The 55734-nt window shown below is 73.4% G+C and carries 56 protein-coding genes and 1 riboswitch (1 of these 57 only partly in view); of the genes, 24 read left to right on the plus strand and 32 right to left on the minus strand.

Annotation, left to right across the window (positions count from 1 at the left end; genetic code table 11):
• Positions 1-105 precede the first annotated feature (105 nt).
• Complete coding sequence (locus PV343_RS31055) at positions 106-750, minus strand: septum formation initiator family protein (protein ID WP_319150370.1); 645 nt, start codon at positions 748-750, stop codon at positions 106-108.
• Positions 751-814: 64 nt separating this feature from the next.
• The gene (gene rsmH, locus PV343_RS31060; RefSeq protein WP_319150371.1) at positions 815-1771 is read right to left on the minus strand and encodes a 16S rRNA (cytosine(1402)-N(4))-methyltransferase RsmH; all 957 of its coding nucleotides are present in this window, start codon (positions 1769-1771) and stop codon (positions 815-817) included.
• Between the two features lie 419 nt (positions 1772-2190).
• Between rsmH and PV343_RS31065 the strand changes: the two genes are divergently transcribed.
• The 4 genes from PV343_RS31065 to PV343_RS31080 all read left to right on the plus strand — a co-directional run bounded on the left by PV343_RS31065 (position 2191) and on the right by PV343_RS31080 (position 7774).
• Entirely contained in the window at positions 2191-2772 is a 582-nt protein-coding gene (locus tag PV343_RS31065; RefSeq protein ID WP_319150372.1) for a beta-class carbonic anhydrase, read from the plus strand.
• A gap of 219 nt (positions 2773-2991) precedes the next feature.
• On the plus strand, positions 2992-4032 hold the full coding sequence (locus tag PV343_RS31070; RefSeq protein ID WP_319150373.1) for an AAA family ATPase: 1041 nt from the start codon (positions 2992-2994) through the stop codon (positions 4030-4032).
• On the plus strand, positions 4032-5393 hold the full coding sequence (locus PV343_RS31075; protein ID WP_319150374.1) for a DUF58 domain-containing protein: 1362 nt from the start codon (positions 4032-4034) through the stop codon (positions 5391-5393). The genes PV343_RS31070 and PV343_RS31075 overlap by 1 nt, the downstream gene beginning before the upstream one ends.
• Positions 5390-7774 carry a DUF3488 and transglutaminase-like domain-containing protein gene (locus tag PV343_RS31080; RefSeq protein ID WP_319150375.1) on the plus strand — a complete coding sequence of 795 codons (2385 nt, stop codon included), beginning with the start codon at positions 5390-5392 and terminating at the stop codon, positions 7772-7774. Before PV343_RS31075 ends, PV343_RS31080 begins: the two co-directional genes overlap by 4 nt.
• A 94-nt stretch (positions 7775-7868) precedes the next feature.
• Here PV343_RS31080 and PV343_RS31085 read toward each other — a convergent pair whose 3' ends face one another.
• From PV343_RS31085 to PV343_RS31095, 3 genes are all read right to left on the minus strand, one after another.
• Positions 7869-8258 (minus strand): DUF3040 domain-containing protein, encoded by a 390-nt coding sequence (locus PV343_RS31085; RefSeq protein ID WP_319150376.1) that lies wholly within the window; start codon positions 8256-8258, stop codon positions 7869-7871.
• Positions 8259-8534: 276 nt separating this feature from the next.
• Positions 8535-9305 carry a methyltransferase gene (locus tag PV343_RS31090; RefSeq protein WP_319150377.1) on the minus strand — a complete coding sequence of 257 codons (771 nt, stop codon included), beginning with the start codon at positions 9303-9305 and terminating at the stop codon, positions 8535-8537.
• A gap of 181 nt (positions 9306-9486) precedes the next feature.
• The gene (locus PV343_RS31095; RefSeq protein ID WP_319150378.1) at positions 9487-10050 is read right to left on the minus strand and encodes an SAV_6107 family HEPN domain-containing protein; all 564 of its coding nucleotides are present in this window, start codon (positions 10048-10050) and stop codon (positions 9487-9489) included.
• A gap of 167 nt (positions 10051-10217) precedes the next feature.
• Here PV343_RS31095 and PV343_RS31100 point away from each other — a divergent pair, with 167 nt between their 5' ends.
• The 5 genes from PV343_RS31100 to PV343_RS31120 all read left to right on the plus strand — a co-directional run bounded on the left by PV343_RS31100 (position 10218) and on the right by PV343_RS31120 (position 16251).
• Complete coding sequence (locus PV343_RS31100; RefSeq protein ID WP_319150379.1) at positions 10218-10943, plus strand: ATP-binding cassette domain-containing protein; 726 nt, start codon at positions 10218-10220, stop codon at positions 10941-10943.
• Positions 10915-12999, plus strand: coding sequence for a YhgE/Pip domain-containing protein (locus tag PV343_RS31105; protein WP_319150380.1), 2085 nt, complete (start codon positions 10915-10917; stop codon positions 12997-12999). The genes PV343_RS31100 and PV343_RS31105 overlap by 29 nt, the downstream gene beginning before the upstream one ends.
• 47 nt (positions 13000-13046) lie before the next feature.
• Entirely contained in the window at positions 13047-13676 is a 630-nt protein-coding gene (locus PV343_RS31110) for a TetR/AcrR family transcriptional regulator (RefSeq protein ID WP_319150381.1), read from the plus strand.
• 361 nt (positions 13677-14037) lie between these two features.
• Positions 14038-14667: a DUF4126 domain-containing protein gene (locus PV343_RS31115; RefSeq protein ID WP_319150382.1), complete on the plus strand. Its 630-nt coding sequence runs from the start codon at positions 14038-14040 to the stop codon at positions 14665-14667.
• A gap of 57 nt (positions 14668-14724) precedes the next feature.
• Positions 14725-16251, plus strand: coding sequence for an NAD(P)/FAD-dependent oxidoreductase (locus PV343_RS31120; protein WP_319150383.1), 1527 nt, complete (start codon positions 14725-14727; stop codon positions 16249-16251).
• Between the two features lie 25 nt (positions 16252-16276).
• Here the strand turns inward: PV343_RS31120 and PV343_RS31125 are convergent, their stop codons facing one another.
• The 6 genes from PV343_RS31125 to PV343_RS31150 all read right to left on the minus strand — a co-directional run bounded on the left by PV343_RS31125 (position 16277) and on the right by PV343_RS31150 (position 21134).
• Positions 16277-17182, minus strand: a complete 906-nt coding sequence (locus PV343_RS31125) for a hypothetical protein (RefSeq protein WP_319150384.1) — start codon at positions 17180-17182, stop codon at positions 16277-16279.
• Between the two features lie 56 nt (positions 17183-17238).
• On the minus strand, positions 17239-18162 hold the full coding sequence (metF, locus tag PV343_RS31130) for a methylenetetrahydrofolate reductase [NAD(P)H] (protein ID WP_319150385.1): 924 nt from the start codon (positions 18160-18162) through the stop codon (positions 17239-17241).
• A 119-nt stretch (positions 18163-18281) separates the two neighbouring features.
• Positions 18282-18932, minus strand: coding sequence for a thiamine phosphate synthase (gene thiE / locus PV343_RS31135; protein WP_319150386.1), 651 nt, complete (start codon positions 18930-18932; stop codon positions 18282-18284).
• Positions 18933-19032: 100 nt separating this feature from the next.
• Positions 19033-19398 carry an Rv2175c family DNA-binding protein gene (locus PV343_RS31140; RefSeq protein ID WP_030742629.1) on the minus strand — a complete coding sequence of 122 codons (366 nt, stop codon included), beginning with the start codon at positions 19396-19398 and terminating at the stop codon, positions 19033-19035.
• Positions 19399-19518: 120 nt separating this feature from the next.
• On the minus strand, positions 19519-20751 hold the full coding sequence (locus PV343_RS31145; protein WP_319150387.1) for an NAD(P)/FAD-dependent oxidoreductase: 1233 nt from the start codon (positions 20749-20751) through the stop codon (positions 19519-19521).
• Positions 20752-20783: 32 nt separating this feature from the next.
• Positions 20784-21134 carry a hypothetical protein gene (locus PV343_RS31150; RefSeq protein ID WP_319150388.1) on the minus strand — a complete coding sequence of 117 codons (351 nt, stop codon included), beginning with the start codon at positions 21132-21134 and terminating at the stop codon, positions 20784-20786.
• A gap of 52 nt (positions 21135-21186) precedes the next feature.
• Positions 21187-21298: riboswitch (TPP riboswitch) on the plus strand.
• On the opposite strand from PV343_RS31150, the gene thiO reads away from it, so the two are divergent.
• The 5 genes from thiO to PV343_RS31175 all read left to right on the plus strand — a co-directional run bounded on the left by thiO (position 21296) and on the right by PV343_RS31175 (position 26463).
• Positions 21296-22456, plus strand: a complete 1161-nt coding sequence (thiO, locus tag PV343_RS31155) for a glycine oxidase ThiO (RefSeq protein WP_319150389.1) — start codon at positions 21296-21298, stop codon at positions 22454-22456. (Overlaps the previous riboswitch by 3 nt.)
• Positions 22453-22653, plus strand: coding sequence for a sulfur carrier protein ThiS (gene thiS, locus PV343_RS31160; RefSeq protein ID WP_319150390.1), 201 nt, complete (start codon positions 22453-22455; stop codon positions 22651-22653). The genes thiO and thiS overlap by 4 nt, the downstream gene beginning before the upstream one ends.
• A gap of 3 nt (positions 22654-22656) precedes the next feature.
• The gene (locus tag PV343_RS31165; RefSeq protein WP_319150391.1) at positions 22657-23454 is read left to right on the plus strand and encodes a thiazole synthase; all 798 of its coding nucleotides are present in this window, start codon (positions 22657-22659) and stop codon (positions 23452-23454) included.
• A gap of 125 nt (positions 23455-23579) precedes the next feature.
• A complete protein-coding gene (gene pknB / locus PV343_RS31170; protein WP_319150392.1) occupies positions 23580-25505 on the plus strand; it encodes a Stk1 family PASTA domain-containing Ser/Thr kinase in 1926 nt (641 codons plus the stop codon).
• A 58-nt stretch (positions 25506-25563) separates the two neighbouring features.
• Entirely contained in the window at positions 25564-26463 is a 900-nt protein-coding gene (locus PV343_RS31175) for a deoxyribonuclease IV (RefSeq protein WP_319150393.1), read from the plus strand.
• Between the two features lie 15 nt (positions 26464-26478).
• Here PV343_RS31175 and PV343_RS31180 read toward each other — a convergent pair whose 3' ends face one another.
• Positions 26479-27111, minus strand: a complete 633-nt coding sequence (locus tag PV343_RS31180; protein WP_319150394.1) for a sulfite oxidase-like oxidoreductase — start codon at positions 27109-27111, stop codon at positions 26479-26481.
• A 176-nt stretch (positions 27112-27287) separates the two neighbouring features.
• On the opposite strand from PV343_RS31180, the gene bfr reads away from it, so the two are divergent.
• Positions 27288-27767 (plus strand): bacterioferritin, encoded by a 480-nt coding sequence (gene bfr / locus PV343_RS31185; RefSeq protein ID WP_319150395.1) that lies wholly within the window; start codon positions 27288-27290, stop codon positions 27765-27767.
• A gap of 17 nt (positions 27768-27784) precedes the next feature.
• Here bfr and PV343_RS31190 read toward each other — a convergent pair whose 3' ends face one another.
• A complete protein-coding gene (locus PV343_RS31190) occupies positions 27785-28048 on the minus strand; it encodes a bacterioferritin-associated ferredoxin (protein WP_319150396.1) in 264 nt (87 codons plus the stop codon).
• A 137-nt stretch (positions 28049-28185) separates the two neighbouring features.
• Positions 28186-29538, minus strand: a complete 1353-nt coding sequence (locus PV343_RS31195; protein ID WP_319150397.1) for a class II 3-deoxy-7-phosphoheptulonate synthase — start codon at positions 29536-29538, stop codon at positions 28186-28188.
• Positions 29539-29643: 105 nt separating this feature from the next.
• On the opposite strand from PV343_RS31195, the gene PV343_RS40480 reads away from it, so the two are divergent.
• Positions 29644-29712: a trp operon leader peptide gene (locus tag PV343_RS40480; protein ID WP_365013744.1), complete on the plus strand. Its 69-nt coding sequence runs from the start codon at positions 29644-29646 to the stop codon at positions 29710-29712.
• 90 nt (positions 29713-29802) lie between these two features.
• On the plus strand, positions 29803-31659 hold the full coding sequence (locus tag PV343_RS31200; protein ID WP_319150398.1) for an anthranilate synthase family protein: 1857 nt from the start codon (positions 29803-29805) through the stop codon (positions 31657-31659).
• Positions 31660-31675: 16 nt separating this feature from the next.
• Here the strand turns inward: PV343_RS31200 and PV343_RS31205 are convergent, their stop codons facing one another.
• The 4 genes from PV343_RS31205 to PV343_RS31220 all read right to left on the minus strand — a co-directional run bounded on the left by PV343_RS31205 (position 31676) and on the right by PV343_RS31220 (position 35568).
• On the minus strand, positions 31676-32704 hold the full coding sequence (locus PV343_RS31205; protein ID WP_319150399.1) for a 6-phosphofructokinase: 1029 nt from the start codon (positions 32702-32704) through the stop codon (positions 31676-31678).
• 123 nt (positions 32705-32827) lie between these two features.
• Positions 32828-33529 carry a response regulator transcription factor gene (locus PV343_RS31210; protein WP_319150400.1) on the minus strand — a complete coding sequence of 234 codons (702 nt, stop codon included), beginning with the start codon at positions 33527-33529 and terminating at the stop codon, positions 32828-32830.
• The gene (macS, locus tag PV343_RS31215) at positions 33526-34749 is read right to left on the minus strand and encodes a MacS family sensor histidine kinase (protein WP_319150401.1); all 1224 of its coding nucleotides are present in this window, start codon (positions 34747-34749) and stop codon (positions 33526-33528) included. Before macS ends, PV343_RS31210 begins: the two co-directional genes overlap by 4 nt.
• Positions 34750-34824: 75 nt before the next feature.
• Positions 34825-35568 carry a lysophospholipid acyltransferase family protein gene (locus tag PV343_RS31220; protein WP_319150402.1) on the minus strand — a complete coding sequence of 248 codons (744 nt, stop codon included), beginning with the start codon at positions 35566-35568 and terminating at the stop codon, positions 34825-34827.
• A 150-nt stretch (positions 35569-35718) separates the two neighbouring features.
• On the opposite strand from PV343_RS31220, the gene PV343_RS31225 reads away from it, so the two are divergent.
• Both PV343_RS31225 and PV343_RS31230 read left to right on the plus strand, forming a co-directional pair.
• Complete coding sequence (locus PV343_RS31225; RefSeq protein ID WP_319150403.1) at positions 35719-36498, plus strand: alpha/beta hydrolase; 780 nt, start codon at positions 35719-35721, stop codon at positions 36496-36498.
• Positions 36491-37063, plus strand: coding sequence for a hypothetical protein (locus PV343_RS31230; RefSeq protein WP_319150404.1), 573 nt, complete (start codon positions 36491-36493; stop codon positions 37061-37063). The genes PV343_RS31225 and PV343_RS31230 overlap by 8 nt, the downstream gene beginning before the upstream one ends.
• A gap of 30 nt (positions 37064-37093) precedes the next feature.
• Here the strand turns inward: PV343_RS31230 and PV343_RS31235 are convergent, their stop codons facing one another.
• The 6 genes from PV343_RS31235 to PV343_RS31260 all read right to left on the minus strand — a co-directional run bounded on the left by PV343_RS31235 (position 37094) and on the right by PV343_RS31260 (position 42115).
• A complete protein-coding gene (locus PV343_RS31235) occupies positions 37094-37846 on the minus strand; it encodes an endonuclease/exonuclease/phosphatase family protein (protein ID WP_319150405.1) in 753 nt (250 codons plus the stop codon).
• Positions 37847-37916: 70 nt separating this feature from the next.
• A complete protein-coding gene (locus tag PV343_RS31240) occupies positions 37917-38870 on the minus strand; it encodes an ROK family glucokinase (RefSeq protein WP_020939526.1) in 954 nt (317 codons plus the stop codon).
• A gap of 67 nt (positions 38871-38937) precedes the next feature.
• A complete protein-coding gene (locus PV343_RS31245) occupies positions 38938-39435 on the minus strand; it encodes a DUF5304 domain-containing protein (protein WP_319150406.1) in 498 nt (165 codons plus the stop codon).
• Positions 39436-39492: 57 nt separating this feature from the next.
• Complete coding sequence (locus PV343_RS31250; RefSeq protein ID WP_319150407.1) at positions 39493-40683, minus strand: ArsA family ATPase; 1191 nt, start codon at positions 40681-40683, stop codon at positions 39493-39495.
• Positions 40684-40746: 63 nt separating this feature from the next.
• Entirely contained in the window at positions 40747-41187 is a 441-nt protein-coding gene (locus tag PV343_RS31255) for an SRPBCC family protein (protein WP_020939529.1), read from the minus strand.
• A gap of 130 nt (positions 41188-41317) precedes the next feature.
• Positions 41318-42115, minus strand: a complete 798-nt coding sequence (locus tag PV343_RS31260) for a metallophosphoesterase family protein (RefSeq protein WP_319150408.1) — start codon at positions 42113-42115, stop codon at positions 41318-41320.
• A 296-nt stretch (positions 42116-42411) separates the two neighbouring features.
• Here PV343_RS31260 and PV343_RS31265 point away from each other — a divergent pair, with 296 nt between their 5' ends.
• Positions 42412-44208 (plus strand): AMP-dependent synthetase/ligase, encoded by a 1797-nt coding sequence (locus tag PV343_RS31265; protein ID WP_319150409.1) that lies wholly within the window; start codon positions 42412-42414, stop codon positions 44206-44208.
• Between the two features lie 28 nt (positions 44209-44236).
• Here the strand turns inward: PV343_RS31265 and PV343_RS31270 are convergent, their stop codons facing one another.
• Together PV343_RS31270 and PV343_RS31275 are read right to left on the minus strand one after the other, a co-directional pair.
• On the minus strand, positions 44237-45874 hold the full coding sequence (locus PV343_RS31270; protein ID WP_415923530.1) for a GMC oxidoreductase: 1638 nt from the start codon (positions 45872-45874) through the stop codon (positions 44237-44239).
• Between the two features lie 55 nt (positions 45875-45929).
• Positions 45930-47072 (minus strand): glycosyltransferase family 4 protein, encoded by a 1143-nt coding sequence (locus PV343_RS31275; RefSeq protein WP_319150410.1) that lies wholly within the window; start codon positions 47070-47072, stop codon positions 45930-45932.
• Positions 47073-47206: 134 nt separating this feature from the next.
• Between PV343_RS31275 and PV343_RS31280 the strand changes: the two genes are divergently transcribed.
• Together PV343_RS31280 and PV343_RS31285 are read left to right on the plus strand one after the other, a co-directional pair.
• Positions 47207-48427: a glycosyltransferase 87 family protein gene (locus tag PV343_RS31280; protein ID WP_319150411.1), complete on the plus strand. Its 1221-nt coding sequence runs from the start codon at positions 47207-47209 to the stop codon at positions 48425-48427.
• 62 nt (positions 48428-48489) lie between these two features.
• Positions 48490-49020, plus strand: a complete 531-nt coding sequence (locus PV343_RS31285; protein WP_319150412.1) for a PadR family transcriptional regulator — start codon at positions 48490-48492, stop codon at positions 49018-49020.
• 40 nt (positions 49021-49060) lie between these two features.
• Here PV343_RS31285 and PV343_RS31290 read toward each other — a convergent pair whose 3' ends face one another.
• The 5 genes from PV343_RS31290 to PV343_RS31310 all read right to left on the minus strand — a co-directional run bounded on the left by PV343_RS31290 (position 49061) and on the right by PV343_RS31310 (position 54421).
• A complete protein-coding gene (locus PV343_RS31290) occupies positions 49061-50272 on the minus strand; it encodes a hypothetical protein (RefSeq protein WP_319150413.1) in 1212 nt (403 codons plus the stop codon).
• Positions 50273-50301: 29 nt separating this feature from the next.
• Complete coding sequence (locus tag PV343_RS31295; protein ID WP_319150414.1) at positions 50302-51321, minus strand: NlpC/P60 family protein; 1020 nt, start codon at positions 51319-51321, stop codon at positions 50302-50304.
• 232 nt (positions 51322-51553) lie between these two features.
• A complete protein-coding gene (locus PV343_RS31300) occupies positions 51554-52588 on the minus strand; it encodes an NlpC/P60 family protein (RefSeq protein WP_319150415.1) in 1035 nt (344 codons plus the stop codon).
• 212 nt (positions 52589-52800) lie between these two features.
• On the minus strand, positions 52801-54144 hold the full coding sequence (locus PV343_RS31305) for an NYN domain-containing protein (protein ID WP_319150416.1): 1344 nt from the start codon (positions 54142-54144) through the stop codon (positions 52801-52803).
• Between the two features lie 37 nt (positions 54145-54181).
• Positions 54182-54421 (minus strand): hypothetical protein, encoded by a 240-nt coding sequence (locus PV343_RS31310; RefSeq protein WP_020939540.1) that lies wholly within the window; start codon positions 54419-54421, stop codon positions 54182-54184.
• Positions 54422-54573: 152 nt separating this feature from the next.
• On the opposite strand from PV343_RS31310, the gene PV343_RS31315 reads away from it, so the two are divergent.
• Together PV343_RS31315 and PV343_RS31320 are read left to right on the plus strand one after the other, a co-directional pair.
• Positions 54574-55368, plus strand: a complete 795-nt coding sequence (locus tag PV343_RS31315) for a rhomboid family intramembrane serine protease (protein WP_319150417.1) — start codon at positions 54574-54576, stop codon at positions 55366-55368.
• On the plus strand, positions 55365-55646 hold the full coding sequence (locus PV343_RS31320; RefSeq protein WP_020939542.1) for an Lrp/AsnC family transcriptional regulator: 282 nt from the start codon (positions 55365-55367) through the stop codon (positions 55644-55646). Before PV343_RS31315 ends, PV343_RS31320 begins: the two co-directional genes overlap by 4 nt.
• An 81-nt stretch (positions 55647-55727) precedes the next feature.
• On the opposite strand, the gene PV343_RS31325 is transcribed toward PV343_RS31320, so the two are convergent.
• A protein-coding gene (locus tag PV343_RS31325; protein WP_319150418.1) for an aminotransferase class V-fold PLP-dependent enzyme crosses the window boundary here: on the minus strand, positions 55728-55734 show its final stretch. It continues 1355 nt past the right edge of the window; only the last 7 of its 1362 coding nucleotides appear in the window; the start codon falls outside the window, past its right edge — the gene reads right to left on this strand; its stop codon occupies positions 55728-55730.

A 55734-nucleotide genomic window follows, 5' to 3' on the forward strand; every position in this document is an offset into this window, starting at 1 on the left:
GCCGGGCGCCGGGCCCGGGCTGGCGCCGGACGGGGCCCCTCGGACGGGGCGGCTTCGCGGGGCCGGGCACGCGGCGGCGCGGCGGTTCCCTGTCGGACACTTCCGTCACCTGCCGGGGGTCGGGGTGGGTGCGGGCTGGAGGGTGGTGAGCGGCGCCACGACCGCCGGCGCGCCGGGCGCCTGGGCCGGGGCGGTGGGGGTGGACGGAGCCGCGGGGTCGGCCGGGTCCGCGGGGTTCGCCGGGACCGCGGGGTCCGCGGGGTTCGCCGGGTCCGCGGGGGGCTGCGCCGGGGTGGCCGAGGTGGCGGGGCTCGCGGAGGCACCGGGTCCTGCGGCCGGGGCGATGCTCTCCGGGGCGAGCGGGTCGGTGAGGGCGGCGGGCTCGGGACCGGCCGCGTTCGGCACGCCCTTGACGGTGCCGCCGGGACCGAGGAAGGCCGGGTCACCACCCGGGACCATGCCCAGCTCACGGGCGCGGCGCTGCAGGGCGTCGGGGGACGAGTAGGCGTCGATGTCCCGTTGCAGCGCCTGTTCCTCGTCGGTGAGGTTCTTCGTCCGCTTCTGCAGGGCGTCGAGCTTGAACGAGCCTTCGCTCAGGGCGGAGTTCAGCACCAGCAGCCCGATGAGACCGCCGCCGAGCAGCAGGACGACGAGAAGGACGAACGGGGCGCGGGCCGCCCGGGCACGGCCGACCGGGAAGAGCCGGGCGAGCCGGGCCGCCCTCCCCTTGAGTTCGGGTTTCCTGCTCACTGGTCCTCCGGTGGCTCCGGCGCGCCGACGGGTGCGTCCGGAAACCCAACCGACCCGGTTCCGCTCACTCGGCGTCCTCCCTGATCCGCTCGGCGCCCCGCAGCCTGGCCGGGGCGGCCCTGCGGTTCTCGGCGATCTCTTCCTCGGTGGGAAGTTCGGCACCGCGCGTGAGCAGCTTGAGCCGCGGCTGGTAGCGCTCGGGCACGACCGGCAGTCCGGGCGGCGCGGTGGACGCGGCGCCGGCCGCGAACACCTGCTTCACCAGCCGGTCCTCCAGCGAGTGGTACGACAGCACGGCGACGCGGCCGCCGACGTCGAGCGCCTTGACCGCGGCCGGGATCGCCCGTTCCAGGACGGACAGTTCGCCGTTGACCTCGATGCGCAGGGCCTGGAAGGTGCGCTTGGCCGGGTTGCCGCCGGTGCGCTTGGCGGCCTGCGGCAGCGCGTCCCGGATCAGCTCGACGAGCCGCGCGCTGTTGTCGAACGGCTCCTTCTCGCGCTCGCGGACGATGGCGGAGACGATCCGCTTGGCCTGCTTCTCCTCGCCGTAGGCGCGCAGGATGCGCACCAGTTCGCCCGGCGGGTAGGTGTTGAGGACCTCGGCGGCGCTGATGCCGGTCGTCTGGTCCATGCGCATGTCGAGGGGCGCGTCCTGGGCGTAGGCGAAGCCCCGGTCGGCCTCGTCCAGCTGCATGGAGGAGACACCGAGGTCGAACAGGACGCCCCGCACGCGCGGGACGCGCAGCCGGTCCAGCACCTCGGGCAGCTCGTCGTAGACGGCGTGCACGAGGGTGGCGCGTTCACCGAAGGGGGCGAGCCGCTCGCCGGAGAGCCGCAGTGCCTCCTTGTCGCGGTCGAGGCCGATCAGCCGCGCCTCGGGGAACCGGGTCAGCAGCGCCTCGCTGTGGCCGCCGAGGCCGAGGGTGCAGTCGACGACCACCGCTCCCGGCCGCTCCAGCGCGGGTGCCAGCAGGTCCAGGCACCGCTGGAGCATCACCGGGACGTGTCGACTCTGGCTCAAGGGGGCCTCTCAGGTCCGGCGGGCGGTACGCACCGCCGGGTCCCCGCCCGCTCTGTGAAGGGGTGGCCTGCCGGCGCCGGAAGCGTCAGCCGACCGGGAGCGGGAGGAGGCCGAGCCGTACGTACGCGCCGCGCACGCGGGGAGACGGTCCGGGTGTCGTGCCGGGGTCTCCTGGGGTTTCACCAGCAGGGAGAGCCGCGCCTCCCGCTTCGCGCCACTTTAGTCCACCGTGTCGCGCGGTCAATCAACCGGCCTGCGCGTCGCGTACCGCATCCCGGCACGGTCCGCACTTCGGGCGGATTCACCCTCGCGGGCCCTGTTTGCCCTCCGTGTGGATCAGCTCACCACGCGCCACGGTGACGTACTTCATCCGCTCTCCCACCCGGCCGGGACCTCGGGTGACCAGTAGTGTCGTGGCCATGACGACTTCGGCAGCAGCTCCCACCGGGTCCGCAGACACCGGGTCCGGCGGTACCGGGTCCGGCGACGGCGCCACCGCGGGCGGGGGCACCGTCACGGACCGCCTGGTCGAGGCCAACGAGCACTACGCCGCCGCGTTCCGGGACCCGGGCATGGACGCCCGGCCGGTCCTGCGCGTCGCGGTCGTGGCCTGCATGGACGCCCGGATCGACCTGCACAGGGCGCTCGGCCTGCAACTCGGCGACTGCCACACGATCCGCAACGCCGGCGGTGTCGTCACCGACGACGTGATCCGCTCCCTGACCATCAGCCAGCGCGCGCTCGGCACCCGCAGCGTCGTGCTGATCCACCACACCGGCTGCGGCATGCAGACCCTCACCGAGGACTTCCGGCACGACCTGGAGATGGAGGTCGGCCAGCGCCCGTCCTGGGCCGTGGAGGCCTTCCGTGACGCCGACCAGGACGTGCGGCAGTCGATGCGGCGCGTGCGCACCTCGCCGTTCCTGCCGCACACCGACGACGTGCGCGGCTTCGTCTTCGACGTGACGACCGGCCGGCTGCGCGAGATCGACCCGGCTTGAACGCGCCACCGCACCGCGAGAGCCCGCCGAAAAGAACGCAAGCCCGACATAGTGCGGGCAGTTGTCCACAGGCGAGTGACACGAATCGGTAACGGCAGCAAGAATGCGGGGTGTGGACGTCACGTGGAACCTTTTCCACGCGGTGTCCGTGTTTTCGGGGTGGGCCGGTTTCGCATCGCAGAGCGTCGGCCCGAGTAAGAACGGGCCGAGGAGGGCCGGGTGACGACCTATGACGATCGAGCGAGCCTCACTGATCTGACCGCCACTGTGGAGCGGGTGCGCAGGTCGGTGGAGGGTGTGATCGAGGGCAAGCCCGAGGTCGTACGGCTTTCGCTGACCGTACTGCTCGCCGAGGGACACCTTTTGATCGAGGATGTCCCCGGCGTGGGCAAGACGATGCTGGCCAAGGCGCTGGCGCGGTCCATCGACTGCTCGGTGCGGCGTATCCAGTTCACGCCCGACCTGCTGCCGTCGGACATCACCGGTGTGTCCATCTGGGACCAGCAGCGCCGGGACTTCGAGTTCAAGCCGGGCGCCATCTTCGCCCAGATCGTGATCGGCGACGAGATCAACCGCGCCTCCCCCAAGACCCAGTCGGCGCTGCTGGAGTCCATGGAGGAGCGGCAGGTCACCATCGACGGGCACAGCTACGAACTGCCCAGTCCCTTCATGGTGGTGGCCACGCAGAACCCGGTCGAGATGGAGGGCACCTACCCGCTGCCCGAGGCCCAGCGCGACCGCTTCATGGCCCGGGTCTCGGTCGGGTACCCGAGCGTCGAGGCCGAGCTGCAGATGCTGGACGTGCACGGCGGCGTCTCCCCGCTGGAGGACCTCCAGCCGGTGGCGCACGCGCACGAGATCGTGAAGCTGATCGAGGCGGTGCGCGGGGTGCACGTCTCCGAGGCGGTGCGCCGGTACGCGGTCGAGCTGGTCGCGGCCACGCGCAGCCACCCCGACCTGAGACTGGGCGCCTCCCCGCGCGCGACGCTGCACCTGCTGCGCGCCGCCAAGGCGTCCGCCGCCCTGGCCGGCCGGGAGTACGCGCTGCCGGACGACGTGCAGGCGCTCGCGGTCGCGGTCCTCGCGCACCGGCTGCTGCCCACCGCCCAGGCGCAGCTCAACCGCCGCACGGCCGAACAGGTCGTGCAGGAGATCATCCAGCACACGGCCGTCCCCGCGGCACCGGGCCAGCAGCCGGGCTTCGGCGGCCTCGGCCGCACCATCCCGGCCTATCCCCAGCAGCCCCCGCGGGGTCTGTGATGAGCGCCGGGGGGGCCGGGCAGGCGGAGGCCGACCGCGGGGAGGCGGGCGGGATCCGTACGGCCCTGGCGGGGCTCACCACCCGCGGGCGCTCCTTCCTGGCCGCCGGGATCGCCGCCGCGATCTGCGCGTACGTGCTGGGCCAGAGCGACCTGCTGCGGGTGGGCCTGCTGCTGGCCGTCCTGCCCCTGCTCTGCGCCGGCGTGCTCCACCGCACCCGCCACCGGGTGGCCGGGCACCGCCGGCTCTCCCCCGCGCGCGTGCCCGCGGGCGCCGAGGCCCGGGTGCACCTGCGGATGGACAACGTCTCCCGGCTGCCCACCGGGCTGCTGATGCTCCAGGACCGGGTGCCCTACGTGCTCGGGCCCCGGCCGCGCTTCGTGCTGGACCGGGTGGAGCCGGGCGGCCGCCGCGAGGTGTCCTACCGGGTCCGCTCCGACCTGCGCGGCCGCTATCCGCTGGGCCCCCTGCAGCTGCGCCTGACCGACCCGTTCGGGATGTGCGAGCTGACCCGCGCCTTCTCCACGTTCGACACGCTGACCGTCATCCCGCGGGTGGACCCGCTGGCTCCGGTCCGGCTCAGCGGCGAGGCCAAGGGGTACGGCGACGGACGGCAGCGCGCGCTGGCCCTGGCGGGCGAGGACGACGTGATCCCGCGCGGGTACCGCTACGGCGACGACCTGCGCCGGGTGCACTGGCGTTCCACCGCGCGCTACGGCGAGCTGATGGTGCGCCGCGAGGAGCAGCCCCGGCGCTCGCGCTGCACGGTCCTGCTGGACACCCGGGCCATCGGTTACGAGGGCGCCGGCCCCGACTCGGCCTTCGAGTGGGCCGTCTCGGGCGCCGCGTCGGTCCTGGTGCACATGCTGGAGCGGGGCTTCACGGTGCGGCTGCTGACGGACAACGGCAGCTCGGTGCCCGGGGAGGGCGCCGACGGGTTCGCGGGCACCGGCCAGAACTCCGCGGACGCGGCCGGGCTGATGATGGACACCCTGGCGGTGATCGACCACTCCGACGGAACCGGCCTGTCCCGGGCGTACGACCTGCTGCGCGGCGGGAACGAGGGACTGCTGGTCGCCTTCCTGGGAGACCTGGACGAGGATCAGGCCGCGGTGGTCGCCCGGATGCGCCAGCGCAGCGGCGCCGCCGTCGCCTTCGTGCTGGACCCCGGCACCTGGGCGCGGGAGGCGACCGACGTGCCGGGGCCGGGCGAGCGGCCCGCGGAGCGGCTGCGCATGCTGCGCGAGGCGGGCTGGACGGCGCTGGGTGTGCCGCGCGGCGCCTCGCTGAACGGTCTGTGGCGGCAGGCGGACCGGGAACGCTCCGGGCTGACCTCCGTGAGCGGGGAGGCACCGGTATGAGCGGGCGGGCACGACTGGCCCTGTGCGCGGCGGCGGCCACCCTCATGGCCTCGTGCGCGCTGCTGCCCCTGGTCGACCAGCCGACCTGGCTGTTCCAGGCGGTCCTGCTGGTCGCGGTGCAGACCGGCGTCGGGGCGGCGGCCCGGCGGGTGCCGCTGGCCCGGCCGCTGACGGTGGCGGCGCAGGTAGCGGTCACGTTGATGCTGCTGACCCTGGTCTTCGCCCGGCAGCAGGCGGTCCTCGGGGTCCTCCCCGGTCCCGGTACCGTCGGGCACTTCGCCGACCTGCTCCGGCAGGGCTCGGACGACGTCGGCCGGTACGCGATCCCGGCACCGCTCACCGACGGCATCAAGCTGCTGCTGGTCGGCGGTGTCCTGGTGATCGGCCTGCTGGTGGACACACTCGCGGTGACGTTCCGCAGCGCGGCCCCGGCCGGGCTGCCACTGCTCGCGCTGTACTCGGTGGCCGCCGGGCTGTCCGACGGCGCCGGCTGGCTGTGGTTCCTGATCGCGGCGGCCGGCTATCTGATGCTGCTGCTCGCCGAGGGCCGGGACCGGCTGGCCCAGTGGGGCCGGGTCTTCGGCGGCCCGGCCCGCGCCCCGGGCGAGCCGGACGGCGGCGCGGTGGCCCCGGTGCGCACCGGGCGGCGGATCGGCGCGGTCGCCCTCGGCGTCGCCCTGGTGGTGCCGCTGGCGCTGCCCGCGATGCAGGGCGGTCTGCTGGAGGGCACCGGAGCTGGCGTCGGCGCGGGTCACGGGAACGGCGGCACGATCTCCGCGGTCAACCCGCTGGTGTCGCTGCGCGACAGCCTGAACGTGGACAACGACCGCCGGGTGCTGTCGCTGAGGACGAGTTCCGGCGATCTGTCGGACATGTACCTGCGGATCGTGTCCCTGGACGACTTCGACGGCACCACCTGGAAGCCCTCCCAGCGGCACATCGTCGACGTGCCGGACGTCTTCCCGACGCCCGCCGGTCTGGGCCCGGACGTCAAGCGGACCACGGTGCGCACCACGGTGACGGCGGCGGACTGGTACGCGCAGGACTGGCTGCCGATGCCGTACCCGCCGAGCGGTGTGCGGATCAGCGGGAACTGGCGGTACGAGCCGGCCGGCATGACCCTGGTGGGCGACCACGGGCAGAACACCCGGGGTGAGACCTACCAGGTCAAGAGCCTGCACGTGCAGCCCACCGCCGAGCAGCTGGCCGCCGCCGGGCAGCCGCCCGCCGTCCTGAAGCGCGAGTACACCAAGGTGCCGTCCAGGCTGCCGAAGGTGGTGTCCAGGACCGCCGAGGAGGTCACCGCGGGCGCGGCGAGCCACTACGAGGAGGCGGTCAAGCTCCAGGAGTACTTCGCGGTCAACGGCGGCTTCCAGTACGACACCCAGGTGGAGGTCGGCCGGGGCCCGGACGCGATCGCGAACTTCCTGGAGAAGAAGCAGGGCTTCTGCGTCCACTTCTCCTTCGCGATGGCGGCGATGGCCCGCACGCTCGGCATCCCGGCCCGGGTGGCGGTGGGCTTCGCGCCCGGCACCCCGCAGGCGGACGGCTCGGTCTCGGTGTCCCTGAAGGACGCGCACGCCTGGCCCGAGCTGTATTTCGAGGGCGTGGGCTGGACCCGCTTCGAGCCGACCCCGACCCGGGGCACCGTGCCGTCGTACACCCAGTCGGACACCCCCGGCACCTCGCAGCCGGACGAGGCGCTGCCGTCCAGGAACGCCTCCCCGGCACCCTCGGCGTCGGCCTCGGAGAGCGAGAGCTGCAGCGCAAAGCTGCGCAAGCTGGACGCGTGCGACAGCCCGTCCGCCGCGGCGGCGGCGCACAGCGGTGGCGGGGACTCCTGGCATCTGCTGGGCCTCGGGCTGATCGCGCTGGCCGTGCTGGCCGCGCTGGCGGTCCCGCTGGCGCCGATGCTGTGGCGGACACGGCTGCGGTCGGTCCGGCTCGGCGCGCACGCCCGGACCGAGGAAGGGGCGGCGACGCACACGCTGGCCGCCTGGCAGGAGCTGACGGACAGCGCCTGGGACCTCGGCATCCCGCCGGACGAGTCGCAGACCGCGCGCAAGGCGGCCGCCCGGATCGTCCGTCTCGGGCACCTCGACCCGGTGGCCGGGGCCGCGGTGCACCGGGTGGCGGACGCGCTGGAGCAGGTGCTGTACGCGCCGCGGCCGCGCCCGGCGGCGGGTCTGGCCGAGGACGTACGCCGGGTGATCGCCGCGCTGAACGGCGCGGCGGGCCGGCGGACCCGGCTGCGGGCGCTGTTCGCGCCGCGCTCCGCCGCGCGGGTGCTCTGGGCGCTCGCGGCCCGGTGGGCCGCGGTCAGGGCGCGTGCGGCGGCGGCCCGCCCGGCACTGCGCAAGCCGTCAGGGCAGCAGGGCTGAGGGAAGGGCCCGGGCGCGTGCCCGGGCCTGCCGCAGGGACACGTGAAGGGGTGACCACCTGGTGGTGGTCACCCCTTCACGGATGTCTGTGGCGTCAGTGGCCCTGCTGCTCGTCCCGGCGGCGCTGCCAGCGCTGCTCGATCCGGTCCATCATGGAGCGCTTGGGCCGCACCTGGCTGCGTACGGCGCCCGCCGCGGGCTGTTCACCGGGTTTGGGGGCCTTGCGCCAGCCCGTGACGGCGAGGACGGCGCAGCCCAACATGACGAGGAAGCCCACCACGCTGACCCAGATCTGCTTGGCCACCATTCCGGCCATGAGGAGCGCGATACCCACGAGGAAGCCCGCGACCGCCTGGTAGACCCGCCGCCGGGTGTACGTCCGCAGCCCACTTCCCTCAAGCGCCGACGCGAACTTGGGATCTTCGGCGTACAGCGCTCGCTCCATCTGCTCGAGCATGCGCTGCTCGTGCTCCGAGAGCGGCACGGAGTCCTCCTCATCGTGCGGTCGCCGGGGCGACCCGGGGGGTCCCTTCAGGATAGGCAGGGAATCGCCCCCGTGAAACCCGCCCCTCTACGCCAACAGGCCAACCGAAATCCGCCATGAGCGTCCCGGCTCGCTGAGGCTTCCATTCCCCGGCGGCCGACCCGTCATGCCGGACGGTGTGCCTCGATCATACGGCGCAAACCGCTCGATCGGGGGGCTTGTGGCGTACTCCATGTGCCGTCGCGCCCCTGATCAGCGACCGGTCCCGCCGTGCGCTCAGGCCTCCGGCGCCCCTCGTGTCTCACCCAGCACGTGGAGCTGGGTGGCCACCGAGTGGAAGGCGGACAGCTCGGCCGCCGCGGCCTCCAGCCTCAGCAGCGCGTCGAGGGCACCGGGCTCGGTGTCGACCAGGACGCCCGGCACGAGGTCGGCGAAGACCCGTACGCCGTGCACGGCACCGACCCGGAGGCCGGCGTCCTCCACCAGCGTGGTGAGCTGCTCGGCGGTGAAGCGGCGCGGCATCGGGTCGCCGGCGCCCCAGCGGCCCTCGGGGTCCTCCAGGGCCTGCTTGGCCTCCTTGAAGTGGCCGGCCAGGGCCCGGGCGAGGACGGCCCCGCCGAGACCGGCGGCGAGCAGGCTGAGGACGCCCTCGGAGCGCAGCGCGGCGACCGCGTTGCGGATGCCCTCGGCCGGGTCGTCCACGTACTCCAGGACGCCGTGGCACAGGACCGCGTCGTAGCCGCCGCGCCCGACGACGTCGAACAGGCCGTGGACGTCGCCCTGGACGCCCGTGACCCGGTCGGCGACGCCGGCCTCGGCGGCGCGGCGCTCCAGCGCGAACAGGGCGTTCGGGCTGGGGTCGACGACGGTGACGCGGTGCCCGAGGCGGGCGAGCGGCACGGCGAAGTTGCCGCTGCCGCCCCCGGTGTCGAGGACGTCCAGCGCGTCCCGCCCCGTGGCCTTGACCCGGCGGTCGAGGGCGTCCTGAAGGACCTCCCAGACCACGGCGGTACGGAGGGAGGCGCGGGGGCGCATCGGGTCCGACACGTCAGTTGACTCCTCGGCGCGGCACCGCCTGTTGCCCGGCGGCGCGAACGGGGTGCCTCCCCGGCCCGGTCGCGGGTGGAGGGAAGGCTTCAGGCGCTGTCCACCCTATTGCCTCCGCCGCCGTGGCCGGTCATCACGGGGGCGGGCGCCCGTGTCCGTCTCGTACGGCGGACACCTCGGGTCAGCCCGCGTCCGGGAGGTCACCGCGGGCCGGCGGCCCGGGTGACTCGTCGGCGTCCTGCCGGGGCTGGGGCAGGACGGGCTGGAGCACCAGCATCCGCTCGACGATGCGGACGAACATCGCCACGTCGCGTATCAGGTCGTCGGCGTCGCGCCGGCCGGCCGCTCCCTGGATGCCCGCCTCGGCGCGGGCGCGGCGGGCGGCGCCGGAGGCGAAGAGGGCGCTCCACTCGGTGAGTTCGGGGGCGATCTCGGGCAGCACCTCCCAGGCGCTGCGGATCCGGGCCCGGCGGCGCGGGGACGGCTCCGGGCGGCCGCGGGCGGCGAGCACGGCGGCGGCGGTGCGCAGGGCGGCCAGGTGGGCCGTGGCGTACCGCTCGTTGGGTGTTTCCAGGCGGTCGGCCTCCTCGAGTCCGGCGCGTGCCTGGGCGAGCAGGTCGAGGGCGGCGGGCGGGGCCGTGGCCCGGCGGAGCACGGGGTGGACGTCGCTCGCCGGTCCGGTCAGTGAGGGGGCAGGGCCGGTGGCGCGGCGCCGGTGGGCGGCGGCTGCGGACGAGTTGGCCATGACGAACCTCCTGTCGTCTGGGTGACGGCACGGGTGCCGTATGTGCCCATCGTGAGGTATGGCACTGACAATCCGATCTGACCTGCGCCTTTGCCTCGATCGTAGGTTCGGGCGTATTTTTGCACTGACCAGTCAGTTCAAATATTGTCTAGCACGCAGGGGGGCTTGTGGACGGCGTGCACGTCACGGCCGACGGGCTCGGACTCAAGGGGCCGCGGGGGTGGGCCTTCCGCGGCATCACCCTGGCGGCGGAGCCCGGCTCGCTCATCGCCATCGAGGGACCGTCCGGCTCCGGCCGGACGAGTCTGCTGCTCTCGCTCACCGGACGGATGAAGCCCACCGAAGGAGTCGCCACGGTGGGCGAGTTCAAACTTCCCCGGCACATGGCGGCCGTGCGCCGGATCGGCGCCGTGGCCAACGTGGCCGGGGTCACCGACCTCGAACCGGCCCTGACCGTCGGGGAGCACCTGCGCGAGCGCGCCCTGGTGCAGCGCAGGTTCGGCGACTCCCTGCGCGAGCTGAGGCGGCCGCGGGCGCAGCGCCGGCACGAGGCACGGCTGCGCGTCGACGCGGCCCTGGCCGCCGCCGGGCTCGACCCGGAGACGCTGCCCAAGGGCTCCCGGACGGCCGTACGGGACCTGGAGCGCCCGCAGGAGCTGCGGCTGTCCCTCGCGCTGGCCCTGCTCGGCGCGCCCCGGCTGATCGCCGTCGACGACGTCGAGATGAAGCTGTCGGACGGCGAACGCGCCGAGGTCTGGGAGCTGTTGCGCTCCCTCACGCGCGCGGGGACGACGGTCGTGGCCGTGTGCCGCACCGCTCCCGAGGACTGCGTCCGCGTCTCCACCGCGGGAAAGGAGGCGGCCGATGCGCTCGCCGAGGCTCGCCGCGCTTGAGCTGAGGCGCTTCGGGCGGGGGAAGCTGCCGCGCGCCGCCCTGGTCGCGCTGCTCGTGCTGCCCCTGCTCTACGGCGCCCTGTACCTGTGGTCCTTCTGGGACCCCTACGGCCGTCTCGACCGCATCCCGGTGGCCCTGGTGAACGACGACAAGGGCGCCACGGCGGGCGGGAAGAGGATCACCGCCGGCGACGACCTCGTGGACGGGCTGCGCGGGAGCCGGACCTTCGAGTGGCACCGGGTGAGCGACGCCGAGGCCCGGCGCGGCGTCGAGGACGGCACCTACTACCTGTCCCTGACGATGCCGTCCGACTTCAGCCGGCGGATCGCCTCCAGCTCGGGCGACTCGCCCCGGCCGGGCGCGCTGCGGGTGCGGACCAACGACGCGAACAACTACATCGTCGGGCAGATCTCCCGGTCGGTGTTCAGCGAGGTCCGCTCGGCCGCGTCCAAAAAGGCGTCCCGCACCTTCCTTGACCGCATCTTCATCTCCTTCTCCTCCATCCACGACAAGACCGTGACGGCCGCCGAGGGCGCCGACCGGCTCAAGGGCGGCCTCGGAAAGGCGGAGAAGGGCTCCAAGGACCTCGCCGACGGCCTGAAGGACGCCAAGAACGGCAGCTCGAAGCTCTCCACGGGCCTGACGAAGCTCACCAAGGGCGCGGGCGACCTGGAGAACGGCTCACGACGGGTCGCCGACGGCACGCAGGCCCTCGCCGACAACGTCAACGGCGTCTACGCAAAGGCCGGCCCGTTCCTCAAGGGCAACGAGAAGACCATCGGGGACACCGCACGGCTGGTCGCCGACTCGGCCGACGCGGTGCGCCACAACCTCGCCGTCCTGGTGAAGCTCGCCCCGGGCGCGGCGAAGACCGCCCACGCCGCCTCGGCCGCCCTGGACGAGGTCTACAAGGCGCGCTGCGAGACCGCCGTCGTCCCGGACCCCGCCTGCTCCGACCTGAAGAAGGCCAGGCAGGCGGCCGCCGACGTGGCCGAGGTCGCCGACGACCTCAACACCCTGATCGCCGATCAGGACGGCGACCTGAAGACGATGCGGGCCAACCTCGGCACGCTCCAGAAGCAGGCCCGGGCCCTGTCCGCCCGCGCACCGCACCTCTACGAGGACGTGGACGACGCCGTCCGCCGGATCAACAAGCTGAACGACGGCGCCGCCCGGGTCGCCGCGGGCGCCAAGAAGCTGCACGCCGGGCTCGGCACCGCCGAGACGGGCGCGGACAAACTGGACCAGGGAATCGGCACGGCCGCCGCCGGCGCGCAGACGCTGAACGGCGGCATGTACAAGCTCGTCGACGGCTCCGGGAAGCTCTCCGGCGGTCTGCACGACGGGGCGAAGAAGATCCCCGACTACGACAAGCAGGGCCGCGACAAGCGCACCGGGGTGATGGCCGACCCGGTCCAGCTCGCCTCGCACGACCTGCACAAGGCCGGCAACTACGGCACCGGCTTCGCCCCGTACTTCATCCCGCTGTCCCTGTGGGTGGGCGCGATGGTGGCCTACATGCTGATCACGCCGCTCAACCGGCGTGCCCTCGCGGCGGGTTCGCCGGCCTGGCGGATCGCGCTGGCCGGCTGGCTGCCGGTGGTCGCGGTCGGCGTGCTGCAGACGGCCGCCCTGATGGCCGTGCTGCACTGGGCGATCGGGCTGCGGATGGTGCGGGCGGCCGGGACGGTCGGCTTCCTGTTCCTCGTGGCGGCCTGCTTCGCGGCGCTCGTGCAGTGGCTGAACGCGCGCTTCGGCTCGGCCGGCCGGATCCTCGTCCTGGCCTTGCTGATGCTCCAGCTGACCTCGGCGGGCGGCACCTACCCGGTGCAGACCAGCCCCGGGTTCTTCAACGCCGTCCACCCGTTCCTGCCGATGAGCTACATCGTGGCGGCCCTGCGCCGGCTGATCACGGGCGGCGGGCTCGGTCCGGTGTGGCAGGCGTGCGCCGTGCTGACCGCGTTCACCGCGGGCGCCCTCGCCCTGACAGCGCTCGCGGCCCGGCGCCGCCAGGTGTGGACGCTGGACCGGCTGCACCCGGAGCTGAGCCTGTGATCCGGGGGAAGTCCCCGCACGCGCGCGTACCTGTGACAATCAGGGCCATGGAAAGCAGCAGCGCCACGACCGGCGGCGGCACGCGCCGCGAGGCCACCCGGCAGAAGCTCTACGAGGCGGCCGTCACGCTCATCGCCGAGCAGGGCTTCTCCGCCACCACCGTGGACGAGATCGCCGAGCGGGCCGGGGTCGCGAAGGGCACGGTGTACTACAACTTCGCGAGCAAGTCGGTGCTCTTCGAGGAGCTGCTGCGGCACGGCGTGGGCCTGCTCACCGCCTCCCTGCGGGAAGCCGCCGAGCGGACCGCGGCCGAGGGCGGCGACAAGGTGGACGCGCTGGACGCGATGGTCCGCGCGGGCCTGGTCTTCATCGACCGCTACCCGGCCTTCACCCAGCTCTACGTGGCCGAGCTGTGGCGCACCAACCGCGCCTGGCAGTCCACGCTGATGGTGGTGCGGCAGGAGGCCGTGGCCGTCGTGGAGGGGGTGCTGCGCGACGGGGTGGCGGCCGGGGAGTTCAGCGGGGAGATCGACATCCAGCTCACCGCGGCCGCGCTGGTCGGCATGGTGCTGGTGGCCGCCCTGGACTGGAAGTCCTTCCAGCCGGAGCGCTCCCTGGACGACGTCCACGCCGCGCTGTCCCGGCTGCTCCAGGGACGGGTGAGCGGGAGGCGCTGAGGCCGCGCGCGCCGGAGCGCGGGCCGAGCGGGCGGAGGGGGCGCCGGTCCGCCGCCGGACCGGCGCCCCCTCCGAGCCCCCGTTTCCCCGCTTCCCCGTTCCCCCGTGGTGGTCCGCCGCGGGTCCCCCGTGTCTCGCTTCCGCCGACGGATCGGCGGAAGGAGCGGCGAGGGCGCGGACGCCGTTCCGCCGCCCCGTGTCGGCGGTGCCGGGCCGCGCTCCCTGCCGTGCCTCCACTCTCCCGTCCGCCCGGGGCCCGGCCCATCCGCGCGCGTACTCATCCGGGCGTCTGAGTACCCGTACTCACCTCCGCGCGCTGGGGCCGACGACGCCGGCCCGCCACCTCGCTACCATCGCTCCCGTGTCGGTACTCCCTCTGGTCTTCACCAGCGGCTGGGCCAGCGGCGTCAACGCCTACGCGGTGGTGCTGCTGCTCGGCCTCCTCGGCGCGGCGGGCGTGAGCGACGACGTCCCGCAGACGCTGCAGCGGCCCGAGGTCCTGATCGTGGCCGGCGTGCTGTTCCTCTGCGAGGCGGTCGCCGACAAGATCCCGTACGTCGACTCGGCGTGGGACGCGGTGCACACGGTCGTCCGGCCGCTCGCGGGCGCCTGGGTCGGAGCGCTGCTCGCCGGGCACGGCGGCTCGCTGCCCGACGCGGCGGCCGCGCTCATCGGCGGTTCGACCGCCCTGGCCAGTCACGGCGTCAAGGCCGGGACACGGATGGCGGTCAACACCTCGCCGGAGCCGTTCAGCAACATCGCCCTGAGTCTCGCCGAGGACCTCGGCGTGGCCGGGATCGTCTCGTTCGCCCTCTTCCATCCGGTGGCGGCGGCCTGTGTCGCGGGCGTGCTGCTGGTCTCCGGTCTCGTGGTGCTGGTGTTCCTCGTCTCCCGGATCCGGCGCTTCCTGCGGCGCCGGGCCCAGCGGCGGCGGGAGCGGCGGGCGGCCGCGCCGCTGCCGGGGCCGCCGGTGTCCGGACCGCCGGGCTGAGCACGCCGGGGCCGCCCGCGGACGGGACTGTCGGTGGCGGTCGATAAAGTCGCGGTCATGGCACGGATTGCGGTGATCGGCGCCGGGATGGGCGCGATGGCGGCCGCCGCCCGGCTGGCCGTCGCGGGCCACCGGGTGACGGTGTACGAGCGTACGGAGACGTACGGCGGCGCGGTGCGCCGCTTCGAGCGGGACGGGTTCGCCTTCGACACCGGCCCCGGGCTGCTCACCCTGCCCGCCGTCTACCGCGACCTGTTCGTCAAGACCGGCAAGGAGTCCCTGGAGGACCTGGTCGAGCTGGTCCAGGTCGACCCGGCCGCGCGGCACGTCTTCGCGGACGGCACCGCGGTGCCGCTGCCGAACGCCTCCCGCGCGGGCGTCGTCGCGGCCCTCGACGAGGCGCTGGGGGCGGGGGCAGGGCAGCGCTGGGGCGACTTCCTGGTGCGCGCCCGGGAGGCCTGGGACCGCACCCGGCGGCCGCTGCTGGAGGAGCCGCTGTGGCCCGACTGGCGGGTGCTGGGCGAGCGGGAGCCGTATCCGGCCGTGCCGCACAAGCGGCTGCTGCGCACACGGCGGGCGGGCACGCTCGCCGAGATCGGCACCTGGGAGCTGCGCGACGACCGGCTGGCGGCCCTCCTGGAGGGCCACGCGCTCGCGTACGGCCTCGATCCCCGCACCGCCCCGGCGAGTGCGGCCGTGCTGCCGTACATGGAGCACGCCTTCGGCACCTGGTACGTACGCGGTGGCGTCCGGGAGCTGGCGCGCGCGGTGTACGAGCGGTGCGTGCGGCGGCGGGTGGAGTTCGCCTTCGGTGCCGAGGTGACCGGGGTCCTGGCCGGGGACGGCCGGGCGGCGGGCGTGGAGCTGGCCGACGGCACGGTGGCCGAGGCGGACTTCGTGGTGGCCGGTGTCGCCCCGGAGGTGCTCGGCCGGCTGGTCACGGGAGCGGCGGTGCGCGGTGACGGCGAGGTCGCGCCGCAAGGGGGCACGCCGAGCCGGCTGACGGTGCTGCTGGCCCTGCGCGGCGAGCGGCCCCCGGACACGGCCCACCGGACCGTGGTGCACGCGGAGGACCGGGAGGCCGAGCTGGACCTGGTCTTCGGCGGCCCGGGAGGAACGGCGGACCGCCCGGTCCGGCCCACCGTCACCGTGCTGCGCCCCGGTGATCCGGCGCTGGTCCCGGACGCCTCCCACGAGGCGGTCGTCCTGACCTCGACGGTCCCCGCGCGGCTCGGGCAGGAGGGCGGCGCCGGCGGTGAGGCCGTCGACCGGTACGCGCGGGACATGGTCACCGTGGCCGAGCGTGCCGTGCCCGGACTGCGGGACCGCGTCCTGTGGACTCAGGTGCGCACACCGGCCTCCGTCGAGGAGGTCACGGGGGCGCCGGGCGGTGCGCTGCCCGCCCCGGCGCTCGCGGCCGCCGGCGGGCGCCTGCTGCATCCCGGCAACAGCACCGGGCTGCCCGGCCTGTTCACGGTCGGCGGCTGGTCGCACCCGGGCGGCGGGCTGCCGCACGCCGGGATGTCCGGCGCGCTGGTGGCGGGACTGATCGTGGAGGGACCGGACTTCCGGGGCTCGCAGTGATCGGGGAGCGGGCCCCGGGCACGGATCAGAAGCGGTACTGCTCGTCGTACCCGGCGCCCGGGCGCTGCTCGTTGCCCTGGTAGGGGTACGGCTGCTCCTGCGGGAGTTCGCCGCCGTAGGTCTCGTCGCTGCGCTGCTGCGGGACCCAGACCCCGCCGGCCGGGGTCTCGCCGTAGCCGCCGCCTGTGTACGTGTCCTGGCCGTAGCCCTGCTGGCCGTACTGCTGCTCGTAGCCGGTGTCGTACGAGGCGCCGCCGTAGGACTGGGTGCCGATGTAGGGGTCGGAGTAGTTGGCGTACCCCTGCTGGCCGTTGTCGTAGCCGTAGCCCTGCTGGGCGTAGCCCGAGTAGTCGTAGGCGTAGGACTGGTCGGCGCTCTGCTGCTGGGCGGCGGCCGCGTAGGCGCCGTCGCCGTAGACGCCGTAGGAGCCGGTGTCCTCGGGCATCGGCTGCGGCGCGTAGACGGCGGTGCTCTCGGCGGCCGTCTGCTCGGGCTGGCGGGCCGGGGTGAACACGTCGTCGCGGTCGTCCTCGCCGTAGCCGAGGTCGGGGCCGTGGTCGGCGTCCAGGCCGTCCCCGGCGTCGGCGGCCTCCAGGCCGGAGACCTCCAGGGCCGGTTCGTGCCGGGCGCCCCTGCCGCGCCGGCGCTTGCTGCCGGTGCCCTCGGCCTCGGCCTCGGGACGCTTGACGGCCCAGCCGGAGGCGAAGCCGCGGCGGAAGGACAGCGTGACGTAGGTCTGGCCGATCGCGAACGCGATGGCACCGGCGCCGATGACGAGCACCGACGGCATCAGCACGCCGACGACGACGCCGAGGAAGCCCGCGAAGGCGAGCAGCCGCCAGCGCAGCCTCGCCTTGTACTGCAGCAGCACCTCGCCCAGCAACCACAGTGCGACGACGCCGAACGCGATGTAGAGGACCGTCCAGCCCATGTACGCCCCTCTCCCAGTGGCCGCTACGCAGTGTGTCGTACCGCGGTGCGGCCGGTCTAGGCCTGCGGGGGGTGGTGCAGGCCCAGGTTCTCGTAGATTTCCAGGGTCGCCGTGGAGTTGTTGAGCGTGATGAAGTGCAGTCCGGGCACTCCCTCGGCCAGCAGCCGGGCGCAGAACTCCGTGGCGAACTCGATACCGATGGAGCGTACCGCCGCCGCGTCGTCCTTCGCTGTGAGGATCCGCTCTTTCAGGGCGTCCGGGAAGTGCGCGTTGCTGAGCTTGGGCAGCCGCTCCAGCATCTTCACACTGGTGACCGGCAGGACCTCGGGGATGACGGGGGTCTCGCAGCCGGCCGCCGCGACCCGGTCGCGCAGCCGCAGATACGACTCCGGCTGGAAGAACATCTGTGTGATGGCGTAGTCGGCCCCCGCACGGCACTTGTCCACGAAGTGGGCGACGTCGGTGTCCGGGTCGGTGGACCGCGGGTGCATCTCCGGGAAGGCGGCGACCCCGACGCAGAAGTCGCCCGACTCCTTGATGAGCTGGACGAGTTCGGCCGCGTAGGTCAGCCCTCGCGGGTGCGGCACCCAGTCGCCCATCGGGTCGCCGGGCGGGTCGCCGCGCACGGCCAGCATGTTGCGGATGCCCGCGTCCGCGTACTGGCCGATGATGTTGCGCAGTTCGGCGATGGAGTGGTCCACGGCGGTGAGGTGGGCGACCGGCGTGAGCGTGGTGTCCACGACGATCTGCTGGGTCTCCTTGACCGTGGTCGCGCGGGTGGACCCGCCGGCGCCGTAGGTCACGGAGACGAAGTCGGGGGCCACCGCCTCGACCCGGCGGAGCGCGTTCCACAGGCTCTTCTCGCCCTTAGGGGTCTTCGGCGCGTAGAACTCGAACGAGTACGCCGTCTTGCCGGTGGCGAGGATGTCACGCACAGTGCGTGCGCGATCAGTCCTGGTGGATGCGGTTCCGAGGGCCATACCCGCAGGTTAGCCAGGGGTGGGCGGCACCCCAACCGAATGCGGGAAATTTGCCCGGATTGTCGGCTTCCTGTCCATCCCTTGGACAAAAACGTGGACAGGGCCCCGGCGAGCGGCGGTCAGGACGCCTGCCGCAGCCGCTTCGCGAACTCCGCCGCGGCCGCTCCCGGGTCGTCGGCCTCGGTGATCGCGCGGACCACGACCACCCGCCGGGCGCCCGCCTCCAGCACCTCGTCCAGGTTGCCGAGGTCGATGCCGCCGATGGCGAACCAGGGGCGCTCGGTGCCCAGGCCGGCGGTGTACCGGACCAGGTCCAGGCCGGGGGCGTGCCGACCCGGCTTGGTGGGGGTGGGCCAGCAGGGCCCGGTGCAGAAGTAGTCCACGCCCTCCTGGACGGCGGCCGCTGCGGCCTCGGACTCGGCGTGCGTCGAGCGGCCGATCAGGACGTCGGGGCCGAGGATCGCGCGGGCCGCGGGGACCGGGAGGTCGTCCTGGCCGAGGTGGAGCACGTCCGCGCCGGCGGCGTGGGCGACGTCGGCCCGGTCGTTGACCGCGAGCAGCCTGCCGTGCCGGGCGCAGGCGTCGGCGAACACCTCCAGGTGCTCCAGCTCCCGGCCCGCCTCCATGCCCTTGTCGCGCAGCTGCACGACGTCGACACCGCCGGCCAGGACCGCGTCCAGGAACGCGGCGAGGTCGCCCTGCCGCTCCCGGGCGTCGGTGCAGAGGTAGAGGCGGGCGTCGGCGAGCTCGGCGCGGGCGGCGTCGGACATGGGCGGGTCCCCCCGTGGTCGGTGCCCATGGGTGTCCATGGGCGTGCGAGCGGGCGGCGTACGGGCCGTGGCCGGTACGCCGCCCGGAATGCGGTGCGGATCAGACGGCCAGCGCCTGGGCGCGGCGCTTCACCTCCGTGCCGCGATTCTCGCTCAGGGCCTGCGCCGGCGTGCCGGGCAGGGTGGGGTCGGGGGTGAAGAGCCACTCGATCATCTCTTCGTCCGTGAAGCCGTCGTCCCGCAGGAGCGTCAGGGTGCCGGACAGGCCCTTGACGACCTTGTCCCCGTCGATGAAGGCGGCGGGGACGTGCAGCGCCCGGTTCTCACCACGGCGTACGGCGATGAGCTGGCCCTCCTTGACCAGCTGCCGCACACGCGTCACCTCGACGCCGAGCTGTTCGGCGATGTCGGGGAGGGTGAGCCAGGCGGGGACGAGAGCATCGATCTTTGCGTCAATCTCGGTCACGGGAACCAGCCTAGGCGCTCCGCCGGTCCGGCCGCGATGTGGCGTGGTGCGTCCGCGGGCGTCACGCGGGCGCCGTCGTGGCTGGTGGCGCCGTTCCCCGTGCCCCTCGCGGGGCGCCGGTCAGTCGGCCGTGGCGTCCTTCAGCGGGCGGGTCGGGTCGGGCAGGGCCTCGGGGTCCATGCGGCGGCCGGACTCGATCAGGCGGCGGCCCTGGGCCAGGTCGCGGGGCCTGCCGACGGCCAGCAGCGCCACCAGGCGGTCCTCGCGCAGCCAGCAGACGGTCCAGGCCGGGCTCGCCGGGTCGCCGCGCCACACCGTGCGGTCGGCCGCGGCGTGGTGGCCGGCGTACTGGACGAACCGGCCGAACTGCTCCGACCAGAAGTACGGCACCGGGTCGTAGGTCACCGGGAGCTCGCCCAGGACGTTCGCCGCGACCGTGCGCGGGCCCTGCAGGGCGTTGTCCCAGTGGTGGACGAGCAGCCGGGCGCCGTAGCGGGCCGAGGGGAAGGAGGCGCAGTCGCCGACCGCGTACACGTCCTCGGCCGAGGTGCGCAGGTGGGCGTCGGCCACCACCTCGCCGTCCGCGCCCAGCTCGATGCCGGAGCCGGCCAGCCAGCCGGTAGCCGGGCGGGCACCGATGCCGACGACGACGGCGTCCGCGGGCAGCCGTGTGCCGTCGGCGAGCTCCACCAGGCCGGGCTCGACGCGCTCCACGCGCGCGCCGGTGCGCAGCCCGGCGCCGCTGTCGGCGTACCAGGCGGTCATGCGCGCGGCGACCTCGGCGGGCAGGGCGCCGGCCAGCGGCCGGTCGGCGGCCTCCACCACGGTCACCTCGCAGCCGGCCTCGCGGGCGGCCGTGGCGAACTCGGCGCCGATCCAGCCGGCGCCGACGACCACGATGTGGTGCTGGGCCGCGAGGACGGGCCGCAGCCGCTCGGCGTCGTCCAGGGTGCGCAGCAGGTGCACGCCGGGCACGCCCTCGGTGCCCGGCAGCCGGACCGGCTCGGCGCCGGTGGCGAGCACCAGGACGTCGTACGCGACGGGGCCTGCCTCGGTGTCCAGTTCGTGGTCGGCGGGGCGCACGCCCAGCGCCTCGCAGCCGAGCCGCAGTTCGATGCCGAGGGACTCGAAGTCGACGTCGAAGGCGGAGCCCTCGGCCGTGCCGAGCAGCACGGCCTTGGACAGCGGCGGCCGGTCGTACGGCTGGTGGGGCTCGGCGCCGATCAGCGTGACCGTGCCCGTGTAGCCCTGCTCCCGCAGGGCCACGGCGGTCTGCACCCCGGCCATGCCGGCGCCGACGACGACCACGCGTCCCGGCTGTGACGTGCTCTGTTGCGGTGTCTGCTCGCTCACCCGATCACCATAGACAACTGACGAAACGTCAGTCAGGGGGCGTGCTCGGTGACCTGTTCCACAATGCTCGTCCCGGCCCCCGGCTGGGACTCCCACTCCCAGGTCTCCTCCAGCCGCACCCGCCCGTCCGGCAGCTCCACGACCGCCGACACGCAGTGCCCCGAGGAGGTGGTGCCGTCCCGCTTGAGCTGCACGTACCGGAAGTCCAGCCGGTCGCCCTCGCGGGTGCCGACCAGATGGCCGCGCACGACGTCGCCGCCGGTGTAATCGGCCCAGACGGCGCCGTCCCGCTCGTGGTACGCGAACCGGGTGCGCGTCCCCACCTGGCCCGGGGCCTGGTCCGCCACCGGCGCCAGGACGAGTCCGTCGAGCGAGCGGGCCATGCGCGGGGCTCCCTTACGAGTGACGTGCCGTGCGGGCTAGGGTGGCCACCGTACAAGCACTCGCGGGAGCCCGGACGCACCGGGCTGAGAGGGAGGCTGGCGGCCTCCGACCGTACGAACCTGATCCGGGTCATGCCGGCGAAGGGAGGGGCTGGACGCCCATGTCGTCACGTACGTCCGACGTCCTCGTCATCGGGGGCGGGATCATCGGTCTGGTCACGGCCTGGCGTGCCGTGCAGCGCGGGCTCGCCACGGCCGTGGTGGACCCCGAGCCCGGCGGCGGGGCCGCGCGGGTCGCGGCGGGGATGCTGGCCGCGGTCACCGAACTGCACTACGGCGAGGAGACGCTGCTCGCGCTGAACCTGGAGTCCGCCCGGCGCTACCCGGACTTCGCGGCCGAGCTGACCGAGCTGACCGGTCACGACCTCGGCTACCGCCGCTGCGGGACGCTCGCCGTCGCGCTGGACGCCGACGACCGCGCCCACCTGCGCGAACTGCACGCGCTCCAGCAGCGTTCGGGCCTGGAGTCGGAGTGGCTGTCGGGCCGGGACTGCCGGCGCCTGGAGCCGATGCTGGCGCCCGGTGTGCGCGGCGGCCTGCGGGTCGACGGCGACCACCAGATCGACCCGCGGCGGCTGGCGTCGGCCCTGGTGGCCGCCTGTGAGCGGGCCGGGGTGGTGTTCCACCGGGCGTGGGCCGAGCGGCTCGACGTCGTGCGGGACCGGGCCGCCGGGGTCACCACGGCGGACGGCACCGCGCTGGTCGCGGGCCGGGTGGTGCTCGCGGGCGGCAGCCTGAGCGGGCGTCTGGCGGGCGTGCCGGACGAGGTGCTGCCACCGGTGCGGCCGGTGAAGGGGCAGGTGCTGCGGCTGACCGTGCCCCGCCGCTGCGCGCCCTTCCTGAACCGGACCGTGCGGGCGGTGGTACGCGGCAGCCAGGTCTACCTGGTGCCCCGGGAGAACGGCGAGCTGGTGGTCGGCGCGACCAGCGAGGAGCTGGGCTGGGACACGACGGTGACCGCGGGGGGCGTGTACGAGCTGCTGCGCGACGCGCACGAGCTGGTGCCGGGGATCACCGAGCTGCCCCTCACCGAGACCCGGGCCGGTCTGCGCCCCGGCTCCCCGGACAACGCGCCGCTGCTCGGCCCGTCGGGGCTCGACGGGCTGCTGCTGGCCACCGGGCACTACCGCAACGGGGTGCTGCTCACCCCGGTCACCGGGGACGTGATGGCCGAGGTCCTGACGAGCGGGGAGCTGCCGCCCGAGGCCCGGCCGTTCACCCCCCGGCGCTTCGGCGCCGTCCTCGTGGAGCAGCCCGCATGAACATCTCCGTCAACGGGCGGCCGAGGCGGGTCGCCCCGGGCACCGCGCTGGACGCCCTCGTCAGGACCCTCACCGCGGCGCCCTCCGGGGTGGCCGCCGCCGTCAACGAGACCGTCGTCCCGCGCACGCGGTGGGCGGCCACGACCCTCGCCGAGGGGGACCGCGTCGAGGTCCTCACCGCCGTCCAGGGAGGCTGAGCCATGGCAGACGACCCCTTCGTCCTCGGCGGGCTGCCGCTGGGCTCCCGGCTGATCATGGGGACCGGCGGCGCGCCGAGCCTGGAGGTGCTGGAGCGGGCGCTGGTCGCCTCCGGCACCGAGCTGACCACCGTCGCGATGCGGCGGGTCGACCCGTCCGTGCACGGCTCGGTGCTGTCGGTGCTCCAGCGGCTGGGCATCCGGGTGCTGCCGAACACTGCGGGCTGCTTCACCGCCGGGGAGGCCGTGCTGACCGCCCGGCTCGCCCGGGAGGCGCTGGGCACCGATCTGGTCAAGCTGGAGGTCATCGCCGACGAGCGGACCCTGCTGCCGGATCCGGTGGAGCTGCTGGACGCGGCGGAGACCCTGGTCGACGACGGGTTCACGGTGCTGCCGTACACCAACGACGACCCGGTGCTCGCCCGCAAGCTGGAGGACGTGGGCTGTGCGGCGGTGATGCCGCTGGGCTCGCCGATCGGGTCCGGGCTCGGCATCCGCAACCCGCACAACTTCGAGCTGATCGTCGAGCGGGCGGGCGTACCGGTGATCCTGGACGCGGGCGCCGGCACCGCCTCGGACGTGGCGCTGGCGATGGAGCTGGGGTGCGCCGGGGTGATGCTGGCCTCCGCCGTCACCCGGGCCCAGCGGCCCACGACGATGGCCGCGGCCATGAAGCACGCGGTCGAGGCGGGCCGGCTGGCCCGGCTGGCCGGGCGGATCCCGCGCAGGCACTTCGCCGAGGCGTCCTCCCCGGTGGCGGGCCGGGCCCACCTCGATCCGGAGCGGCCCGCCTTCGGGTAGCGGACGCGGCACGGCCGGCTCCTTCTGTCACGGCCGGCGGCGGGTGCGTCACAGCTGTGCTGCATTACGTCACCGGAACGGCCGAGCGGGTGGGAGTGCCGGTTCGCCCTCGTAGACTCCCTTGCGTGGATACGACCCTTCAGGACCCCCTCGTCGGGCAGGTGCTCGACGGCCGGTACCGCGTCGACGCGCGGATCGCGGTCGGTGGGATGGCCACGGTCTACCGGGCCGTGGACACCCGCCTCGACCGGGTCCTCGCGCTCAAGGTGATGCACCCGACGCTGGCGGCCGACGGGTCGTTCGTGGAGCGGTTCATCCGGGAGGCCAAGTCGGTCGCCCGGCTCGCCCATCCCAACGTGGTGCAGGTCTTCGACCAGGGCACCGACGGGTCGTACGTGTACCTGGCGATGGAGTACATCGCCGGGTGCACCCTGCGGGACGTGCTGCGCGAGCGGGGCGCGCTGCAGCCGCGGGCCGCGCTGGACATCCTGGAGCCGGTGCTCGCCGCGCTCGGCGCCGCGCACCGGGCCGGTTTCGTGCACCGGGACATGAAGCCCGAGAACGTCCTGATAGGCGACGACGGACGGGTCAAGGTCGCCGACTTCGGGCTGGTGCGGTCCGTGGACACGGTGACCAGCACCACGGGTGCCGTGCTCGGCACCGTCTCCTACCTCGCGCCGGAGCAGATCGAGCAGGGCACCGCCGATCCGCGGGTCGACGTCTACGCGTGCGGTGTCGTCCTGTACGAGATGCTGACCGGCGGCAAGCCGCACTCCGGGGACTCCCCCGCCCAGATTCTGTACAAGCACATCCACGAGGACGTGCCGGCGCCGTCGGCGCTCGTGCCGGGGCTGGCCCGCGAGCTGGACGAGCTGGTGGCCGTGGCGACCGCGCGCACCCCGGACGGCCGGCCGCACGACGCGGCGGCGCTGCTCGGCCAGGTGCTACGGGCGCGTGCCGCGCTCGGCGCCGAGCAGCTCGACGCCGTGCCGCCGCAGGCGCTGGCCGCGGCGCACGACAACGCGCAGGACCGTACGAGCGTGATCCCGCGTTCGCCGACCGTGCCCCGGCCGCTGCCCGTCAACGAGGACGACCGGGCCGTGGCGTCCGTCATGCACACCAGCCGGCTGGAGAGCCCGCCGGTGCCGCCCCGGCGGCGCGCCGGCCGGGCCCGGCGCGGCCCGGTCGCGCTGATCGCGGCGGTCCTGCTGGTCCTCGGCGTGGGCGCCGGGGTCTGGTACATCAACTCCGGGCAGTTCACCAAGGTCCCGCTGCTGCTGGCCAAGACCGAGAAGCAGGCCGAGGCCCGGCTGCGTGCCTCGGGTCTCGACGTCAAGCAGGTCAAGCTCGAGTACAGCGACACGGTGAAGAGCGGCACGATCATCCGCACCGACCCGAAGCCCGGGGCCCGGATCCGCAGCAACGACTCGGTGACCCTGGTGATCTCCCGGGGCCCCGAGGTCGTGAAGGTGCCGGACCTGCGGGGTGTCCCGCTGGCCAAGGCGCGGGCGCGGCTGAAGGCGGCCGGTCTCGAGCCGGGGCTGGTCAACCGGGCGTTCAGCGACAGCGTCACCCGGGGTTCGGTGGTCGGCACCGACCCGGAGACGGGCACCGAGCGGCACGCGGGCTCGGCGATCGCGCTCCTGGTCAGCAAGGGCAGATCCGTCGGCGTGCCGGACGTCACCGGCGAGGACCTCGACAGCGCCCGGCAGGACCTGGAGGGTGCCGGCCTGAAGGTGCGCGTCCTGGGGCAGCAGGTGCACTCCGACTTCGACAAGGGCCAGGTGGCGCAGCAGAGCCCGGCGAACGGCCAGGCCGCCGAGGGCGACACGGTGACGCTGACGCTGTCCCTGGGGCCGCCGATGGTCGAGGTGCCGGACGTGGTCGGCTCCTCGGTCGACGACGCGACGAAGCAGCTGGAGGGCGCCGGCTTCAAGGTCGAAAAGGACCGGGGCCTGCTCGGTCTCTTCGGGGACACCGTGCGCAAGCAGTCGGTGGACGCCGGCCAGAAGGCGCCCAAGGGGTCGACGATCACCATCACCATCCGGTGAGAGGGGCCGCTCGCGGACCGGTTCCGGGCGGCCCCGCCAGGCATGACACCCTGAACGGGTGACAAGTCAGCGGTCCCGTTCCGTCTCCCCTCCCCCCGGCCCCTCCCGCAACCCGGTCGGCGGTCACGTCCCCGTGGCCGGCGGTCTGCACACGGTGGGGCTGTCGTACGCCCGCGAGCTGAAGGCGGAGACCGTGCAGGTCTTCGTCGCCAACCCGCGCGGGTGGGCCACGCCGGCCGGGAACCCGCGGCAGGACGAGGCGTTCCGCCAGGCGTGCGCCGACGAGTCGGTCCCCGCCTACGTGCACGCCCCCTACCTGATCAACTTCGGCTCGCACACCGAGGCCACCGTGGAGCGGTCGGTGGAGTCGCTCAGGCACTCCCTGCGGCGGGGCCGGGAGATCGGCGCGCTGGGCGTCGTCGTGCACACCGGAAGCGCCACCGGCGGGCGGACGCGGGAGGTGGCGCTGAAGCAGGTGCGGGAGCACCTGCTGCCGCTGCTGGACGAGCTGACGCACGACGACGACCCGTTCCTGCTGCTGGAGTCGACCGCGGGGCAGGGCTCCTCCCTGTGCTCGCGCACCTGGGACTTCGGCCCGTACTTCGAGGCGCTGGACGCCCATCCCAAGCTGGGTGTCTGCCTGGACACGTGCCACATCTTCGCCGCCGGGCACGACCTGACCGGGCCGGACGGCATGCGCCAGACCCTCGACCTGCTGGTGGAGACGGTCGGCGAGGGCCGGCTGAAGCTGATCCACGCCAACGACTCCAAGGACGTGGTGGGCGCGCACAAGGACCGGCACGAGAACATCGGCGCCGGCCACATCGGCGAGGACCCGTTCCGGGCCCTGATGAGCCACCCCGCGACGGCGGGCGTGCCGCTGGTGATCGAGACGCCGGGCGGCAAAGAGGGCCATGCCGCGGACGTGGAGCGGCTGAAGAAGCTGCGGGACGGCTGAGGGCGGGCCGCGGGGTCAGAGCTCGGGACCGTCCCCGGGCTCCTCCTGGTAGGAGTAGCGCTGTTCCTTCCAGGGGTCGCCGATGTTGTGGTAGCCGCGCTCCTCCCAGAAGCCGCGCCGGTCGGCGGTCATGTACTCCACGCCCCGCACCCACTTGGGGCCCTTCCAGGCGTAGAGGTGGGGGACGACCAGGCGGACCGGGAAGCCGTGCTCGGCGGTGAGGAGTTCGCCGTCCTTGTGGGTGGCGAAGATCGCCTGGTCGGAGGCGAAGTCCGACAGCCGCAGGTTGGAGCTGAACCCGTACTCCGCCCACACCATCACATGGGTGACGTCCGGCGCCGGGGGTGCCAGGTCCAGGATGGTGCGGGCCGGGATGCCGCCCCACTCGGCGCCGGTCATGCTGAACTTCGTCACGCAGTGCAGATCGGCCACCACGGTGGTGTACGGCAGGGCCGTGAACTCGTCGTGGTTCCAGGTGTGCTTGTCGCCGTCGGCGGTGACGCCGAAGACCCGGAACTCCCAGCGCTCGGGCCGGAACTTCGGCACGGGCCCGTAGTGGGTGACCGGCCAGCCGCGCTGGAGTCGCTGCCCCGGCGGAAGCTCGGACCCTGCCGCCGTCCCAGATTCGCGCTCCACCGGATGACCCATGTCTCCATCCTGACAGACCTCGGGCAGTGTCCTTGACCACCCCTGTCCGAATCGGACAATCACCATCAGGTCAGCACTTACTTACTAAGTACGCACTTACTGGACGATCTTCGTCACCGGTGCAATCATGCCGCCGCACACCTCACCCGTCCCTCCGCCTGGAAGGAGCCTCTGCGATGCAGGGCGACCCCGAGGTCATCGAGTTCCTCAACGAGCAGCTCACCGGCGAGCTGACCGCGATCAACCAGTACTTCCTGCACGCGAAGATGCAGGAGAACTTCGGCTGGACGAAGCTCGCCAAGTACACGCGGCACGAGTCGTTCGACGAGATGAAGCACGCGGAGGTGCTGACCGACCGGATCCTGTTCCTGGAGGGGCTGCCCAACTACCAGCGGCTGTTCCACGTACGGGTGGGGCAGACGGTCCGGGAGATGTTCGAGGCCGACCGGCAGATCGAGGTGGAGGCGATCGACCGGCTCAAGCGGGGCGTCAAGGTGATGCGCGAGAAGGGCGACATCACGTCGGCGAACATCTTCGAGGACATCCTCGCCGACGAGGAGCACCACATCGACTACCTGGACACCCAGCTGGAGCTGGTGGAGAAGCTCGGCGAGGCGCTGTACCTCGCGCAGCTGATCGAACAGCCCGAGAGCTAGGCCGAAGACCCCGGGAGCTAGGCCGCTTCCGCTTCGACGGCATCCGCCCCGGCGGCGTCCGGGCTCCCCGGGATGCTCGACAGCACCGGCCTGCCCTGGTCCGCGAGCTCGCGGCGGGGGCAGGCGCCCCGGCCGAGGATCGCCTGGATCCGGCGGACGCACGAGCCGCAGTCCGTGCCCGCCTTGCAGGCGGAGGCTATCTGGCGGGGGGTGCAGGCACCGTCCTCCGCGTGCTGCTTGACCTGCGCCTCGGTGATGCCGAAGCAACTGCAGACGAACACGCGGCTCACCTCCCGACGGGATCTGTCTCTTACGCCATCCCGTTTTCCGGTGAGGCAAACCTAACCTTACCCACCCTGCGAGAGCCGCGACAGTGGGTGGGGCGCGGATCCTGTGTGATCCGCGCCCCACGCCGCAATCACTGGTCCCGGTACATCTCCGCGACGAGGAACGCCAGGTCCAGGGACTGGCTGCGGTTCAGCCGGGGGTCGCAGGCCGTCTCGTAGCGCTGGTGCAGGTCGTCGACGAAGATCTCGTCGCCGCCGCCCACGCACTCGGTGACGTCGTCACCCGTCAGCTCGACGTGGATGCCGCCCGGGTGGGTGCCGAGCGCCTTGTGGACCTCGAAGAAGCCCTTGACCTCGTCCAGCACGTCGTCGAACCGGCGCGTCTTGTGCCCCGAGGCCGCCTCGAAGGTGTTGCCGTGCATCGGGTCCGTCACCCAGGCCACCGTCGCACCGGAGGCGGTGACCTTCTCGACCAGCTCCGGGAGCCGGTCCCGGATCTTGTCGGCGCCCATGCGGACGATGAAGGTCAGCCGGCCCGGCTCGCGGTCCGGGTCGAGGCGGTCGATGTAGGTGAGGGCTTCCTCGGCCGTGGTGGTCGGGCCGAGCTTGATGCCGATCGGGTTGCGGATCTTCGAGGCGAACTCGATGTGCGCGCCGTCGAGCTGGCGGGTGCGCTCACCGATCCACACCATGTGGCCCGAGACGTCGTAGAGCTGCCCGGTGCGCGAGTCGACACGGGTGAGCGCCGACTCGTAGTCGAGCAGCAGCGCCTCGTGCGAGGAGTAGAACTCGACGGTCTTGAACTCCTCCGGGTCGGCCCCGCAGGCGTGCATGAAGTTCAGCGCGTTGTCGATCTCACGAGCGAGCTGCTCGTAGCGCTGACCGGACGGGGACGACTTCACGAAGTCCTGGTTCCAGGCGTGCACCTGGCGCAGGTCGGCGTAGCCGCCGGTGGTGAAGGCGCGCACCAGGTTCAGCGTGGAGGCGGACGCGTGGTACATCCGCTTCAGGCGCTCCGGGTCCGGGACACGGGCGGCCGCGTTGAAGTCGAAGCCGTTGACCGAGTCGCCCCGGTACGTGGGCAGCGTGACGCCGTCGCGGGTCTCGGTGTTCTTGGAGCGCGGCTTGGAGTACTGGCCGGCGATGCGGCCCACCTTGACCACGGGCACGGAGGCCGCGTAGGTCAGCACCGCGCCCATCTGGAGGAGCGTCTTGAGCTTGCTGCGGATGTGGTCGGCGGACACCGCGTCGAATGCCTCGGCGCAGTCGCCGCCCTGGAGAAGGAACGCCTCTCCCTTGGCGACGGCCGCCATCCGGGCGCGCAGCTGGTCGCACTCGCCCGCGAAGACGAGCGGCGGATACGACTCGAGGTCCGCGATCACTGCGCGCAGAGCCTCGGTGTCGGGGTACTCGGGCTGCTGCGCCGCGGGCAGGTTTCGCCAGGTGTTGCCAGCGCTCGGGCTGGTCTTAGCGTTCACGGTCACCTCGTAAACATTACGGGGTCGTGTCGCCATATTTTCCTCCGGCTCGACTGGTGAGACGGAGTGTTTGCCTCATGGACGCCACGGCCGTGCGGTAGGGTTTCTCGCATGTTCGCGCTTTCCATCCGGACCCCTGTCCAGAACTGGTGGTGGACCGCTCACCCGGCGGCCCACTGACTGCGCGTACGCAATACTTCGCGAAGGCCGCCCGAGGGGCGGCCTTCGGTGTTTCCCGGGGTCGTTCCTCTCCGCTGAGAAGGATCGCCCATGAATCTCCAGGACCTCTTGCACGACCCTCGCCCCTTCGCCCTGCTGCACCGTCGCACGCCGGGCCACGACGAGCACACGGTCGAGGTGCTGCTCGGCCCGGTCACCGCGCGGGAGCGCCTCGCCGACCTGCCCGGCGAAGGCCTCGCGCTCGTCCCGTTCCGCCAGATCCGCGAGCGCGGCTTCGACGTCCGCGACGACGGCACCCCGCTGCTGGTGCTGACGCCCGAGGAGTCCTGCCGGGTCCCGCTCGACCGGGCCCTGCGGGAGCTGCCCGGCCACGACGTGCGGGTCGAGGGCGGCGGCTTCGACGTCGGTGACGAGGAGTACCGCGAGATCGTCGGGCGGGTGCTGCGCGAGGAGATCGGCCGCGGCGAGGGCGCGAACTTCGTGATCCGCCGGACGTACGAGGGCACGGTCCCGGGCTTCGGCCGGGCCGACGCGCTGGCGCTCTTCCGGCGGCTGCTGGAGGGCGAGCGCGGAGCGTACTGGACGTTCGTCGTGCACACCGGGGAGCGGACGCTGGTGGGCGCCAGCCCGGAGGTGCACGTGCGGATGTCGGGCGGCACCGTCGTCATGAATCCGATCAGCGGCACGTACCGGTACCCCGACGGGGGGCCGACGCCGGAGCACCTGCTGGACTTCCTCGCCGACGGCAAGGAGACCGAGGAGCTGTCCATGGTCGTCGACGAGGAACTGAAGATGATGTGCACCGTCGGCGACATGGGCGGGGTGGTGGTCGGACCGCGGCTGAAGGAGATGGCGCACCTCGCGCACACCGAGTACGAGCTGCGCGGGAAGTCCTCCCTGGACGTGCGGGAGGTGTTGCGGGAGACGATGTTCGCGGCGACGGTCACCGGCTCGCCGGTGCAGAACGCGTGCCGGGTGATCGAACGCCACGAAGTGGGCGGCCGGGGGTACTACGCCGGGGCGCTGGCGCTGCTGGGCCGGGACTCCGGGGGCGCGCAGACCCTGGACTCCCCCATCCTGATCCGTACCGCCGACATCGACGCCGGAGGCCGGCTGCGGGTGCCGGTCGGGGCGACGCTCGTGCGCGGCTCGGACCCGGCGGGCGAGGTGGCGGAGACGCACGCGAAGGCGGCGGGCGTGCTGGCCGCCCTCGGGGTGCGGCCGGCCCGGCCGCGCGCGGAACGGGCCCGGCCCCGGCTGGCCGACGACCCGCGGGTGCGGGCCGCTCTGGACGGGCGCCGCTCGTCGCTGGCGCCGTTCTGGCTGCGGATGCAGGAGCGGTCGGCGGCCCTTCAGGGGCACGCCCTGGTGGTCGACGGCGAGGACACCTTCACGGCGATGCTCGCGCACGTGCTGCGGTCGAACGGGCTGGACGTCACGGTCCGGCGCTACGACGAGCCCGGGCTGCGCGAGGCCGTCCTCGCGCACGAGGGCCCGGTCGTGCTCGGCCCCGGCCCCGGGGACCCCTCCGACCTCACCGACCGCAAGATGCGGTTCCTGCGGGACCTGGCCGCCGAGGTGGTCCGCGGGCACCGGCACGGTGTGCTGGGCGTCTGCCTCGGGCACGAGCTGCTCGCGGCGGAGCTGGGCCTGGAGATCGTCCGCAAGGAGGTGCCGTACCAGGGGGCGCAGACGGAGATCGACCTGTTCGGGCGGAGCGAGACCGTCGGTTTCTACAACAGCTTCGTGGCGCGCTGCGACGCGGAGGCGGCGGCCGGACTGGCCGCCCACGGGGTCGAGGTGAGCCGCGCCGCGAACGGCGAGGTGCACGCGATCCGGGGCCCGGGCTTCGGCGGGGTGCAGTTCCACCCGGAGTCGGTGCTGACGCTGAACGGGGCCACGGTCGTACGGGAGCTGATGGACCAGCTGCGCCGTACGACCGTCTAGCGTTCCGGGGCCGCGGTCAGCCGAAGAACACGCCGACCTCTTCGTACAGCTTCGGGTCGACGGTCTTCAGCCTGGCCGTGGCCTCGGCGATCGGGACACGGACGATGTCGGTGCCGCGCAGGGCGACCATCTTGCCGAAGTCGCCGTCGCGGACGCAGTCGACGGCGTGCAGTCCGAAGCGGGTGGCGAGCCAGCGGTCGAAGGCGCTCGGGGTGCCGCCGCGCTGGATGTGCCCGAGGACCGTGGTGCGGGCCTCCTTGCCGGTCCGCTTCTCGATCTCCTTGGCCAGCCACTCGCCCACCCCGGACAGCCGCACGTGTCCGAAGGAGTCCAGCGACTCGTCCTTGAGGACCATCTCGCCGTCCTTCGGCATGGCGCCCTCGGCGACGACGACGATCGGGGCGTAGGAGGCCTTGAAGCGGGAGGTGATCCAGGCGCACACCTGGTCGAGGTCGAAGCGCTGTTCCGGAATGAGGATGACGTTGGCGCCGCCGGCCAGCCCGGAGTGCAGGGCGATCCAGCCGGCGTGCCGGCCCATCACCTCGCACACCAGGACCCGCATGTGGGACTCGGCGGTGGTGTGCAGGCGGTCGATGGCCTCGGTGGCGATGCCGACGGCGGTGTCGAAGCCGAAGGTGTAGTCGGTGGCGGACAGGTCGTTGTCGATGGTCTTGGGCACGCCGACGCAGGGCACGCCGTACTCGTCGGACAGCCGGGCGGCCACCCCGAGGGTGTCCTCGCCGCCGATCGCGACGAGCGCCTCGACCTCCAGCTTGGCCAGGTTCTCCTTGATCCTGCGGATGCCGCCCTCCAGCTTGAGGGGGTTGGTGCGCGAGGAGCCGAGGATGGTGCCGCCGCGGGGCAGGATGCCGCGCACCGCGGGGATGTCGAGGCGCACGGTGTCGCCTTCGAGAGGTCCGCGCCAGCCGTCCCGGAAGCCGACGAAGTCGTATCCGTACTCCTGTACGCCCTTACGGACGACGCCCCGGATGACGGCGTTGAGCCCGGGGCAGTCGCCGCCTCCGGTCAGTACTCCGACCCGCATGGAAATGTCCCTTCGCCGCGGTTGCCTGACAGTCAGTCACGGTAAAGGTGATTCGCGTCACACAGCGAGAGGCGGGAAGGGTGATTCCGGTGAAATGCGCGGAAGCCGTTTGACCTGTCGGTTCTACGCGTCGTCGAGTCCACGCTCGATGGCGTACCGCACCAGCTCCACCCGGTTGTGCAGCTGGAGCTTGCCGAGGGTGTTCTGCACGTGGTTCTGCACCGTGCGGTGGGAGATCACCAGGCGCTCGGCGATCTGCTTGTAGCTCAGGCCCTTGGCCACCAGGCGCAGCACCTCCGTCTCCCGCTCGGTCAGCCGGGGCGCCCCCGGCGCGTCGGCGTCCGGGGCGGGCGCGGGCTCGGAGGCCAGCCGGCGGTACTCCCCGAGCACCAGCCCCGCGAGGCCCGGGGTGAACACCGGGTCGCCGACGGCGGTGCGGCGCACGGCGTCCAGCAGCTCCCCGGTCGAGGCGGACTTCAGCAGGTAGCCGGTGGCGCCGGACTTCACCGCCTCCAGTACGTCGGCGTGCTCGCCGCTCGCGGACAGGACGAGGACCCGGAGCGCGGGGTCGTGGGCGACCAGTTCCTTGCACACCTGGACACCCGGCTTGGCGGGCAGGTTGAGGTCGAGCACCAGGACCTCGGGGGCTGCCGCCTTGGCCCGGCGCACCGCCTGTTCGCCGTCCCCGGCGGTGGCGACCACCTCGAAGCCCGACTCGGCCAGGTCACGGGCGACCGCGTCCCGCCACATGGGGTGGTCGTCGACCACCATGACCCGGATCGGGTCCCGCACCGGGTCCTGCACCGGGTCCTGCCGCTGTGTCATCGCTTCTCCGCCTTCCCCCGCGCCCGTTCGGCGCCCTTCGGTACCTTCAACTCGACCTCGGTGCCCTGCCCGGGGACGGAGATCAGCTCCGCGCTGCCGCCCAGGTCGCGCAGGCGGCCCCGGATCGACTGGGCCACGCCGAGCCGGCCCTCGCCCTCGGCCTGGGCGAGCCGGCCCTCGGGGATGCCGGGGCCGTCGTCGCGGACCGTGACCACGATCCCGTCGGGCTCGTCCTCGACCAGGATCCACGCCCGGGCGTCCGGCCCGGCGTGCGCGCGCACGTTGTCCAGGGCCGCCCCGACGGCCGCGGCCAGCTCCCGCGCCGCCGCGCGCGGCAGCGGCACCGGTGCACCGGGCTCGGCGAGGCTGACCCGGGCGGCCGCGAACGGGGCGAGCAGAGAGCGCAGGTCGGCCGGTCCGTCGTCGTCCGGTTCCTCCACGGCGCGTACGACGGCTCCGGCGGCCGCGTCCTCCGAGACCCGGGAGACGGGCAGCAGCCCGCCGGAGACCAGGGTGCGCAGCGCCACCTCCTGCTCCCCGGCGAGGCGCCCGAGGTCGGCCGCCTCGCCGCCGATGACCGCGCCGCGCCGCTGCACCATCGCCAGCACCTGGAGCACGCCGTCGTGGATGTCCCGGGCCAGCCGCTCCCGTTCCCGGGTGGCGGCCTCGATCTCCAGGGCGCGGGCGAGGGTGCGCTCGGAGGCGCGGGCGACCTCCACGACGTAGCCGATGGCGATGGAGGCCACCCAGACGAGGATCACGTTGTGCACGGTGTCCCGGGCGGGGCTGCCGCGCTCGGCCAGATTGGCCGCGGCGACGGCCGTGGAGGCCGCGGCGGCCCAGCGCCAGCCGCCCTTGAGGGCGAAGGCCAGCACCGATCCGGCGGTCCATATCGACGGCAGCGTCGGGCCGCCGCCCGCGATCCGCTCGTGGCTGTCGGCGAGCGGGGTGAGCAGGATGCCGGTGAGCGCGACGGCCAGGTCCGCCGTGAGGAAGCGCCGGGTGCAGCTCGCCGCGTTCGCCACCCGGGGCAGCGTGGCGAGGGTCCACACGCACAGGACGGCGTAGTAGCCGACGGCGGTCCAGGGGCGGACGAAGTGCTCGTACGCGGTGGCGAACAGGCCGACGGCGTACAGCATCGTCAGCACCCGGTACCCGGCGAGCGCACGCCACAGCGGCGACTCGACCGACATGCGCATGACCCGCTCGCGCCTGGGCACGGCACCCTCCCCCTGTTTCGTTCCCCGTACCCGGTCCCCCGGTCCCCCCCGGGCCCCGGTCCCCCCGGCCGCCGGCTAGGCGTCGGCCTTCTTCTCCGCTTCCCTGGCGGCCTTCTCCGACTCCTTGGCGGCCTTGGCCGCCTCCGCGATCTGCCGCTTGGCGGCGGTCGCGTAGATGTCGACGTACTCCTGGCCCGAGAGCTTCATGATCTCGTACATGACCTCGTCGGTCACCGCGCGCAGCACGAAGCGGTCGTGCTCCATGCCGAGGTAGCGGCTGAAGTCCAGCGGCTTGCCGATGCGGATGCCCGGGCGCATCAGCTTGGGCACCACCTTGCCGGGCGGCTGGATCTTCTCGGTGTCGATCATCGCCACCGGGATGACCGGCGCGCCGGTGGCGAGCGCCACGCGCGCGAGGCCGCCGGGCTTGCCCCGGTAGAGCCGGCCGTCGGGCGAGCGGGTGCCCTCGGGGTAGATGCCGAACAGCTCGCCGCGCTCCAGCACCTCTATCCCGCTCTTCACCGCCGCCTCGCCGGCGCCGCGCGCCCCGGAGCGGTCCACCGGGAGCTGGCCCACGCCCTTGAAGAAGGCGGCCGTGAGGCGGCCCTTGACGCCGGGGGTGGTGAAGTACTCGGCCTTGGCGATGAAGGTGACCTTGCGGTCCAGGACCGCGGGCAGGAAGAACGAGTCCGAGAAGGACAGGTGATTGCTCGCCAGGATGGCCGGGCCCGCGGCCGGGATGTTCTCCATGCCCTCCACCCAAGGCCTGAAGGCGACCTTCAGGGGCCCTCCGATGGCGACCTTCATCGTGCCGTACATCACCCGCGTGCCTCCTGTTTCCGTCGATCAGACCTTAACCCGGAGCGCGGGCAATGGGACCGACGACCCTGGTCGGTGTCAGTGCGGTCGCGTACGGTGAACCACATCCGCCGTTTCTTCACGTCCCACTCAGGAAGAGGAGCCCGAAAGGTGCCGGTTCTCCCCGGAGCCGAGCCGTACCGCCACGAGGGCGGGGAGGTGGGTGTCCTCCTCTGTCACGGCTTCACCGGCTCGCCCCAGTCGCTGCGCCCCTGGGCGGAGCACCACGCGGCGCACGGCCTGACCGTGTCGGTGCCGCTGCTGCCCGGGCACGGCACCCGCTGGGAGGACATGCAGGTGACGGGCTGGCAGGACTGGTACGCGGAGGTGGACCGTGAGCTGCGCCTGATGTCCGAGCGCTGTTCCCGGGTGTTCGTCGGCGGCCTGTCCATGGGCGGCGCCCTGGCGCTGCGGCTGGCGGCCCGGCACGGCGAGCGGGTCGCCGGGGTGGTCGTCGTCAACCCGGCGAACCGGGTGCACGGCCTGTCGGCGTACGCCCTTCCGGTGGCCCGGCACCTCGTGCGGACGACGAAGGGCATCGCCAGTGACATCGCCCGGGGCGGGTCGGCGGAGCTGGGGTACGACCGGGTCCCGCTGCACGCGGCGCACTCCCTGCGGGTGTTCCTGCGCCGGCTGGACGGCGAGCTGCCCCAGGTCACCCAGCCGTTGCTGCTGCTGCGCAGCGCCCAGGACCACGTGGTCCCGGCGGCCGACCCGGCACGGGTGCTGAGCCGGGTGTCCTCCCTGGACGTGAGCGAGATCGTGCTGGAACAGAGTTACCACGTGGCGACGTTGGACCACGATGCGGACCGGATCTTCGAGGAGAGCCTCGCCTTCATGGGCCGGCTCGCACCCAGTGTCGGCAAGGAAGGGACGGCCGCAGTTGGCTGAGCACGACTCCGACCGCGAGGACCGCGAGCCGGACGAGAAGGGGGTGCCCTTCGACGAGGACGCCGCGTGGCGTGCCATCGTCGCGGGGTACGGCCAGGAGCCGCCCGATCCGCCGGGGGCCCGGCCCTTCAAGCCGGTCGAGGATCTCGCGCTGCTCGAGAAGGACCCCCTGCCCGAGGGCCCCGAGCGCACCGACGGCTCCGGCGAGCCGGGGCCGGCCCGGCCGCTGGGCAGCTCCGTCTCCTTCGCCCCGGGGGTGGGTCCGCGCGACCACCGGGCCGCGGAGCCGTCCGACGACGATTTCGACGAGGACGACGAGGGCCACTTCGTGCCGCCCGAGCCGCCTCCGCTGCCGAACGCCGACGCCACCGCGAAGTTCGCCTGGCTCGGTGTGGTCGGCGGCCCCGTGCTGCTGCTGCTCGCCGTGGTGCTGGGCTGGGAGATGACCTGGTGGCTGACCACCCTGGGCATCGGCGGCTTCCTGGGCGGCTTCGCCACGCTGGTGATGCGGATGCGCACGGACGACGACGAGGACGGCGACCCCGGCCGCGGGGCGGTCGTCTGACCGCCACCAGGGCCCGCTGCGAAAGTGGCTTTATGAGGCCGGGATCCTGAGGGCGGCGAGGACCGGAAGGTGGTCCGTGGCCGCCCTCAGGTCCGTCCCGGTCACCCCGGGGTGCCCGTCCGGCACCCCGCAGCCCAGCACCTCGACGCCCCGGGTGGCGAAGAGGGCGTCGATGCGCTGGTGGGGGTCCGTCGGGGTCGAGGTGTACTCGCCGCCCCAGGGGGCGGCGGTCCGGCAGTCCTGGAGGCTGTCGGCGAGGAGCCGGAAGGTGCGGCCGTCGGGGCGCTCGTTGAGGTCGCCGCCGGCCACGGCGTGTGCCACGCCCATCCCGGCGAGCCGGTCCAGGAGCATGCCGCCCTGGGCGTACCGCTCGTCCGCGCGCAGGCTCAGATGGCAGCTGACCACGCCGAGGCGGGCCGCGCCGAAGCGGACCACCGCCGTGGCGAGTCCGCGCCGGTGCAGGCCGGGGGTGAGCGGGAGCAGCACGTCCTCGGTGCGCTCGACGGTGGCGCGCAGGGTGCACAGGATCGCCGGGCCCGCCGCCGTGGCGCCGCCGGTGAGGAGGACCTGCCCGGAGGCGGTCGCGAGCCGGGCCAGCTTCTTGCGCCAGCGGAAGAAGCGGGGGGCCTCCTGGACCAGGACCAGGTCAGGGGCGCACGCGGTGATCACCCGGGCCAGCGCCGCGGTGTCGTCGCGCAGGGAGCGGACGTTGTAGCTCAGGACCCGGACGACGGCGGAACCGTCAGGTTCCGTACGGGAGTTGGGCAGATCGGTGGTCGCCATGACGATCAACATACGACGATGCCCGCCGTTCCGGGACCGGACTCGGCGGGCATCGTCGTACGCGGGCTCGTCACATGATCGGGTCGGGCTCGCGGGCCAGGTCGGCCGCGCCCACCATGCCGGCCTTGTTGCCGAGCTGGGCGGCGATCACGTCGGCGACCGGACGCCAGTTGCCGCCGACCAGCCAGCGCTTGTAGGACTTGCGGATGGGGTCGAGGACGAGGTCGCCCTCGTCCGAGAGGCCGCCGCCGACGATGAACGCGGACGGGTCGAAGAGGGAGGCCAGGTCGGCGAGGCCGGCGCCGGCCCAGCGGGCCAGCTCGCGGTAGGAGTCGACGGCGACCGGGCAGCCCTGGCGGGCGGCCATGGAGATGTGCTTGCCCTCGATGCCGTCGGGGGTGCCGTCGCCGAGCGCGAGCAGCACCTCGGCGCGCTCGGGGGTGGCGTTGGCGCGCTGCTTGGCGTAGCGGACCAGGGCGCGGCCGGAGGCGTACTGCTCCCAGCAGCCCTGCGAGCCGCAGCCGCACAGCAGGCCGTCCGGGACCATCCGGATGTGGCCGAACTCGGCGGCCACGCCGAAGTGGCCGCGGCGCAGCTTGTTGCCGATGATGATGCCGCCGCCGAGGCCGGTGCCGAGCGTGATGCAGATGACGTTGCGGTGGCCCTTGCCCGCGCCGAACCGGTACTCGCCCCAGGCGGCCGCGTTGGCGTCGTTCTCGACCACGACGGGGAGGCCGGTGCGGGCTTCGACCTTCTCCTTCAGCGGCTCGTTGCGCCAGTCGATGTTGGGCGCGAAGTACACCGTGGAGCGCTGCCGGTTCACGTAGCCGGCCGCACCGATGCCCACGCCGACGATCTCGTGCCCCGCACGCGCTCCCTCCACAGCGGAGGCGATGGCGTCCACGATGGCCTCGGGCGTGGTGGGGGTCGGCACCTTGAAGGTCGAGAGGATGTTGCCTTCCTCGTCGACCACGCCGGCCGCGATCTTGGTGCCGCCGATGTCGACGCCGATGGTGAGTCCCATGAATCCCTCAGTTCCGGTCGAGCCCCGCTACGGCCAACCGTACCCGAGCCCCTGCCCCGGGAGGGCTTCAGTCCAGGTCGATGCGCTGCCCCGGACCGGTGCCCTCGTCCCCGTCGGGGCGGCCGGGGCGGCCGTCGTCGGGGCGGGCCTCCGGGTCGGCCGCGCGGGTGGTCCAGCGGCGCTCCTGGCCCTGGACGGCGGAGCGGTAGGCGGCCAGCAGCTCGTTGCCGGCCGCGGCGAGGTGGTCGAAGACGTCCGGGTTGCGCTCCACGACGGGCTCGACGGCGGCCTTCGCCTGCTGCACGACCTGGCGCACCACCTGCTGGGCGGCCGGGCCGGCGACGGCCCCGAGGAGCGGGGACTGGAGGCCGGACAGCTTGTCGGCCACCGTGTCCACGAGCCTGCGCAGTTCCTCGGCGGCGGAGCCGGGGGGCGGGCTCTGCTCGGCGCGGCGGCGGGCCTTCTCGGCGGCGAGGTCCTCGGCGCAGGCGGTGGACCAGGCGTCGGCGTCGCCGGGCCGCCGCTCCGCCTCGGGGGGTTCGGGTGCGGGGCGCTCTTCGCTCATGGCGGACTCCTGACTACGGTTCGCCCTTCCGACGTTACCCGAATGGGCGTACGCCGTTCACCGTCCGGCGGCGGGCCACAGGCCGGGGTCGGGCGCGAACCGGATGCGCAGCTCGCCCTCGCGCAGCCCGGCGCCCGCGACGGTGCAGCGGCGCAGGGCGGAGGGGAGCGGAACGATCCGCCGGAAGGGGCCGACGCCGATGACGAGTTCGTCGCCGCGCCGGACGAGGTCGAGCTCGTCCCGTATGGCGCCGGGCAGCGGGATGTGCCAGACCAGCACGCCGTCCTCGGCGAGCCGGTCGGTGACGGGCCACTCGACCGGGGCGGGCCCGGGGTTGACGGCGGGGACCGCGAGGGCGTCGAGGTCGTCGCCGCCGCGCGGGTCGCGGCCCAGGTGAGGGACCTGGTGGAGGTCGTGGGTCCGCGCGCCGTCCTGCCGGTCCCGCCACTCGGCGAGGGTCTTGCGCTGCTGGGCGAGGAGTCCGGCGAGCCAGCCGTCGGGGGCGGCGTCGGGCAGGACGCGGTTGGCGGTGAGCGACTCGACGCGCATCCCGCGCAGGGCGAGGCCGAGGCCGGCGGTGCGCAGGGCGTCGGCGCCGGCCGGGCCGGGCTCGGCGACCAGGCGTACGGCGGTGTGCCGGTCGGTCAGCACCGCCTCGACGGCGGCCAGCTCCAGGTCCCAGCGGGCCGCCGTCTCGTACAGCCACTCGGCGGGCATGGGAACGCCGGCGAGCCGGCCGAGGACCGGGCGCAGGGCGCGGGCGGCCTGCCGCTCGGGCGGCAGCAGCCGGCGCAGGTAGCGGCGCAGCTCCTCGGGGAGGCCGAGCAGCGGGAGGGCCTGCGGCAGCGGCGGCATGTCGACCACGAGGAGGTCGTAGCGCTCGGAGAGGGCGGCGTCGCGCAGGGCGCGCAGGAAGGACAGCTCCTCGGCACCGGGCAGCGGGGTGACCTCCTCGGCGTCCAGACGGGCGGCGCCGAGGAGGTCGAGGACGTTCGCGGCGCGGGTCTGGAAGGCGGTGAGGTCCTGCCGGAAGCGCTCGGCGGCGTCGGGCCGCCACACGGTCAGCAGCGGGGCGGCCTCGGCCGGGGCCGGTCCTGTCCCGGTGCCCAGTGCCGTGCCCAGGGTGTCGGTGCGGTCGGCGCCGAGCAGGAGGGTGCGGGCGCCTTCGGCGGCGGCGCGGCGCGCGGTGGCGGCGGCGACGGTCGTCCGGCCGCTGCCGCCCGGGCCCATGATCAGGATGGTGCGCATGAGGGTGAACGGTAACGGAGACGGCCCTGCCCGCGACCGGCCACGACGTGTCCCCGCCCTGGTTCAGCGTCCGGACTCCACCCGCTTCTTCAGGCCCGCCAGCGCGCGGTCGATGATGACCTTCTCCGCCTTGCGCTTGATCATGCCGAGCATGGGGATCTTGACGTCGACGGTCAGCTGGTAGGTGACCTCGGTCCCGCCCTGGCCGGCCGGCTTCAGCAGGTAGGAGCCGTCGAGGGAGCGCAGCATCTGGGACTTCACCAGGGTCCAGGACACCTCGTGCTCGCCGGTCCAGGTGTACGCCAGGGTCTGGTCGTCCTTGATGGCGCCGGCGTCCATGACGAGCCTGACCTGCTCGGCGCGGCCGCGCGCGTCGGCCGCGAGGACCTCGGCCTCCTTGACCTCGCCGGTCCAGTCGGGGTAGCGGGCGAAGTCGGCGATCACCGCCATGACGTCGGCCGGAGCCGCCTCGATCGTGATGCTCGAACTGGTGTGTTCCGCCATCGCCGTGGCTCCTCCAGATGCGGACCGCAGGGAGTCTTCCGTGCGCGGGATGCGCACGTCTGTGCAGCGTGAAGGCTACCGCGCCGCCGACCGGCCGCCTTCACCCCGTCTCAGCCGCGACCCGGGCTTCTCACCATTCGAGCGCCCAGGGCCTGCCGGTACCAGCGAAGTGGCCCACGTTCACGCACTCCGTCGCGCCGATCCGCATCCGGCGGACCAGCGGCTGGTGGACGTGCCCGAACAGGGAGTAGCGCGGCCGGGTGCGGCGGATCGCGGCCAGCAGCGCCCGGCTGCCGCGCTCGAAGCGGCGCGCGACGGTGTCGTAGACCAGCTCGGGCACCTCCGGCGGGATGTGCGTGCACAGCACGTCCACCTCGCCGACGGCCTCGATCTTGGCCGCGTACTCCTCGTCGTCGATCTCGTAGGGCGTCCGCATCGGGGTGCGCAGGCCGCCGCCGACGAAGCCGAAGGTCCGGCCGCCGATCTCGACCCGCTCGCCGTCCAGCACCGTGGTGCCGGGGCCGGCGTACTCGCGCCACAGGGGCGGCATGTCGACGTTGCCGTAGGTGGCGTACGTCGGGGTGGGGAACGCGGCGAACAGCTCGCTGTACTGCTTGCGCACCGCCTTCTCTATGGCGGTGGCCCGGTCGGAGCCGATCCCGGCCCACAGCCGGGCGCCGAAGGCGCGCGCCTCCTCGAAGCGGCGGGCGGTGCGCAGCTCGACGATGCGGTCGGCGTTCTCCCGGCCGAACAGGTCCGGGAAGATGCCGCGCGAGTGGTCGGCGTAGTCGAGGAAGAGGACGAGGTCGCCGAGACAGATCAGGGCGTCCGCACCTTCGCCGGCCCGGGCCAGGTCACGGGCGTTGCCGTGGACGTCGCTGACCACGTGGACGCGGGTCCTCGGGCTGCCGGAGCGTGTGGGTGCCATGACGATCAAGCGTAGGCGTGTGGGGTGAGCGTGAACAGTGGCGGCCGGGCCTGCGGTTACTCGCCGGTCGGTTGGGGCGTGGACTACTGTGCGCGAAGGAACGCCATCCCGTGTGACGCAGCGAACATCTCGCCGGGACCCCCTGTCGTAGAGGCCATACCGGCGGGTAACGTCCGGGCAGTCCAGTCGTGCTCTGGATTTCAACATGTGAATTCCCGAGCATCCGCCCGAGCCTTGGACCGCACCGTCGCATCACACAGAGTCGTGGCGCCGGCGCCCTATGAGGAGCAGCAGTCTTGCGCGAGTTCAGCCTTCCGGCTTTGTACGAGGTCCCTGCGGACGGCAATCTGACCGACATCGTCCGCAGAAACGCCGCGCAGCATCCCGACGTCGCCGTCATCGCCCGCAAGGTGGGCGGCGTCTGGCAGGACGTCACGGCCACCCGCTTCCTGGCCGAGGTGCGCACCGCCGCCAAGGGCCTGATCGCGGCCGGGGTGCAGCCGGGCGACCGGGTCGCCCTCATGTCCCGGACGCGCTACGAGTGGACCCTCCTCGACTTCGCGATCTGGAGCGCGGGCGCGGTCACCGTGCCGGTGTACGAGACCAGCTCGCCGGAGCAGGTGCAGTGGATCCTGGCGGACTCGGGCGCGACCGCCTGTGTCGTGGAGCTGGACAACCACGCGGCCGCCGTGGACTCGGTGCGCGACGCGCTGCCCGCGCTCAAGCACGTCTGGCAGATCGAGGCCGGGGGTCTGGAGGAGCTGGGGCGGCTCGGCCAGGACGTCGCGGACGCGACCGTGGAGGAGCGCAGCTCGATCGCCCGGGCGGACGACCCGGCGACCATCGTCTACACGAGCGGCACGACCGGCCGCCCGAAGGGCTGTGTGCTCACCCACCGCAGCTTCTTCGCCGAGTGCGGGAACATCGTGGAGCGGCTGCGGCCGCTGTTCCGCACCGGTGAGTGCTCGGTGCTGCTCTTCCTCCCGCTCGCGCACGTCTTCGGGCGGCTCGTGCAGATCGCGCCGATGATGGCGCCGATCAAGCTGGGCTGCGTCCCGGACATCAAGCACCTCACGGACGAGCTGGCCGCGTTCCGCCCGACGCTGGTCCTCGGTGTCCCGCGCGTCTTCGAGAAGGTCTACAACTCGGCGCGCGCCAAGGCGCAGGCGGACGGCAAGGGCGCGATCTTCGACAAGGCGGCGGACACCGCGATCGCCTACAGCAAGGCGCTGGACACCCCGCCGGGTCCGTCCCTGGGCCTGAAGGTCAAGCACAAGGTCTTCGACCGGCTGGTCTACAGCAAGCTGCGGGCCGTCCTCGGCGGCCGGGGCGAGTACGCGATCTCGGGCGGCGCCCCGCTGGGCGAGCGGCTCGGGCACTTCTTCCGGGGCATCGGCTTCACGGTGCTGGAGGGCTACGGCCTCACCGAGTCCTGCGCGGCGACCGCGTTCAACCCCTGGGACCGGCAGAAGATCGGCACGGTGGGCCAGCCGCTGCCGGGTTCGGTGGTCCGGATAGCGGACGACGGCGAGGTGCTGCTGCACGGCGAGCACCTGTTCAAGGAGTACTGGAACAACCCGGGCGCGACGGCCGAGGCGCTGGCCGACGGCTGGTTCCACACCGGTGACATCGGCACCCTCGACGAGGACGGTTACCTCAGGATCACCGGCCGCAAGAAGGAGATCATCGTCACCGCGGGCGGCAAGAACGTCGCCCCGGCCGTGATCGAGGACCGGATCCGGGCGCACGCGCTGGTCGCGGAGTGCATGGTGGTGGGTGACGGGCGGCCGTTCGTGGGCGCGCTGGTCACCGTCGACGACGAGTTCCTGGGCCGCTGGGCCGAGGAGCACGGCAAGCCGGCGGGTGCCACCGCGGCGTCGCTGCGCGAGGACCCGGATCTGCACGCGGCGATCCAGGCGGCGGTCGACGACGGCAACGCCGCGGTGTCGAAGGCGGAATCGGTGCGGAAGTTCCGCATTCTGTCCTCCCAGTTCACGGAGGAGTCGGGCCACCTCACCCCGTCGCTGAAGCTCAAGCGGAACGTGGTGGCGAAGGACTACGCGGACGAGATCGAGGCGATCTACGCGAAGTAGCGCGCCCGGCAGGGTTGCTGAACGTGCGTCATGGCGCGGTGTCCTCGGCGAGGACGCGCGCCATCGTGCGTTCGGCGAGCGCGGTGATGGTGACGAAGGGGTTCACGCCGATGTTGCCCGGCACCAGCGAGCCGTCGGTGACGTAGAGCCGGGAGTACCCCTTCACCCGGCCGTAGTCGTCGGTGGCCTTCCCGAGCACGCAGCCGCCCAGCGGGTGGTACGTGAAGTCGTCGGCGAAGACCTTGCTGGTGGAGCCGAACAGGTCGTACCGGTAGATGGTGAGGTTGGCCAGGTTGATCCGGTCGAACAGCTTCTTGGCCATGCCCGAGGACACCGCGCTCTGGGCGGCCGTCCAGCCGAGCCTGACCGAGCCGGAGGCCGGGTCGTAGGTGAAGGTCGCCCGCTCGGGGTTCTTGGTGATCGCCAGGTAGAGGCTGATCCAGTGCTCGAACCCCATGGGCAGCGGGGCGATCTCGGCGAAGACCGGGTTGTCGGCGTTGGCCCAGTCGTCGATGCCCATGACGGGCATGGTCGCCTGGTCGGCGCCCACGGTGTCCCAGACGTGGTTGGCGCGGCCGAGCATGGTGTTGCCGTTGGGGCCCCAGCCCGCGCCCACGGCCGCGTCCAGGTCGGGCAGGGTGCCGGTGTCCCGGGCGCGGACGAGGAGTTCGGTGGTGCCGAGGCTGCCGCCGCCGAGGAAGAGGTACCTGCAGCCGTACTGCTTGGTCTCGACGACCGCGCCGGTGGTGTCGATGCGGTCGGCGGTCAGCAGGTAGGACCCGTCGGCCGCCCTGCTGACCGACTTCACCCGCTCCAGGGTGTGCAGGGTGACGTTGCCGGTGCCGAGGGCCGCGGCCAGGTACGACTTGTCCAGGCTGCGCTTGCCCTGGTTGTTGCCGTAGATGACCTCTCCGGCGAGCGCCGACCGGGTGGCCGTGCCGGCGGCCTCGCGCTGCATGTAGCCGAAGTCGTAGACGTTCGGCACGAAGGTGGTGCGCAGCCCGGCGTTGGCCGCCGCCTTGCGGGAGGTGCGGGTGAACCGGTACCAGTCCGTGGACTCGAACCAGGCGGGGTCGACGGTGTTGACGCCCAGCATGGAGCGGGCGCGCGGGAAGTAGGTGCCGTACATCTCGTCGGCGTCGACGGTGGGGAACTGCTCGGCGAAGTAGGACCTCAGGGGCGTGACCGCCATGCCGCCGTTGACCAGGGAGCCGCCGCCGACGCCCCGGCCCACGTAGACGGACATGTGGTCGTAGTGCACCCGGTCCAGGACCCCCGGGTAGGGGCTGATGTCCTTGTTGACGAGGTCCAGCCACAGGAAGGTGGCCAGCGGGGCCTCCGTGCGGGTGCGGAACCACATGGAGCGTCGGTCGGGTGCGCTGGTGGAGCAGAACACCGTGCCGTCGGGGCCGGCCGTGTCCCACAGCCTGCCCATCTCCAGGACGAGGGTGCGGATGCCGGCCTGGCCGAGGCGGAGGGCGGCTACGGCGCCGCCGTAGCCCGAGCCGACCACGATGGCCGGGGCGGACTCGGCTGCCGCGGGCTCGGCGGCGTGGGCGGACTGGAGGCCGATCCGGGTGAAGCCGAGGCCGGCTGCCGTCTGCAGGGCGACCATGCCGAGGATGTGACGTCTCGTCAACTGATGCTGCGTCAGTTTTGCTGTCATGCGCGCAGCATGGGCGGATTTTCCGGTTCCGCCTAGGGTCCGTGCCGCCAGGTTTTCAGAGCAGCGACCTGAGCTTCTCCGCCAGCAGGTCCCACCGCCACTTCTCCTCCACCCACTGCCTGCCCCGCTCGCCCATGCGGCGGCGCAGCTCCGCGTCCCCGAGCAGGGCGACGATCCGCTCGGCGGCCTCGGCCGGCTCGCCGCCCCGGACCACCCAGCCGGTCTCCCCGTCGAGCACGGCGTCCGGCGCGCCGCCCGAGTCGCCGGCCACGACCGGCAGCCCGGTGGCGGACGCCTCCAGGTAGACGATGCCGAGGCCCTCGACGTCCAGGCCGCCGCGCCGGGTGCGGCACGGCATGGCGAAGACGTCGCCGGCCCCGTAGTGGGCGGGCAGTTCGGACCAGGGCACGGCGCCGGTGAAGCGGACCGAGTCCGCCACCCCCGTCTCCCGGGCGAGCCTGCGCAGGTCCTGCTCGTAGGGCCCGCCGCCGACGACGAGCAGCACGGTGTCCGGCTCGGCGGCGAGGATCGCCGGCATGGCCCGGATCAGGGTGTCCTGCCCCTTGCGCGGCACCAGCCGCGAGACGCACACCACCACCGGCCGGTCGGTGAGGCCGAGCCGGGCGCGGACCTCGTCCCCGCCCGAGCCGGGGTGGAAGGTCTTCTCGTCGACGCCGGGCGGCAGCTGCACCATCCGCCGGGCGGCCTCCGGGCCGAGCGCGGCCGCTATCCGGGAGCGGGTGTACTCGCCGAGGTAGGTCAGCGTGTCGGTGGTCTCCCCGATCCGGCCCAGCAGCTGCCGGGCGGCGGGCAGCTGGGCCCAGCCGGCCTCGTGGCCGTGGGTGGTCCCCACCAGCCGGCTCGCGCCGGCCTTCCTGAGCGCGGGTGCCATCAGACCGAGCGGCGCGGCCGCCCCGAACCACACCGAGGTGCAGCCGTGCTCCCGCAGCAGCCCGGCCGCCCGCCGGGTGACGCCGGGCGTGGGCAGCAGCATGGTGGTGCGGTCGCGCACGACGGTGAACGGCTGCTCGGCGTCGAAGGCGGCCGTGGCCTCGGCACCCTCCCGGCCGCGCTTCCAGGTCGAGGCGTAGACGACGAGCCGCTCCGGGTCCAGCCGGAGGGCCATGTTGTGCAGAAAGGCCTGGATGCCGCCCGGCCGGGGCGGGAAGTCGTTGGTCACGATCAGGGTCTTGTGCATCGCCGCCGACACTACCGGGCGGGGACCGGGCCGACGGCGGTGGGTGACGGCCCGGCCGCGCTTCATGGCCCTCGCACAGGCCGCCGGTGGATCATGGCCCCGGGCCACGGCAGCCGGACGGACAGGGGCGCACGGTGAAGAGGACGGATCGGCAGCTCACCGGGCTGCTGGGCGCCTGGTGCGCCACCCGGCTGGTGCTGCTGCTCCTCGTCCTGGGCGTGCTCGCGCTGCCCGGGGTGGACGTCACCACCGACGTGTCGGTGATCTACCGGGGCTGGTACGAGGTGCTGCGCCAGGGCACGTTCCCGCTGGACGACGTCACCTGGCAGTATCCGCCCGTCGCCGCGCTCGCGATGCTCGCCCCCGCCGCCCTGCCGTTCCTGTCCTACCCGCACGCGTTCTTCGCCCTGGTGTGCCTCGCCGACCTGGCCGTCCTGGCACTGCTGGGCCGGGCTGGCACCCGGCCCGGCCGGTCGCTCCGGGGCGCCTGGACCTGGGTGGCGGGTGTACCGCTGCTCGGCCCGACGGTGTACGCCCGCTACGACCTGATGGTGACCGCGGTGGCCGTGGCGGCGCTGCTCGCCGGGGCCCGGCGCCCCCGGCTGATGGGCGCCCTGGCGGCCTTCGGCGCGCTGCTGAAGGTGTGGCCGGCGCTGCTCCTCGCGGGCGCCGCGCGGCGGACGTGGGCGGCGGCCGCGGTGACCGCGGCGGGCCTCGCGGCCCTGTCGGCGGCGGCCGCGCCCGGCGCCTTCGCCTTCCTCGCCCACCAGCGGGACCGGGGCACGGAGGTGGAGTCGCTGGGCGGCCTGGTGTTCCACGCGGCCCGGCATTTCGGCTGGCCGGGGCAGGTGCTGCTCAACTACGGGTCGGTCGAGTTCCTCGGCCCCGGGGTCGCCCTGGTCAGCGGCGCCGCGATGGCACTGACCGGGGCCGCCCTCGGCTGGCTGGTGCTGTGGCGGCTGCGGGCGGCCCGCCCCGCGCCGCACACCCTCGCCGACGCGGCCTTCACGGCGGTGCTGCTGTTCACCGTCACCAGCCGGGTGATCAGCCCGCAGTACCTGGTGTGGCTGGTCGGCCTGGCCGCGGTGTGTCTGTGCCTGCGGACCAGCCGCATGACCGGGCCGGCCGTGCTGCTCCTGGCGGCCTGCCCGCTGACGGTCCTGGAGTTCCCGGTCGGCTTCGAGCACGTCGTGGCGAGCGACGCCCACGGCGTGCTCCTGCTGCTACTCCGCGACGGCCTGCTGCTCGCCGCCTCCCTCGTGGCGGCCCGTACGCTGTGGCGGTCCACGGCCCCGGCCGCGTCCGTGCCCTCCGGGCCCCGGCCGGCCCCCGCGCGGGAGCCCTCGGTCCGCTGACACCCGGGCCACGGCTAGCATGCGTACCGCGTCCGCTGTGGGAGGAGTCGGGAGGAGTTTCCGTGCTGGAGCTGTCGATCCTGGGCTTCCTGGCCGAGGAACCCCTGCACGGCTACGAGCTCAAGGAGCGCATCAGGGCGCTGAGCGGCCACGTCCGCCCGGTCAGCGACGGCGCCCTCTACCCGGCCATCAACCGGCTCGTCGCCGCCGGGCTGCTCGACCAGCGCACCGAGGACGGGGCGAGCGCCGCCCCGCGCCGGATGCTGTCGCTGACCGCGAAGGGCCGCGCGGACCTGCTGGCACGGCTGCGCGGTCCCCGGCAGACCGAGATCACCGACCAGGTCCGCTTCAACACGGTCCTGGCCTTCCTGCGGCACCTGCCCGACCCCGCCGAACAGGCCGCCGTCCTGCGCCGCCGCCTGGACTTCCTCGAGACACCGTCGAGCTTCTTCCACCGCGACGGCGAGCCGGTGCCCGCGGAGGAGGCCGGCGACCTGTTCCGGCAGGGCATGCTGCGGGTCGCCCGGGCCACCGGCCGGGCCGAACGGGAGTGGCTGCGCGAGGCCCTCGCGGTGCTCGGCCGGCCCGGCTGAGGTTCCGGGCGCCCCGGACGGCCGGGGCGCGGGCGGCCGTTCAGGAGAGCTGGCCGCGCACGTAGGCGCGCCAATCGGCGGTGAACGCGGCGGGCGTGGTGCCGAGCACCTTGCGCAGGGCGTCCTCGACCGCGCCCGCCCGCCGCGGGTGAGCGCCGACGGCCCGGTAGAAGGCCGCGAGCTTCGCCTGGCCCCAGTCGTCGGCGATCATCCGGCAGGCCAGCCAGCCGCCCTCGTAGGCCTGGGCGAGGTGGGTGGGCTCGCTGCTGAAGCCGAAGTCCTTGTCGGCCGGGAGGGCCGGGGGCACGTGCCCGTCCTGGACCGCGCGGGCGAGTTCCGGTGCGGCCTCGGCGGGCGTGCGGCCGGTGCCGAGGTAACCGATCCAGTCGGCGTAGCCCTCGGAGAGCCACAGCGGGGTGGCGGCGCCGGTGTCCGCGCGGGTGGCCACATGGGTCGTCTCGTGGGTGAGCACGACCTGCTTGCCGACGCTGCCGAGCATGGCGTACGCCTCCGGGTTGACCACCACCCGGTCGGCGGGCGTCCTGCCCGAACCGCCCGCCTCGCCGGTGGTGACGGCGGCGATGCCCCGGTAGTTGGAGGCGGGCGAGCCCAGCAGGGCCGCCATGCCCGAGAGCGAGCCCGGGACGAGCACGACGACCCGGCGCGACCAGCGGGTGCCCCACTCCTGGGAGACGGCCGGCACGGCGTGGTCCGCGAGCCGGGCGTACTCCCGCAGGTCGCCGGTGCTCCGGCCGGTCCCGAGCACCAGACTGTGGGCGCCCTTCACGGCGGTCACCGCGCCCTGGTCCCACAGCTGCTGGCCGGCGCCGCCCGCCGGCTTGTCGGCGGTGACGTACCAGCGGCCGTCGGCGGTACGGCTGAGCGCGAGGATGCGGTGGACGCTGACCGGGGCCTGGTCGTAGCCGGCGATCCGGTAACGCAGCTCGGCGTCGGCGGTGGAGCCCGTGCTCTCGCGGTGCACGGCGGTCACCCGGTAGCTCCAGGAGGCCAGCGGCAGCGCGCGCAGCCGGACGTAGCCGGTCCGGGTGCCCGTGGTGCCGTACGCCCGCTCGTCGTGTCCGAGCAGGGCCGCCGACCGCCGGTCGAGCACCCGCTGCACCTCGGCCCGCGCCGAGTCGGCCGCCGTGCGCCCGCCGCATCCGGACAGGGGCGGTACGAGCAGCAGGCAGAGCGCCGCCGCCGCGGCGCGCCACACCCGCGGCGCGCGCCCCGCCCGTCTGCCGTGAGCCATTTCTCGATCGTACGGCGCGGGGCCGGACGTCAGGGGCGGGTCACGGAGGAGACCGGCATCATCCCGACCGGGTCGTAGCGCACCGGCGCGCCCGGGTAGGGCGCGTGGATCACCTGCCCGTTGCCGACGTACATCGCCACGTGGCTGGCGTCGGAGCGGTAGACGACCAGGTCGCCGGGGCGCGCCTGGGAGAGCGGGACCCGCCGGCCGGCGAGCCGCTGCTCCTGCGAGGTGCGCGGCAGATGGATGCCCGCCTGCGCGTACGACCACTGCATCAGGCCCGAGCAGTCGAAGCCGGAGGGGCCGGTCGCGCCCCACACGTAGGGGCGGCCGAGGGCGGAGCGGACCGCGGCCAGGGCGGCCGCCGCGCGGGCGTCGGGCGCGGCGCCGGTCAGGCCGTACAGGCCCGGCAGGTCGCCGCGGCCGGCGCGGGAGGCCCGGCCGTAGGCGGCGCGTTCGGCGGCGGGCAGGGATGCGAGGAGCCGGCGGGCCCGGGCGAGCTTGCGCTCCACGGTCCGCTTGTGCGTGGCGACCGCCTTGCGGCTCTGCTCCAGGGCGGCCAGCTTGTCCTCGGCCTCGGCCCGCTCCTGGGCCAGTTCGCGCAGCGCGGACCGCAACTCGCGCAGCTGCCCCGCCTGCTGGGCGCCGATGCGGTCGAGGGTGGCCGCCTTGTCGAGGTAGTCGCCGGGGTCGTCGGAGAAGAGCAGGGCGACCGTCGGGTCGATGCCGCCCGAGCGATACTGGGCGCCGGCCAGCGAACCGAGCCGTTCGCGCAGGGAGTTGACCCGCTGCTGCTGCCGGGCGATGTGGTCCTGGGCGTTCCTGACCTCCCGGCGCAGGGTGCCGGCCCGTTCGTCCGCCTTGTCGTAGGCCTGGGTGGCCCGTTCGGCCTCCTCGTAGAGGCGGTCCACCTCGGCACGGGTGCCGCCGTGCGGCGCTGCGTCGGCCGGTACGGCGCCCAGTGCGGCGGCCGCGGCCGACAGCGCGCACAGGGCGGCACCCGCGCCACGGTTGAACCCGGACGGTGGAAGACGGCGATGGGACCCCACGGTAGTCCTTCTGCTGGCGGACGGAGGACCGTTCCCCGGCGCCGGGGACGGGGAGGCCCCAGCGCCGGGGAAACGCGCCAGACAGTAGCCGTGCGGGCGGCCCCCAACCAAAGACCGCGGCGTCAACACACACTGACGCCCCGCCGGTGACGCAGGTCAACGGCGGGGCGTGGAGTCAGTTCCGGTTCACGGGATTCGCCCGTTCGGGCGCTCCCGGGCCGGTGTCACGGGGTCAGATGCGGACGCCGAACTGGAAGGGCATGTTGCCCATCGCCTCGTAGCGGACGACGGCACCGGTGTGCGGCGCGTGGAGCACCTGGCCGTTGCCCGCGTACAGGCCGACGTGGTGCATGTCGCCGTAGAAGATGACCAGGTCGCCGACCTTGAGGTCGGACTGGTTGTAGATCCGGGTGCCGGCGTTGGCCTGCGCCTCGGAGGTGCGCGGTATGGACACGCCGACCTGGGCGTAGGCCCAGGACGTCAGGCCCGAGCAGTCGAAGGAGGAGGGGCCGGTGGCGCCGTAGACGTACGGCTTGCCGATCTGGCTCTGGGCCGCCGAGAACGCGGCCGAGGCGCGCCCGGAGGCGGGCGGGGCGTCCTTGAGGTCCACACGCTCGGTGGAGGAGCGGTTGGCGCGGGCCTGCTCGGCGTCGAGGGCCGCCTTCTCCTTGGCGGTCAGGGTGTTCAGGAGCTTCTGCGCCTCGGCGAGCTTGCCCTGGACTTCCTTCTTCTTGTTGCCCAGCTCGGTGCGGGTGGAGGCCAGGTCCTTGAGCTTCTCGGTGGCCTCGGCGCGCTCCTGGGCGAGTTCGCGCTGCTTGTCCTGGATCTTCTTCAGCGCCTCGACCTGCTGGCTGCTCAACTGGTCGAGCGTGGACGCCTTGTCGAGGTAGTCGTCCGGGTTGGAGGACAGGAAGAGCTGCACCGAGGGGTCGATGCCGCCCGAGCGGTACTGGGCGGTGGCCATCGAACCCAGGCCGTCGCGGAGCTTGTTCAGCTCCTGCTGACCGCGGGCCACGTTGTCCTGGATCGTGGAGATTTCCTTCTGCAGCTTCTGCTGCTTCTCCTTGGCCCCGTTGTACTTCTCGGTGGCCTGCTCCGCCTGCTCGTAGAGCTTGTCGACCTTCGCCTTCACCTCGTCCTTGCCGAGCTTCTCGCTAGGGGCGGCGTTGGCGGCGTTCGCGCTCAGCACGACGGCAGCGGCGGCTGCGGTGGTCAGCACGGTGACACGCGTGCGGCTCGGCTGCTTGGGTCGACGGTGGGACGCCACTGAGGACGAACTCCTTCTTGTGAGTGATCACCCGTTCGGAGGTTCGAGGCCAGACCCTAGTGACCTCGCTGTGATCAGTTCAAATCCCCGCGGCAAAAAAACCCGTCACGCAATGCATTCTTTGCACTTAACTCACGTGGGGTGATGCCCGATTGACACTACGTTGCGTGACGGTTCGGTCAATTCGGGCATTGCATATGCGCGTTGCACGTTCAGGACAGTCGCTTCAGAAGTACCGCAGAGGCCACGGGACGGGCACCCGCCCGGGCGACCCCGTCGGCCACCTCCCGGTCCGTCGACGCGACGATGACCGGACGGCCCGGCGGCTCCGCGCGCACGAGCTGACGGATCAGCTCGTCGGCCGTGACGCCCGGCTTGGAGAACAGCACCCGCACCCCCCGCGGCGGCGCGAGCAGCACCGGCGCGGCCAGCTCGGCGCCGTCGAAGACGCACGTCACCTCGGCCCCGGTCTGCGCCGCGAGCGCGGAGAGCTGCCCGAGCAGGCGCAGCCGCTGCTTCTCCAGCGGCATCTGCGGATAGCCGGTCTTGGTGACGTTGTAGCCGTCGACCACCAGATGCGCCTGCGGCAGCGCGAGCAACTGGTCGAGGATGGCGGGGTCGTTCTCGGAGAGCGCCCGGGCCGCGATGTCCTTGGGGGTCATCCGCCCCGGCTCGACCGCGTCCACGGTCTCCGCCGGGCGCACCGACACCGGCGGCAGGGCGAGTTCACGTCTGAGGCCCTGGGCGGCGTCCAGCAGGGTGTCCAGCAGCAGCCGTACCCGCATGTCCTCGACGCTGCGGCCCTCGCGGACCGCCCGGCGGGTGGCCTCAAGGGCCGCCTCGGACTCGCCGAGGCGTGCCTTGAGCCGCCGGCTCTCGCTCTCCGCGGCCGACACCTGCGCGGCCCCCTCGGCCCGCACGGCCTCGATCTCGCCGCGGACCCTGCGCAGGGCCGCCTCGCCGCGCTTGACGTCGCTGAGGGCCGCCCGGAGCTTGCGGTGCAGCGCCTCCGCCTCCCGCTTCGCCGACTCCAGTTCGGCGCGCAGCCGTTCGGTCTCGGTCCGGGTCTGCTCCCGGGAGCGGTCCAGCTCCGCGCGCATCCGCTCCAGTTCGGCCCGGCTCTCCTCGTCGGCCCGCTCGGCGTCCGCGCGCTGCGCCTCCTCGCCGGCCGCGGTGACCAGCTTCACCCAACCCGCGGGGCGCAGTACGTAGGCCGCGGCCGCCACGTCGAGCGGGTCCGCGGCCGGGGGCGGGGAGCCGGAGTCGAGGGCGCCGGAGAGTTCCGGCTGCGCCTCTCTGAACTTCTCCCCGATCCGCTGCCGGAACAGCGGCTCGGTCTCCAGCGCCGCCGCCATCGCGTTCCCGGCGAACTTCGCCCGCCGGGTCGGGGTGAAGCGGGCGTACTGTCTGAGCTGGGCGGGCAGTTCCGCCATCGTCAGACCGCCGAAGCCGTCCGAGACGATCTGCACGACCCGCCGGCGCACGCCGTCGGGCAGCGGACGGTCAAGCACCTCAGCGGTGCCGTCGCCCGGCCCCCCGCCTGCGGTCTCCACCATCCGTCACACCCCAATACCTGTACGGGGCCCGCTCCGCTCAGGAGCCGGCGCCCGGCCTGTCCACGAGTTCCACCTGGTCCACCGCGTTGCACCAGCGGCAGCGGACCGACTCGATGGTCTCACTGACCACCTCGCGCTCCTCCACGTTCGGCTCGCCCGCGAGGTCGAGGTGGACGTACTCGACGACCTTCGACGAGCGGGTGACGTCGAAGCGGGTCAGATTGCCGCAGAGGGTGCAGCGCCATCGCGTCGTGGCGGTCGGCAGGGGAACCGTCATCGTGCCTGTTCGCTTCCTTCTCGGATCGGTCCGCGCCGCTCCTCGACGCGTGTGGCTCGTACCCTACGGCCTGCCGGGTCCTCGCCGCCCGTCCGTCCACGGCGGCGAGGCGGTCTGTCAGGCTGCGTCCCGTTACGTCATGCTCTGTAGTCATGATCAGCACGTGGGGCACGGCGGCCGGCAGGACACTCAGGGCGGTCCGGGGCGCCTCCGCACCCACCACGTACACCCTCATCGTCCTGTGTTCCCTGCTCTTCGTCCTCGGACCGGCCTCGGGGCTGACGGTGGCCTACGGCGCCGGGGATGCCCTGCTCGCCGCGCAGCGGGCGTACTTCCGGCACTGGGGCGTGGTGCCGGCCGAGCTGTTCCACCGCCCGGTCCGGGAGGCGCTCACCCCGGCCACCGCGCTGTTCGTGCACGGCAGCTGGGTGCATCTGCTCGGCAACATGCTCTTCCTCTTCGTCTTCGGGGTCATGACCGAGGAACGGATGGGCCGGGTCGAGTTCTCCCTCTTCTACGTCGGCTGCGGCTACCTCGCCCTGCTGGGCTACGCGGCCGCCAACGCCGCCTCCGAGCAGTCGCTGGTGGGCGCCTCCGGGGCGATCTCGGCGGTCCTCGGGGCGTTCCTCTACCTGTTCCCCCGCGCCCGTGTGACCAGTCTCCTCCCCTTCCTGTTCTTCCTGCCGATGCGCTTCCCCGCCTGGGTGGTGCTGCCGTTCTGGGCGGCGCTGCAGTGGCTCGCGGCGGGCAGCTCCGGCTCGGGCCCCGGGGTGGCCTACCTCGCCCACCTGGTCGGCTTCGGCCTCGGCTTCGGCTACGCCTGGCTGCGCTACGGACGGGAGCGGGGCCGGGGCGGGGCTCCCGGAGCGGCGGTGGTGGCGGGCGCGGGGGCGACTAGAGTGAAGTCCGCAGCGGCTCCGGCACCTGAGGGAGAGAACCAGTCGTGATCACCGCGATCGTCCTGATCAAGACCAGCGTGGACCGGATCCCCGAGATCGCGGAGCAGATCGCCGCGCTGGAGAGCGTCAGCGAGGTCTTCTCCGTCACCGGCACCTACGACCTGATCGCCATGGTCCGGGTACGGCAGCACGAGGACCTCGCCGAGGTCATCCCCGGCCGGATCAGCAGGATCCCCGGCGTCGAGGGCACCGACACGCACGTCGCGTTCCGCACCTACTCCCAGCACGACCTGGAGGCCGCGTTCGCGATCGGGCTGGACAACTAGCCCGTCACGGCCACGACAGGGGGCAGGGGCGGCCGCGGCCGCCCCTGCCCCCTGTCGGCGTGTCCCCGGGTCCCGGAGCCGTCAGACG

The sequence above is a fragment of the Streptomyces sp. WI03-4A genome (assembly GCF_033792105.1).
GTDB classification, from domain to species: Bacteria; Actinomycetota; Actinomycetes; order Streptomycetales; family Streptomycetaceae; genus Streptomyces; species Streptomyces collinus_A.

What these genes read in the sequence shown, in the direction of transcription:
- PV343_RS31065 (WP_319150372.1), top strand. Translation starts at nt 2,191, where the DNA reads ATGACGACTTCGGCAGCAGCTCCCACCGGGTCCGCAGACACCGGGTCC.
- PV343_RS31075 (WP_319150374.1), top strand. Translation starts at nt 4,032, where the DNA reads ATGAGCGCCGGGGGGGCCGGGCAGGCGGAGGCCGACCGCGGGGAGGCG.
- PV343_RS31080 (WP_319150375.1), top strand. Translation starts at nt 5,390, where the DNA reads ATGAGCGGGCGGGCACGACTGGCCCTGTGCGCGGCGGCGGCCACCCTC.
- PV343_RS31095 (WP_319150378.1), bottom strand. Translation starts at nt 10,050, where the DNA reads ATGGCCAACTCGTCCGCAGCCGCCGCCCACCGGCGCCGCGCCACCGGC.
- PV343_RS31105 (WP_319150380.1), top strand. Translation starts at nt 10,915, where the DNA reads ATGCGCTCGCCGAGGCTCGCCGCGCTTGAGCTGAGGCGCTTCGGGCGG.
- PV343_RS31110 (WP_319150381.1), top strand. Translation starts at nt 13,047, where the DNA reads ATGGAAAGCAGCAGCGCCACGACCGGCGGCGGCACGCGCCGCGAGGCC.
- PV343_RS31120 (WP_319150383.1), top strand. Translation starts at nt 14,725, where the DNA reads ATGGCACGGATTGCGGTGATCGGCGCCGGGATGGGCGCGATGGCGGCC.
- PV343_RS31125 (WP_319150384.1), bottom strand. Translation starts at nt 17,182, where the DNA reads ATGGGCTGGACGGTCCTCTACATCGCGTTCGGCGTCGTCGCACTGTGG.
- metF (WP_319150385.1), bottom strand. Translation starts at nt 18,162, where the DNA reads ATGGCCCTCGGAACCGCATCCACCAGGACTGATCGCGCACGCACTGTG.
- thiE (WP_319150386.1), bottom strand. Translation starts at nt 18,932, where the DNA reads ATGTCCGACGCCGCCCGCGCCGAGCTCGCCGACGCCCGCCTCTACCTC.
- PV343_RS31150 (WP_319150388.1), bottom strand. Translation starts at nt 21,134, where the DNA reads ATGGCCCGCTCGCTCGACGGACTCGTCCTGGCGCCGGTGGCGGACCAG.
- thiO (WP_319150389.1), top strand. Translation starts at nt 21,296, where the DNA reads ATGTCGTCACGTACGTCCGACGTCCTCGTCATCGGGGGCGGGATCATC.
- thiS (WP_319150390.1), top strand. Translation starts at nt 22,453, where the DNA reads ATGAACATCTCCGTCAACGGGCGGCCGAGGCGGGTCGCCCCGGGCACC.
- PV343_RS31165 (WP_319150391.1), top strand. Translation starts at nt 22,657, where the DNA reads ATGGCAGACGACCCCTTCGTCCTCGGCGGGCTGCCGCTGGGCTCCCGG.
- PV343_RS31180 (WP_319150394.1), bottom strand. Translation starts at nt 27,111, where the DNA reads ATGGGTCATCCGGTGGAGCGCGAATCTGGGACGGCGGCAGGGTCCGAG.
- bfr (WP_319150395.1), top strand. Translation starts at nt 27,288, where the DNA reads ATGCAGGGCGACCCCGAGGTCATCGAGTTCCTCAACGAGCAGCTCACC.
- PV343_RS31200 (WP_319150398.1), top strand. Translation starts at nt 29,803, where the DNA reads ATGAATCTCCAGGACCTCTTGCACGACCCTCGCCCCTTCGCCCTGCTG.
- PV343_RS31205 (WP_319150399.1), bottom strand. Translation starts at nt 32,704, where the DNA reads ATGCGGGTCGGAGTACTGACCGGAGGCGGCGACTGCCCCGGGCTCAAC.
- PV343_RS31210 (WP_319150400.1), bottom strand. Translation starts at nt 33,529, where the DNA reads ATGACACAGCGGCAGGACCCGGTGCAGGACCCGGTGCGGGACCCGATC.
- PV343_RS31220 (WP_319150402.1), bottom strand. Translation starts at nt 35,568, where the DNA reads ATGTACGGCACGATGAAGGTCGCCATCGGAGGGCCCCTGAAGGTCGCC.
- PV343_RS31235 (WP_319150405.1), bottom strand. Translation starts at nt 37,846, where the DNA reads ATGGCGACCACCGATCTGCCCAACTCCCGTACGGAACCTGACGGTTCC.
- PV343_RS31240 (WP_020939526.1), bottom strand. Translation starts at nt 38,870, where the DNA reads ATGGGACTCACCATCGGCGTCGACATCGGCGGCACCAAGATCGCGGCC.
- PV343_RS31245 (WP_319150406.1), bottom strand. Translation starts at nt 39,435, where the DNA reads ATGAGCGAAGAGCGCCCCGCACCCGAACCCCCCGAGGCGGAGCGGCGG.
- PV343_RS31250 (WP_319150407.1), bottom strand. Translation starts at nt 40,683, where the DNA reads ATGCGCACCATCCTGATCATGGGCCCGGGCGGCAGCGGCCGGACGACC.
- PV343_RS31255 (WP_020939529.1), bottom strand. Translation starts at nt 41,187, where the DNA reads ATGGCGGAACACACCAGTTCGAGCATCACGATCGAGGCGGCTCCGGCC.
- PV343_RS31260 (WP_319150408.1), bottom strand. Translation starts at nt 42,115, where the DNA reads ATGGCACCCACACGCTCCGGCAGCCCGAGGACCCGCGTCCACGTGGTC.
- PV343_RS31270 (WP_415923530.1), bottom strand. Translation starts at nt 45,874, where the DNA reads ATGACAGCAAAACTGACGCAGCATCAGTTGACGAGACGTCACATCCTC.
- PV343_RS31275 (WP_319150410.1), bottom strand. Translation starts at nt 47,072, where the DNA reads ATGCACAAGACCCTGATCGTGACCAACGACTTCCCGCCCCGGCCGGGC.
- PV343_RS31290 (WP_319150413.1), bottom strand. Translation starts at nt 50,272, where the DNA reads ATGGCTCACGGCAGACGGGCGGGGCGCGCGCCGCGGGTGTGGCGCGCC.
- PV343_RS31305 (WP_319150416.1), bottom strand. Translation starts at nt 54,144, where the DNA reads ATGGTGGAGACCGCAGGCGGGGGGCCGGGCGACGGCACCGCTGAGGTG.
- PV343_RS31310 (WP_020939540.1), bottom strand. Translation starts at nt 54,421, where the DNA reads ATGACGGTTCCCCTGCCGACCGCCACGACGCGATGGCGCTGCACCCTC.
- PV343_RS31315 (WP_319150417.1), top strand. Translation starts at nt 54,574, where the DNA reads ATGATCAGCACGTGGGGCACGGCGGCCGGCAGGACACTCAGGGCGGTC.